Origin of the sequence: Vibrio sp. 1874 (assembly GCF_033344395.1) — a bacterium.
Classification (GTDB): Bacteria; Pseudomonadota; Gammaproteobacteria; order Enterobacterales; family Vibrionaceae; genus Vibrio; species Vibrio alginolyticus.
This window is the reverse complement of the sequence record NZ_JAWPOR010000022.1, coordinates 1-50,542: the sequence shown is the minus strand read 5'-3', so window position 1 is coordinate 50,542 and position 50,542 is coordinate 1. Positions and strand designations below refer to the sequence as shown.

The following is a 50,542-nucleotide window of genomic DNA, read 5'->3' as shown; positions in this document are numbered from 1 at the left end:
TGGTGATTTCTCCAATTGATTTTCCGGTGTAGCGGTTTCCGACGTCTCGGAAAACCAAGTAGTTCTCTCAAAGTTACCTCTATTAACGACACCAAATTCAGAAGCTTTAGAAAAAAGTTTAAAAAAATAACATTGCGAGATTTAGCTAATAAAATTGAAGAAAAGTAAGAAAAAGTGCTCAAGTTTCCACAAATCGAGCCGAGAGGGCTAAATTGTATAGAAAACCAGCAAAAGGAAACAATTAAAGGTAAGTTCGCAGACGATAGACGTGAAGATTAGAAAAGAAAAAGCCCCTTTTCCTTTGAGAGAACTGGGGCTAGGTTGGTCGCCAGAGCCTATGTGGAGATCAAGAGAAATGAACACATTTCCGGCATACCGAGTGCAACTTTACATTGAAAATGATTGGCAGGTGAGAGATGAGAGAGCCGCTCATTCTATTGTAAAGCTGCTTGCCAAAAGCCTGCATTCCCATCCACGTCTGAATGTATTGAGTACAGGCTAAGTAAACTACTGCAATAGTGACATTGCAGAGTTTGGCAACTGTTTCGCTTGAGCAAGAATCGATGTACCTGCTTGTTGCAAAATTTGTGCTTTGGTCATTTGCGTGGTTTCTTTCGCAAAATCTGTATCTTTAATTCGGCTGTTCGATGCGTCAACGTTTTCTTGGATGTTTGCCAAGTTGTTGATGCTGTGACTCAGACGGTTTTGCTTCGCACCTAAGTCTGCACGTTGCGAGTCTACGTATTTCAGTGCCGAATCCAGCACAGAAATCGCGTTTTGAGAACCTTGTACCGTGGTCATATCAATATCTTGTACTGACGTTCTGATAGGTTCATCACTCAGGCCAAGCTCAGATGCTAATCCACCAGAAATAGAAATCTCACCCTGAACGTTTGGATGCGCGACAAAAACTTGCAACTTGCCATCTTCACTTACAGACGCATTAATCATATCAGACTGACCATTAATGTAAGTGGCAAGCTCTTCGATGTCGTCGCCCGCTTTAGCATTAATGTTGATTTCTAGATCATCAACATTGCCGTCTTCGTCTTCACCCATACCTGGTAGCGTAATCTTCAAGTCAGATTTAGCTGGGTCAACGCTCCAGTTTTTATCTTTACCGTTCTCAGATAAGAAGGTCACACCGCCCATGCGAGTATCGTCCGCACGAATGCTGGTGAGTCCCATGATCATGGCTTCACCTGAGCTCGCACCAATCTGGAATGCTGCTTCACCGAATGAGCCGTTCAATAGACGACGACCACCAAATGAAGTGGTTTCTGCAATACGGTTTAGCTCGTCAATCAATGCCATTGACTCTTCGTTGATCGCCTGACGCTCAGCCGGAGAGTTAGTACCGTTCGATGATTGAATCGCAAGGTCACGCATTCGTTGCATGACAGAGGTTGCCTCATTCATCGCACCTTCAGCGGTTTGTGCAATCGAGATACCATCGTTCGCGTTACGCATTGCGACATCTAGGCCACGAGACTGTGCAGTTAAGCGGTTAGAGATCTGTAGACCTGCCGCATCATCTTTTGCACTGTTAATCTTATGTCCTGAAGATAAGCGCTCCATCGACGTGTTTAATTCATCAGTCGCTTTGTTTAGGTAACGCTGCGCGGTCATCGCGGAGACGTTAGTACTAACTGTTACAGCCATTTTGCTCTCCTGTTGAGTTCGCAAGCTTTTGCGAAGCGGCCAGCTTTACTCTCATTTGGATAAGCACTGACCGTAAAAGTTACTTGCTAAATCTGCCTTAAACGCAGGGTTTAGAATCTCTAAATCTGTTCTGATATTTTCAATACAATTTGTGTGCCAACTTGCGTGAATTATTTAACTACTTTTAAAAGAATCAAATAAACAATAAGTTAGCTTTATCATTAAGCTATTTCCGGTTTGTCAGACTCATCTTAGCCCAAGGGTATTGAACGCTGCCCTGTTGCCGCCCGACTTGCCTCCCGCATCATTGCCGCTTTGGGTAAAATCGTGCCGCATGACATCTCAGACTCTCAGGTTACGTCGACTTATCGCGCTTAAGGCTTTGCACATAAGGCATCAAAATCAGACAATGTGTATGAGTGTCATACTAGATGTAGTTAAACAACGTTAGATCTTTGGTCTTACCGAATGCTTGTTGCGATGCCTGTAACGCTCGCGAGTTTTCACTGAACTCGATCACGGCTTTGGAGTAATCCAAGTCCTCAAAGTTGCTCTTCGCTTTTGCCAGAGACAAATTAAAGTCTTCATGATTTTGCTCTTGGATATCCAGCGTACTCAATCGAGCACCGGCATCTGTACGCGCTTTATTCAAATGGATAAAAGCAGCGTGGAATTCTTCTGTCATTTGGTGCAATTTGGCGGTCGCCGACGTATCCGAAACCGATTTGTCTGACCATGCCATTGCATCCTTGAAGGTATCGAAAATGCTGAACTCTGCCCGCTTTTCGATCTCAATGCTGTCACCAGGCGTAATTTGGCCTTTTACGTGCACTTTCAGGCCTTTGTATTCAATCCCTTTCTCTGGAGAAAACTCATCGGCATCCACTACTTTGCCGTTACGCTCTAATTGGTAACCAAATTTGCCGTTATTCATATCGACAAATGTCACGCGATACGCCGCATCATCCTTCGCGTCAACGTTAGTGGCTTTGTTTAGCAACAGCTCAGAGCCGTTTTGTAGATCGTAATTCGGCTGATAGTCGCCAAATGGGTTTGGTATCTCCATAAACAGCTTGCTGCCAGGATCGTTCATTGGCATCTCAAGCATGCTGGAGACTTTCATTTTGCGCTGATAATCGTCCCCAGCGTATTGAACACTACCGTCTTTATCGCGATAGAATGGTTGGCTTTTTGGCTTAGTACCCGCAAACACGTAGTTACCAGATTCATCTTGCGAGTTCACTAAGTTAAGGAAATTGTTCGCAATCTCTTCTAACTCACGCTTCTTTGCTTGTCGGTCTTCAGCAGAAAAGGCACCGTTAATCATCTCCATCGTTAAGCGCTTCGACTCGTCGGCAAAATTCTCCGCATTGGCGATATTAACTTCGTGGTTTTCTAGACGATTACGCACCAACACTATAGAGCTAAGATATTGTTGTAGCTGCTCTTGTTGCTGACTAATGTTTTGGATGTAATGCGCAGCGAGGGGGTCGTCACTAGGTTTCAGTAACTTTTTCCCTGAAGCAAGTTGCTCTTGGTTGTGGTGAACCTTATTCTCTTGACGACGCAGATCATTTTGTACGGACTGATAGTTATGGAAACTAGAAATTCGGGTTAGCACTTATCTCTTCTCCTTACCTCAGTTGTAAAATGGTATTGAAGGTATCATTCGCCGCTTGCATCACACGTGATGAAGCCATGTACGCTTGTTGAAACTTCATCATGTTGGCCGCTTCTTCATCGAGGTTAACACCAGAAATAGAAGCAACGCGCTCTTGCGCCGCTTCATGCTCTAAACGAGCGACGGAGGCTAAACGGTTTGCTGTAGAAGACTTCAGTCCAACTTCGGTATTGAGGTTATGATAAACATCGATCAAGGTACTGGATTTTCCATCCATCATCTTGTCTGTTTGGATCTTCTGCATTTTTCTCAAGTTGCCGTTACCACCTTCAGAAGGCACCAAGTTTGCGGTGAATTTATCATTCATCAGTGCGCCTTCGCTCAACTCAAACACGGTTGCATCGCCGTTTTTATACAGCGGATGGCTTTTCGGCACTGATATTTCAATCTTCGGGTTATCTTTATCTAACGGGTATGAGTATTTGTCCGATAGTAAATTACCCTTGTTATCCGTGATCTTTAACCACGGCTTATCATGCTTCTCGTCGGCTGGTTGTACGGTAACCTCAAACTCTTTAACATCCCCCGCCTCACGAATTTTAAACTTGGCGTTACCTTGGGCAAAAGTGGTTGAGGCTTCATAACTTTGTGCGGCAATAGCTTTTGCGTCATTGGTTTCCATCTTTATGATGGCTGCACCACTTCTCGTTGGGCGGAGCAATACGCGCTCACCGGCGGCAAGGCCTTCACCAATTTGCACTTTCATACCATCCAGAACAAATGACGAATCCGAACGGTCGATGTTCAACGACATTTGCTCACCTTTCGGTGTTGTCACGCTGTATTGATCGCCATCATAACGCAGCGAATATTCACCACCTTTGATCGCGGAAATGTCCTCGATGTAAACCGCAACATCAGCTTGGGAGTCAGGCGCAGCAAAAACTCGAGATTTTGCCACCAGCTCAGAGTTCACGTCGGTAAATACGTCTTTACCTATCTTACCGTTGAGATCCAGACCTTGAGATTGCAGCTGATTAATTTTGTAGGAAAAGCCCGTCGCTAAACGGCCCATTTCATCTTGCAGTTGTGGGATGTGTTTGTCGCGCATTTCAAGTAAAGCGCCGATTTTGCCATCCATATCATCAGACTTGATCGCTTTAATGCCATTCCCTTCCACCATTGCTAATCGTCTTTGATGAACATCCGGATAGCCATCGATCATTTTGAGCTGGCTTGCTTCCGTGCCAGAAACAAGAGTGTGTCCATTGCCGATATGAACATTAAACCCTTCCGCATTTTTGCGTGGGGTTACGGTAACTTTGGTGTACTCTGACAGCTCAGTAACCAGCTTTTCATGCTGATCCATCAGGTCATTATGTGGACCGGGAGTACGCATCATCAGTCGATGAATATCGCGAATTTCCAACGCAAGTTGATTAACGCGCTCAATGCCCATATCCAATTTTTTATTGGTGACATCAGATTGCAGTCGCACGGTTTCGTGGAAATCATTTAATGTATCAGAGAAGATTTTCGCCTTTTCCAATACCACTTTTCGTGCCCCTAAATCGTTCGGGGTATCTGCCATGGTTTTTACCGCATCGAACCACTCATTCAGGTTCTCGGGAATTTTCTTCGATGCCACAGAGCTCAACATGCTAGAAAGCATATCAAGATTATCTTGGGTATCCGTTTTGTTGGCATTGTTGGTCGACGACAGGTTCAGTTCATTCACGGCAAACTGATCCCACGAGCGGCGAACATTTTCCACATGCACACCCATGCCGTAGGTAGAACCACCGAACATGCGCGGATCATTCGTGCCTTGGATAACAGACTGACGGCTATAACCCTCTGTATTAACATTAGAAATGTTATGACCAGTGGTGTTTAATTGTCTCTGAGCAGTAAGCACACTTTGAGTACCTACATTCAGAAGATCTGACGCCATACATGCCCCCAAAAACGAAATATAAATCGGCAAAACCGATCACCTAGACACATTAAAAGCAAAAGATGTGCCAAGTGATAGAAAGGCGTAGATGTTCAGATAAAGTGAAGGCTTGCACTATGGCAAGCCTTCGAGAACGTCATAAATTGTCGCAGAGACATTACATACTTTCGATTTTATCCTTCACCTGCAGGACTTTATCTGCGTAATTCGGATCGGTCGCGTAACCCGCACTGTGGATACCGCGAATAAACGACTCTGAATTCCCGCGTTGCTGCAATGCTGTATCGTAACGTGGGTTGTCATTCAAAAATCGTACAAAGTCATTAAAGCTGTCTTCGTAACTTGAGTAGGAGCGAAACGCTGCCGTCTCTTTCACTGGCGTGTTATCGTGGAACTCTAAAGTTTGAGTCGTCACTTTGTCACCCTGCCAGCTTCGATCTGCTTTGATATTAAATAAGTTGTTGCTGCTGCCACGCGCGTTCTTCACGACCTTTTGTCCCCACCCCGTTTCCAAAGCGGCTTGCGCAAGTAGCAAAGATGGCTCGACACCTAGGGCTTTCGCAGCTTTCTCCGCGTATGGCTTCATCGAGTTAACAAAGGATTCTGGTGAATCGAATCGAGTGGGTTCATTGCTTGGTCGAGATAGTTGACCAGATTCAATCAAGCGCTGTTCAATCTCGCGCGCTTTTTTCGGGTCAACACGACGATATTCCGCAGCATTGTTTGCCGCATCACGCATAGCCGTTTCTTTTTTGTCGTTCCCTTGCCCAGCCGTTAATTGCTTAACAATCATATCGGCCAGTCCCATTGAACCAGACGAACTCAATTCACTCGCCATCTGTTCATCCAACATTTGTCGGTAGAACTTCTCGTTTTGGCTGTTCATCATGTTGGACTCAAAGCCCTCATTGGCTTCACGCATGGATTTCAACATCATGGAGGTGAAGATCGATTCGAACTGACGAGCAGCCGCATGCAATGCTTCTTGCTCGCCATCTTTTCCCTCTTTCACTGCTTTTTGACGCAGAGTGTCCAGAGAACTGATGTCATGGATAAAACCAATGTCGTTAGGATTGTTCATTATACCTACCTCCTAACCATTAAATGATGATCAACTGGCCTTCAATGGCACCAGCTTGCTTCAATGCTTGTAAAATTGCCATCAAGTCCGAAGGCGCAGCCCCGACTTGGTTCACGGCACGGACCAAATCATCCAACGTTAAGCCTGGTTCGAACTTAAACATTTTTCCTTGCTCTTCGCTGACTTCGATATCCGAGTCTGGTACGACTACGGTTTGCCCACCAGAAAAGCCGTTAGGTTGGCTAACATTCAGGTTTTCTTTGATCGCAACCGTCATGCCGCCATGCGTTACTGCTGCTGGTTTAAGACGTACATGCTTACCAACTACAATAGTGCCCGTTCGTGAGTTAACGATGATTTTGGCTGCACCATCTGCCGGGTCGAATTCTAGGTTTTCGATTGCCGATAAGAACGCAACACGCTGACTGACGTCACGAGGAGCACGCACGCGCACTGATGTCGCGTCAACAGCGCTCGCCATTTGTGGGCCAAGGAAGTTGTTTACAGCATCCGCCATACGTTGAGCCGTTGTGAAGTCTGACTCAAGCAAGTTGAACGTGATGTAATCACCACGACCAAATGGGTTTGGAATTTCTCGCTCTACTGTCGCACCACTAGAGATAAGACCAACGGTTGGATTGTTACCTACGATTTTAGAACCGTCAGCGCCTTCAGCACTGAAGCCGCTCACCACTAAGTTACCTTGAGCAACCGCGTAAACTTGACCGTCGAGACCTTTGAGGAACGTTTGTAGTAGCGTACCACCACGCAAACTTTTAGCACTTCCGATGGAAGAGACAGTCACGTCCACTTGCTGACCCGGTTTAGAGAAAGGCGGCAACTCTGCCGTAACCATGACTGCGGCAACGTTTTTAATTTTTGGCTTTGTGCCCGGCGGCATCTGAATGCCGAAGTTTTGCAGCATGGCGGCGAAACTTTGCTCTGTAAACGGGTTCGCTTCACCCGTACCAGGTAAGCCTGAAACCAAACCATAACCCACGAGTTGGTTGCTTCGTACACCTGCCACTTGCGCGACGTCTTTGATACGTGCGGCTTGGGCTACGGTAGAAAACAGAGCAACGCTCATCAGTACTAAAAGGAGTTTTTTCATGCTTACTTATCTCTTGCAGTCAAATTGCCGTCAGAACGGCGTGTTATAGCGCTACATTAAAGAATCGTGCCAAGAAGCCTGGCTCTTGCATATCTTGTTGCAAACCAGTCCCTGAGTATTGAATTCTTGCGTTAGAAACACGATTTGATGCAATGGTGTTGTCGAAATTAATATCATCCGGACGAATAGTGCCACTTAAACGTATGTACTCATCACCTGTATTTAGCGTCATCCACTTCTCACCGCGGATCACGAGGTTCCCGTTTGCCAGTACTTCGATCACCTCAACAGTGATGTAACCACTGATGCTGTTGCTCTGCTTTGCAGAAGAGTCACCTGCAAATGAGTTGGAATTGTTTAAGTCATAAGAGAAATTATATTTTCCGCCAATTTGCAGCTCTTCTCCGCCCACTTGAAGCGGGTCCATTTGCGCTTCATTGGTTTTCGATAAATCGGCATTTGCGCTTTTCGTCGCACTGGTTGTCTCATCCAGTGTTACGGTAATAATGTCGCCAATACCACGTGGTTTAGAATCGTCGTAGAGATCGGTAATGTGCTCGGCGCTAAACAACGAACCTGTTGCAGCAGCATAATGCTCAGGTTTGTTTTTCGGATGAATTGGAGCCCAAGCAGGGTCGCCAGCAACCGGATCGCTTCTACCACGTAAAGTATCTACAATACCGCTGCTCTCTTCTTTCGATTTATCGCCTTCTACTGCGTCGACCACAGTGGTTGCTTGTGTCACTTCATCCGTTTCAATCGGTTCCAACATGGCACAGCCCGACATCGTAGCAATCAAAGCGAGTAGGCAAATACGTTTCATCGTGAGCTCCTCAAATCTTGCTCTTAATCGTTACAATTGCTGGTTAACGAAGCTCATCATCTTATCGACTGACGAGATCACTTTTGAATTCATTTCGTAAACGCGCTGGGCTTCGATCATGTTGACCAACTCTTCTGTTACATTCACGTTGGACGCTTCCAGCATGGATTGACGAATTTCCCCCAAACCGTCCAAACCAGGAACACCCTCTTGTGGATCGCCACTGGCACCCGTTGGTAAGTAAAGGTTCTGACCAATTGGCTCTAGGCCGCCCGGGTTAACAAAGTCTGTAATGGTTAGCTGACCAACGACTTGGTTGTCTTGCTGACCTCGGACGCGAACCGACACTTCACCATCCGTACCGACAGTAATAGAAATCGCATCTTCTGGAATCACAATTTCAGGCTCTACAGGGTAGCCAGAACCCGACGTGACTAACGTGCCTTCACCATTGAGCGTGAACTGACCGTTACGGGTATAACCGATGTTGCCGTCCGGCAATGTCACTTGAAAAAAGCCGTCGCCTTCCACCATCATGTCCAGTGCGTTGGTCGTTGTCTGTGCATTGCCGTGCGTGTGCACTTTTTGCGTCGCAACCACTTTAGAACCCGCACCTAGCATCAAGCCACTTGGCAGTTCCGTGTTCTGAGATGACTGGCCGCCAGGCTGGTTGATGTTCTGATAGAACAGATCTTCGAATACTGCACGGCTCTTTTTGTAGCCGACAGTAGAGGCGTTCGCCAAGTTGTTCGAAATCGTGGCAATGTTGGTTTGTTGGGCGTCTAGACCTGTTTTACTTACCCATAGTGCTGGATGCATAGTGAACCTCTAACTCTGTTAACTCATACGAAGCAGTGAATCTGAAGATTTATCCATTTCTTCAGCTGTGCTCATCATCTTGACTTGCATTTCAAACTGACGTTGTAAGTCAATCAATGCGGTCATTTCACCTACGGCATTCACGTTACTGCCTTCTATCGCTCCCGTCTGGAGGCTAACAGTCGCGTCTGCTTCGTAAGGTTGGTTTGGAGTTTTATGGCGAAATAAGCCATTGGTGTCTTTAAACAAGCTTTGATCATTAGGCTTAACAAGCTTAATGCGATCAACCGCTTGGAATTCTTCTGCCGGGGCACCTTGAGGAAGTACAGAGATGGTGCCATCCCGACCGATTTCAATTTTGGAGAGAGGAATAGGCAAAGTAATCGGCGCGTCGTTTTCACCCAGCACCAAATGACCACTTGCGTTGGTAAGCATGCCATTTTGATCTACTTTTAGGTTGCCGTTACGGGTCAACCCTTCTTTCCCTGTGTGATCGAGTACCGATATCCAACCGCTGCCTTCAATCGTCACATCCAGATCACGCCCTGTTGTAATCACGCTACCTTGAGCAAAGTTATGCCCTGGACGCTCTGTCATGCTGAACACACGTGAAGGATGGCCTTCACCATAAGCCTGCATTGAGCGAGCCTGTGCTAAATCAGCCCGAAATCCGGTCGTGCTTACGTTAGCCAAGTTATTAGCGCGCAATTGTAGTGCCTGCATATTTTGCTTGGCGCCACTCATTGCGAGAAACAGTGCGCGATCCATAAATTACTCCAAAAAATCTCTCTGTACACGGAGTAAAAGCAATAGTTATGCCAAAACAAAAATAAACTTATTAATCAATACTTTGAATTAAAAATCAACAATGAAAAGAGGTCAATAGAGGCAGAAAACTGTAACGAGAGGCAAGGTTTTGATCCATACGGCGGCAACAGCGGCAAATCGTAGATCAAAGCATGCTTAGCCTGAGTGAGGTGTATTCAGGCTAAGCATCAGATGAATGTCATGATGAAAGTGAACAAAGCGGTAATTACTAAGAAGCAATCACACGCCATTGCTTACTCAAGCAGAATATCGAATGACCCAGCTAGTGCTCTAGCGGATCTGTAAGATATTCTGTTGTAGTTGGTTGTGTACTTCTAGCGAACGTGAGTTTGCTTGGAAGTTACGCTGAGCAGAGATCAGGTCCACCAACTCCTGCGTCATATCAATGTTTGACTGTTCCAGCATACCGTTATTGATGGTGCCGAAAGAGCCTTTATTTGATTCACCCCAGATCTTGTCACCAGAGAACTGCGTTGAATCCCATTGAGTGCCGCCTTTCTTATCCAGACCTTGCTCGTTTGGAACACGTACGAGAGCAACACGACCCAATGTAACGTTTTCACCGTTTGAGTAAGTCCCCAATACGCTGCCGTTTTCATCGAAGTCAACTTTGGTTAGGAAGCCCGTCGTTGCACCGTCTTCGTCAAACTTAGTCAGTTCGAACGGAGCCGCAAACTGTGTTGCTGAGCCTAAGCCGAAGTTAAGCGTCTGCGCAGGATCGGCACCATTCATATCGACTGGTGTCGTGTTCGTCGCCGGATCGCCCAGAGCCACAGAAGTGATTGGCTGACCATTGTTCAAGCTCGCCAACGTACCATCGTTGTTGAACTTCATGGTATGCCCCACATGACCTGTTGGCGTTTGCGCATCACCAGCCGCAACATTTAAAGGCTTTTCACCTTCTTTATCTGTCACGGTGTAGTAAGTGTTCCATGTATTTGGCTGAGTCTGATCTTTCAAGTAATACGTCGTTAGCTTGTAAGACTGACCCATCGAGTCATAAATTGTCGAAGAGGTTGAACGGTTGTATGTATCTGGGTCTGAAAAATCAAACTGCGTTGGATCTTTCAAATCGCCGTTCGCTGGCAAGTTCACACCCACTTCAATGTTTGCTGTTTGTTTTGGCTTACCAAATTCAGCAGGAATATTGATGGGTTGTGGCTCGTATGAAGAAACCTCACCAGAGCTTGGGTCCACTTGGTAACCTAATAAGAACTCGTCGTTCGCGGTCACCATGTAGTTTTCTTTATTTAAGTGAAATGCACCATTACGTGTCAGTTCATTCTGTTGTGGAGTTAGACGCTCTTTCGCTACAGCGAAAAAACCTGTCCCCGAAACACGCAAATCCATTGGGTTGTTGGTGTAAATGCTAGAGCCTTCATGGAACTGCTGTGCCACTTGGCTTGCTTGTGCACCACCACCCGGTGTGGTTTTTGCGTTAGTAAATAAAGAGTTAGAGTAGACATCAGCAAACTCAGCACGGGACTCTTTAAAGCCGTAAGTGTTGGCGTTCGCAATGTTGTTACTGGTGGTGTTCAAATCCAGTTGGGCGGCGGACAAACCGCTTAAAGATACATATGACATTCCAAAATCTCCTAATCTAGCGAGCTATGACTACGCTTTGCCGACTTCCAATACTTCTGCAAGTCGAACTGGCGATTCAAAACCAGCCAGATTGAGTAATACGTTTCCGTCACCTTTGCCAAGCAATACGCTGTTTACGTTGGCATACGTCGATACTGGGAACTCTTGCGACTCCCCCTCAACTAAGCCAGACGCTTTCACTTTGTATTTGCCAGCTGGCAGTGGATTTCCGCTTTCATCTTTACCGTCCCAAAGCACACGCGTGTCGCCGGCTGGTTTCGCCCCTACCTCAAAGGTACGAACCAGTTGGCCAGCTTCATCCTCTACACGAACAAACAGATTATCGATAGATTGTGAAAGCTTAACCATTGCCGCCATTGGTGCGTCGTCCTGCTTCACACCTGCTGCTCCTGGGACCAATACGTCACGCCCTACCAAAGAGGAAGCTTGTAACGCTTGATTTGATGTCATTGACGAATTCAAACTCTCAAACTGAGTGTTCATCTTGCCAATGCCATCAACGGTCGCAAATGAAGCCATTTGCGCAATCATCTGGTCATTACTTACCGGCTTAAAAGGGTCTTGCTGAGACAGTTGCTTCGTGAGCAATGATAAGAAGTCTTCCTGTTTTAGGTCCTGCTTACCCGTGCTCTCTTCCGCTTTCTTGTTACTCTCTTGTAGACTTTTAAGCTGGTCGATATAGGACAAGCCGCTTTGACCAACGTTGTTAATTCCGGCCATACGCTACCCCCTTATCCTTATTGACCCATCTGCAGCGTACGCAGCAGCATTTGTTTACTAGAATCAGCGACCTGTACATTAGTTTGGTATGCACGAGAAGCTGAAATCATGTTTGCCATTTCTTCCATTACATTGACGTTAGGCTTGTAAATGTAGCCTTCTTCGTTTGCAAGGGGATGGTCTGGGTTGTACTCCGCACTCAGCGGTTTATCACTTTCTACAATACCCATCACTTTCACTGGCACCGTATCACCGCCACGCATGGCGTTACTTAACTCTGCACCAAACACGGCATGACGCGCTTTGTAAGTGTCTTTCGCAGAGCTGCTGACACTGTCGGCGTTCGCCAAGTTGCTTGAGGTAGTATTCAGACGAACGGATTCAGCGCTCATTGCGGAACCTGTCACATTGAAAACGTTAAATAAGCTCATCTAAATTATTCCCCTTTGATTGCTTTGGTTAAGTTCTTGAATTTGCTGCCTAGAAAGTCGAGTGATGCTTGGTGTCTGATTTGGTTTTGCATAAACAAGTTACGCTCTAAATCCAAGTCTACCGTGTTGCCATCTCCCGTATCTGGTTGCGTAGGAAGACGATATAACTTGTCCCCAACCAACGTTGTAGTGGCAGGAATATGCCGACCATCTGTGCGACTAAGACCAATGCTTGCCCCAGATGTTGCCGCTTGCAATTCCTTCGCAAAGTCTAAACCTCTTGCTTTGTAACCAGGCGTGTTTGCTTGTGCGATGTTGGTGGAAATCACCTCTGCATTGCGCTCACGTACGCCCACCGTGTGCTGGTGGATGCCTAGTGCATTGTCAAAAGATATAGCCATGTTTGCCTCTACAATTAAGAACTGACCGTGATTGATAACCAAAAAGCAATTAGCATGCCAAAACCTAAAGCATTACACCAACCTAGTGGTTACCGTGAATTGAAATAGCAATAAGTGAGCCAAAGTAACTGGAATGTCATGTCGTATCACTTTGCTCACTTAATAAAGATACACCGTGTTGAGGGCACAAGGCAAAAACGCGCTTCAACTAATTGAGTGATACATGAAGCGCTCGGCGCAGAAAGGTAACAAACAAAAAAGCCTGACACGAAGTCAGGCTTTTCTATCAATGAAGAGATACCGCTATTTAAGCTTGTAAATGATGCCCGGATTACAGCGCACCATTTCAAATTTATCAGTCAGACCAGTTAGCGACTCTGATGCCCCTAACAGCAAGTAGCCACCAGGGTTTAAACTGCTCGCCATTTGGTTAAGCACTTTAGATTTCATTTCTGGAGAAAAGTAAATCAATACGTTACGACAGAAAATGATGTCGAACTTACCCATCAGTGCGTAACTGTCCATCAAGTTTTGTGGACGAAAGTTCACCAAACGCTTGACGTTATCTTTAACTTTCATGCGACCACCGTCCGCATTTTCAAAGAAGGTGCGACGACGTTCTGGTGAAAGCCCGCGACCCAAAGCCAAGTTGTCGTACACCCCTGCACGACACATCTCGAGCATACTTGCCGAAATATCTGTGGCTGTAATGGACACGTTTGGTAACAAGCCCGGCTTGCGCTGTTGCGTTTCCAGGATCGTCATTGCAATAGAATACGGTTCTTGGCCCGATGAACTGGCAGCAGACCAGATCTTAATTGGGCGCTTGCTTGCCGCTACTTCTGGCAATAATTTGTCAGCTAAAACCGTGAACGGATAAGTATCTCGAAACCACAAGGTTTCGTTAGTCGTCATCGCATCCACAGCGGCGACTCGTAATTCTCGATTACGCCCTGTAACAACATCACGTAGCAAATCTGATAACGATGCGAGCTTAAACTTCGTCACTAAAGGACTCAGTCGGCTACGCACGAGGTATTGCTTGCTATCACCTAACACGATGCCACATTGCGATTCTAGAAAACGGCTAAAGTCACGATACTCTTGATCACTGATTGTAATAGCAGTCATTAATGTCTCTTTTATTGTGTTAATGCAGATTTAACCGCGTTACCCAACTCATCTGGGTTAAATTTCGCAATGAAGGTGTTGGCACCTACACGCTCAACCATAGCTTGGTTGAATACACCACTTAATGAAGAATGGAGGATAACATAAAGGTCTTTCAAATCGGCATGTCTGCGAATTTCAGCCGTTAAGGTATAGCCGTCCATTTCTGGCATTTCAATATCGGAAATAACCAACGAAATTTGATCGTAGATATTGCCTTCTTGAGCCATTTCAATCAACTTATTGTACGCTTCTTTGCCGTCTTTGACAGATACGACCTCAAAACCGATGGATGTAATCGCACGCTCTACCTGTTTACGCGCGACCGTCGAGTCATCAGCAATCAGTATGCGGCGTACAATAGGCTTTTCTTGTTCTGCTTGTGCGATTTCTTCGCCAATAGCGGAATCCATAGTTTCATCAACTGGCGCAATTTCTGCCAGGATTTTTTCAACGTCAAGGATCTCAACCAGCTCATTGTCAATGTTTGTCACGGCAGTCAAGTAGTGCGCTTTACCTGCGCCGTCTGGCGGTGGCAAAATCGCTTCCCAATGCATATTGATAATACGCTCAACCGATGATACCAAAAATGCTTGGATCGTACGGTTAAATTCTGCAATAACAACAAAACATTTATCTAAATCAGTGGTTGGGCGGCCACCAATTGCCAGGCTCAAATCAATAACGGACACGGTATGGCCGCGGATATGAGCGATACCTTTAACCAGAGGGTGTAGATTTGGCATTGAAGTCAGCTTAGGGCACTGTAGTACTTCTTTCACTTTGAATACGTTAATGCCGTAGCGCTGTCGGCCCATCAGTCGAAAGGTCAATAATTCCAATCGGTTCTGACCGACGAGTTGCGTACGCTGATTCACCGAGTCAAGAATCCCCGTCATATGCTCATCTCCATCTCAAACTTTTTGTTTTTAAATGATACTCTACCACTGGCAAGCACGATACCAGGGAGACAGTATGGCGTATTTCACTTTCACTTCGACACCATTGACTATGACAATATGTAGAGCGCTAATTACAAAGTACGCTAAGTCTATCGGCATTTTGCTCAGTATGTTTAGCTTTTTTGTTCATTCAGCTTCAGATAATCAGATCGAGCAAATAAAAACAGCAGCAGAACAACATATTCTTGCTACGGTTGATCAGCCTGATGGTGGCGAGCTATCTGTTAATGCGGCAGAGATCGACTCGAGAATAAAAGCAACGGATTGCCCTGTTCCGTTAGATACATCTGCCTCTTCCACCAGCAGCACGAGAAGTAACATCAATGTGTTAGTGGAATGCCAACCGGATGACTGGAAAGTCTATGTCCCTGTGAGGATCTCGGTATCAGTACCAATGATCGTCGCGACACGAACACTAGGGAGAGGAGAAATCGTCAGCGCATCGGATGTTACCACTTCCATGATCGAGCTACAGCGCTTTCGTAAAGATGGATTTTCTAGCTACGATCAAGTGGTTGGGGCAAAGCTAAAGCGTAATGTTCGCTTAGGCGATGTCGTAGAGAGAAATGATGTTTGTGTGGTATGCCGAAATGAAAAGGTCATTATCAAAGCGGTGAATTCTGGCATGACGATCACAACGCAAGGCACAGCATTGCAGGATGGTTCAGCTGGCGATCAAGTAAGAGTGAAAAATGATAAGTCACAACGTATAATAGAAGGCATAGTGACTGACATTGCGGAAATCACTGTTAATTTTTAATACCCACTGGTAGCGTGTTTAAACTGATCAATAAAAATGCAAAAAATGACTAAAGTTATTTTTGCGCTGGTCGATAGTCTGGATACCAGTATTACGATACAAGGCAAAGGTTAAACATGGCAGGTATAGATAATATACGTTCAGGGCAAATGATGACGACAACAAGTCGCGCACCTGCACGTAACGATTCCAATGCTACCAGCACGACAGAATCAAAAAAGGCGCCAGCGCAACAAGACGCAGTATCACTCAGCCAGCAAAGTAAAGCCGTCAGTAAACTCCAGAAGGATATGGCAGCTTCTCCGGCATATGACAGCGCCAAAGTTGCAGCAATCAAAGAAGCTATCACAAACGGTTCATACAAAGTCGATCCTGAAAAATTGGCTGACAACATGATTAAGTTTGAAAACGAATTGCAAGGCAAAAGCTAACTGACTTAGGCCGAAGGTAAGTATTTTATGGCAGCATTAGTCGATCTCGTTAATTTCCAGCTAGAAAATGCTAAGGCACTTTCCGCTGTTTTACGCCAAGAAACACAAGCAATCACGGCGCGTGTCTCTACCGAGATTGAGAACATTGCCAAACAGAAGATGACGCTCATTGATCAGCTCAGAACAACTGATCAGCGAATCGCCTCTCACCCGCACGTCAATCAACTTACTGAAGATGAGCACCTAAGTCAGGTTGTTGCTCAAATCCAATCGATCGTCCTCGACTGTCAACAAGTTAACCAAGTAAATGGCGAATCGCTTAGTCGCGCACAGCTGAGCTTCAATAAACTCAACAACATGCTTCAGCGAACTCATGGCAAAGTTGGCATGACCTACAATGCGGGCGGAAAAACCCACACTATCTCGACGCTTGGCACCAATATAAAAGCTTAAACGTCACTCCTACCCTCAATTCCCGCGCTCACGTAGATATAAAAAAGCGACTCATTGTTACCAATAAGCCGCTCAAAAAGATTATCTGTCTAGTGAAATGGTTTAAAACAAGGTTTGCTGACGCTTCTCAGGCACCTGCTGAACTTCTCCATAATCACGTAGCTTATCCATCTTACGGATATCCAGACGCAGCTCAGTCACATAACTGTCTTCAACAAGATAACTACGCACAACTTCTGCACCACGAATTACACCATCGACGGCACCAGTGGTGCTTTCAATACCCAAACGCTGGTCTTGCAGCTCTGCACGTCCACTAACACGCATGCCATAAACTTGCTCTGCTAGCTCACGATAAGCATCAATTTTTGATGCGCGCATTGCTCGTACACGCTTTTCTTCTACTGTGCGGCCTGTTTGCTCACTGACGCTAGCGTAGCCCACCGCAACTAAGATTTCATCTTGACGCATCTGTTGTAATGGCTGACACCCAACCAATATCAGTGTGGCAACAATAAATAATAACTTCTTCATGCTTCTATCCTATGGACGGAGAATCACAGTGTACGGCTGACGAATGGTAGGGTCAGAACGAATCAACACACCATCTTGTGTGCGGATGCTATTTAACGTATCTAAGTCACGCCCAATACGGTCAGCCGGAAGGAAACCTTGCGCTGTCGCTACAACTACACGGCTTTGCATGCCAACCACGCGTGCATTGACAAGCACTCCGCCCTCTTGGCGCAACATTGTTCCGGTCAGTACATACTGAATTTGCTGCTCTTGAGCTAAATCTTGCCAATCACGACTTAAAGCAAAATCGCCCTGCTGCGTCACTTGAATAGAGCCCGTAGTTTTGAAATCAACCACTTTAAACCCTCGGCGCTGAAACTGATGGATAAAACCTTCAGAGACCGAGTTACCTAACCAGTTTGTTGCATCCATATTTTGTAGATCAACAAACGAGGTAATCGCAATCGGTGTCCGCGCTGATACTGCCACATTAGAAACCATCAGGTCTTCTGTCATGCTCTCAATGAAAAAGTCCATCGTATGACGCGGACTATCCATCAGCATGAACTGGCTTCCCGAGTACGGTTCTTTACCATTGTAAATCGGTGAGTACGCGCACGATGTCAGAAGCGTCATCATCGATGCGGCGACAAGCCACTTTTTCATGGTTTGATTCTCCAGATAATCTTAGGTGATACCGTTCTTTATTAATTCCTTTCCAAGAAAGTGAATATTGGAACAGTCTTTGCTTTTCTTTGTTTGCCTAACGAAGAAAAACCCACCAAACTTCACTGAATTTGTTAAAGCAATATTTATACCCGAACGGTTGTAACCAATGAAAAAAATATTAAACAGTCTGTTTTCAATCACTTTAGTGATGCTTGTGCCTTTTAAGGTAATGGCATCTTGGTATGAAGTCACAGGCGTTGCCACCATCGTTTCTTCAGAAGAGACGGCAAGGCTCCATGCGTTGGAAGACGCGCTGTTCAAAGCCGTCAATTTTTCGGGCGCAGATATTGGCAGTATTAGCAACTTGATGCCGCTATTAGAAGAAAGCCGCAACGAATACCAGTTTACCAATCATGAAGTCCGTTACATTTTGGTCGAATCTGAACGCAAACGTCGCGGTAAAGTCGAGGTAAAAATCCGCGTTGATATTTATCCATCGGCAACGGGTTGCCACACCGATCAATACAAAAAGACAATGCTGGTCGGCAATATTGAGGTCGCATCACCACAACAAGCAGTGATGGGACAAATTTATCAAGTTGGTGACGATTTTAGCCACGTAGTGAACCGTCAACTTGATCAAACCTCACGCAGCTTTGTGTCTGTTGGTACAACGGACTACTCAATAAGCAGCAACTATCCTGCTCGCACTCAAATGATCGCGCAAGACAATGGCGCACAATACATCATTGGAGGGGTCATCACCGATCTCACTGCAACGGTCGAATCTCAACTATTGCAAGATGACATCATCAATCGTCAGTTTGCGTTAGAAATGAAAGTATTTGATGGTAAAACTGGCCATGAAATCTTCAACAAAGCCTACCGTGAGGTCGCGCGTTGGCCATTTGCTAAGACGAGTCAAGTGGACACTCGTAGTGCACGTTTTTGGGCATCGACCTATGGCGAGATGATGCTTCGCGTTAGTCGCAATATTATGTTGGATCTGGAGTCGGAGCTGTCTTGCAAAATTACACTGCCAGAGGTTGTGGCAGTCTTCGGTAATACCGTAACGATGGATCTCGGCCGCATGCACGGCGTAAAAGAGGGAGACAAATTGCAGCTTTGGCACACCGCGTCGTTTATCGACCAAAATGGATTGCCAAGAAACAAAGTCTCGCAAAGCGAAATTACATTAACGGTATCACGCATATACGAACACGAAGCGGAACTGACGATTGATCAGCCAAATTTAGCGTCTAGCGTTCAAATTGGCGACGTAATGAACAAGATCCTATAAAAGCAAACATTAAGTCTTGAGATATGCTCACTTTTGAATATCATAGGCAGCGCATCTTATTTGATTATACCAATGACCGTAGCGAATCGTTCAACGTGATGCTGATACAGATCTAAGTAGATTGCTAGATTTGAACTCAGTAAAACAGTGCAATGAACTGCAACTATTGGTATTACGCCCCCATGGCACAGCTGGATAGCGCAGTCCCCTCCTAAGGGACAGGTCGTAGGTTCGAATCCTACTGGGGGCGCCATATCATAGCCTTAGCTCCCACTTGAGCTAAGGCTTTTTTGTATCTTCAATTTCAAGCCTCGCACTGCTCCCCCTAGTACACCGTGTTAGATAATCTTCCCAGTAATCAATATGATCGGATCGGGTGTTTCGGTTACGGGATAAAGCCTTCTACTGATCTGACTTCTTCCCCTTGAAATCATTTCAACAAGCCCTATTTACAGTTTTGTATTTTATTACTTTAATTATCTATGAGTTTTGCTTACCCTTTTGGCTATTAATAAAATTATTAGTTAGCACTATGTCTAAGAGCAATTTAATAACTAACACTGGACACCGCTTTATTTCTAAAGGCAAGACAGCCTTTAAGATACATATCCATACCCCCGAGGATACGGTACTACACCGCTCGGTAGGATTTGTTCGTATTGGAGAAAAGAAAGGCTTACAAAAAGCCATTAAGCTGAGAAACGAGTTAGGCCGGCAAATGTGGGGCAAATTCTGGCGACGTCTTTTGAAAGACCCTTACCTAATGACTAGGCTTCCACATAGCGTTGAGCCTAAAATCGTTCACAAGCCTAACCCTACTCTTGAAAACCCTGACAACCGAGATACGTGTTACATCGCCAAGTGGCGAGAGTTCAATGATGACGGTGAGTATAAATATAAAACGGTGGTTCGCTCTATTAGTAAGTACGGCAAACTTGCCGCCTACATGCAAACCAAAAAAGCGTTGTTAGAAGCACATAAAGATAACTTGGAGATCCTGACATTCATGGGGCGTTTAAACAGCATTGATCTTAAGTAATACCTAGCCACTTTGAACATTTCAGTCAGTTTTTAAAGAGAAATAAAAAGCCCCAAAGAGCGAACTCTTTGGGGCTTTCAGCTTCAGTCTTCTATACTACGGTCGAATAGGAGCTTATTGCTGAACTTGGTATTCAAATTCTGGAACAACGACTTCTACGCGACGGTTTTGTTGACGACCTTCACGAGTGTCGTTTGAAGCGATTGGGTTATTTTCACCTTCGCCACGAGCTTGGATACGTGATGAATCAATACCTTTTTCAACGAGTGCGTTAGCAACAGACTCAGCACGTTTTTCAGAAACCTTTAGGTTGTAAGCTGCTGGACCAGACGTATCTGTGTAACCTACAACTTCAACGTTCGCTTGTGGGTGCTCGTTTAGGAAAGCAACTAGGTTATCAAGTTTTGCAGCGCTCTCTGGTTTTAGAGTTGTGCTGTTTAGATCGAAGCTACCTGTGCCAATTGTTTGAGTTTCGAATGTTTTCGTAACTACAACTGGCTCTTCTACCACTTCTTCTACAACCACTTCTTCAACAACAACTGGCTCTTCTACGATTACTGGCTCATCGTTGCCGCCGAATTTGAAAGAAACACCTAGTGTTGCAGTGTTACCTGTCGCACGAGTTACATCGTTGCTGATGTCAGTCAGTGTTTGGTATTCCGCACGAGCTGTTACGTTTTGGCTTAGGTTGAATTCAAGACCAGCTGCGCCTAGGTAAGAGTAATCATCTTTGCCATCAAACATTACGTAAGCGCCACCCACTTTACCGTAAAGTGCGATGTCTTCAGTGATTGGTAGGCTAAATTTAGGAGCAAGAGTGATTGCTTCTACGTGGCCACCGAAAGAAGTTTGGTTAAAATCACCGATGTTGTCGAAACCCGCTTCTACTGCGAAGTATTTATTCATTTCGTAACCAACAAAAGCGCCAAGAGTAGAATCGTCTTTGTCACAAGCCTGGCCCGCTACACACGCGTCTTCCATCCATGACTTACCCATCTTACCACCAACGTATACTTCTGCTTGTGCTGCTGAAGCCATAAGTAGAGACGCTGAAATTACCGCTGCTAATTTTTTCATTATTGATTCCTCTAAAGAAGTTCTTTTGTTAGATGCCGAAATGCGCCGTCTGACTGACGTTGTATTTCAATTCTTTTTATTCATTCCTTGAGTGACATACTTAGTCAGCTTCTTTTTATGCACATGCATTTTTTTTATGGAAGCAACTTACGTACATTTCCTGTTCAGAGATACATATCGCCATCTCGGTATCGCTGACGGGATGAACTATAACGCTAAGAAATCGCGAGAAAAATCCCAATTCTGTCAATTTATTGTCATCAAAAATCTCGACAACATGTGATCTTAAGCAAAAAAATCCCCACGCAACCACGACGCAAACGTTTGCTTTAATTTTTGGAACAACATAGCTAAAGCAAAGATTTTTCTTAAAAATGAGACAAATAAAATGGAACTTTAAGGAACATGGATAAAAATCAATCAGATATTTGATATGTAATCGCTCATTTTTTATTCATACCAACGATATTTGGATTAAAAAATCTTATCCATATTGAGGTAAATTACAGGTGAAACCATCTCTTCATTCACCAATATGAGAGAAAGTTTCTCGTTATCTAAATTGAAGATACAAAAAAGCCGCGGTTGCTCACCGCGGCTTTGTGACTATTTATTCAAAAGAACGTTCAGTTCAAAGCAATTATGCGTTTGCTTCACGCTCAGCAATGAACTCAAGCGCCATCTTAATGCGAGCAATACAACGCTCTTTTCCAACCAGCTCCATTACTGCATCGACAGAAGGAGACTGACCCCCGCCTGTTACAGCAACACGTAATGGCATACCGATTTTGCCCATGCCGATTTCCAACTCTTCACATACTGCTGCGATAACGCCATCTTTGATGTTCGCTGTCGTCCATTCAGTTAGTGCTTCCACTTTCGCTAATGCAAGTTCTAGAGGCTCTTTAGCCACGCCACGCAGGTGTTTCTTCGCTGCGCCCGCTTCAAACTCAGAGAAATCTTCATAGAAGTAACGGATTTGCTCAGCTAGCTCAACTAGTGTGTTGCAACGCTCACCCACCAGCTTGATCACGTCAGTAATAGCAGGACCATTCGTTACGTCTAGTTTTTGTTGGTCTAGATGCCATTGTAGATGCTCAGCAACGTACGCAGGATCTGAGTTCTTGATGTAGTGGTTGTTCAACCATTGCAGTTTGTCAGTGTTAAAAGCAGACGCTGACTTAGATACTGCGTTTAGGCTAAATAGATTGATCATCTCTTCTTGAGAGAAGATTTCTTGGTCCCCATGAGACCAACCAAGGCGCACTAGGTAGTTGTTTAGTGCCGCAGGCAGGTAGCCCATATCGCGGTATTGCATGACTGATACAGCGCCGTGACGTTTAGACAGTTTCGCGCCGTCATCACCCAGGATCATTGCACAGTGTGCAAATGTAGGTACTGGCGCACCTAGTGCTTCGTAGATGTTGATTTGACGAGGCGTGTTGTTGATGTGGTCTTCGCCACGAACAACGTGCGTGATACCCATGTCCCAGTCATCCACTACTACACAGAAGTTGTAAGTAGGTGAACCGTCAGTACGACGAATGATTAGGTCATCCATTTGATCGTTGCGGATTTCAATGCGACCACGGATTTGATCATCAAATACTACGCTGCCTTCTTTCGGGTTACGGAAACGGATAACACATGGATCGCCATCTTTTGCCGCTTCGTTTGCTGCTTTGATTTTTGGATGGTTAGCATCGTAGCGAGGCATTTCTTTATTTGCTTCTTGCTCTGCACGGATTTCATCTAGCAGCTCTTTAGACGCGTAACATTTGTAAGCTTTGTCTTCAGCAAGAAGCTTATCAACCATTTCGTTGTAACGGTCAAAACGTTGAGTTTGGTAGTAAGGACCTTCATCCCACTCCAAGCCTAGCCATTCCATACCTTCAAGAATTGCATCAACCGCTTCCTGAGAGTTACGCTCAAGGTCTGTATCTTCGATACGTAGAACGAATTCACCACCTTGGTTTTTAGCGTATAGCCAAGAGTAAAGTGCAGTACGCGCACCACCAACGTGTAGATAGCCAGTTGGGCTAGGAGCAAAACGAGTTTTAACCGTCATTTGAGTTCCTTAGGGGTAATGAGCAACGAGAGATCTCTCGTTGTAATGTCAAGGATAAAAGTGGCGACATTTTACCACCGTAAGTCAATTCTACAATCGGTTTGACAACAGAAATAAAAACAGGGCAGAACCAAAAAGGCACAGCCCTGCTATTTACTGTTAAAGCACGAGACGAAATTACTTCAGGTTACGCATTGCCCATTGCATAAATTCTTGCTGCTCTTCACGGCTCAATTCATTAAACGATGCTTTGATTGTTTTGGTTTCCGCTGGAGAAGACGCAATGCTTGCCTTGGTCGATTCTTTATTCATTGCGTTGTTATAGTCGGCAACTTCTCGTTCGTAATCACGAAAACCTTGCAAACCACCTTTACGAAGTTGAACCATAGAGAATGCCACTTCTTTTCCGTTTTTGTCTTTCAATACCACTTTAGGATCGAGTTCGAAGGCTCTCGCCTCTTCAATAGTACGGAATGTTTGATAAGTCAGAGAAAGCTCGGTGTCTTTTTCTGCATCAAACTCTAATACCAGCGGCTGCGAATCGAATTTACGGCGCTTTCCATCTTCAAATACAATTTGTCCAACCGTTACCGCCAATTGGTTTTCCCCATCTTTTAACTCGATGCTGTTATTCTTGGATATCCACTCAGGGTAGACGAACTCGCCGTTGAGAACGCGAGGAACTAATTCAGATTGCAGAGTGAGTTGAGCTGCAAAAGCTGGCGCCGAAAGCATTGCGCAAAGTCCGAGAAGTGTCGTTGTTTTTTTCATCATGGTTTCTCACTTTATACCAATTTAGATAAGCCTCTAAAACTTACAGGCCAGTCATTTCAAAGGCTTATTTGAATAAGTATCAAGATAAAAAGGGCGTTTCCGCCCTTTTAGCTGCTTCTTTAATTAGAAGTAGTATTCAACACCTACAGAGAACTCGTCGTAGTCAGCAGACTTCCAACGTGCTTCTGTTGGTTTATCTAATTGAGACGCACCGTCGCCAAAGTCTAGAGTACGAGCACGTACGTACAGCACTGCCGATGGGTCTACGAAATACATAACTTGTGCTGATAACACATCGTCCGCTGTATCGTTAATTTTCTTACCATCACGCTCGAGATCAAAGTTAGCGGCGTAAGCCAGTTTGTATTGCCAATCACCCGTGGTGTACATGATAGCGGCAGACATTGCATCTTGCTTTTCACTCACACCATTGCTTGCGTCCGCTTCCATGTATTTGTATTGCGCAAAGAAAGAGATCCCGTTATCAAACCAGCCTTGTGCCCCTATCAAGTACGTGTTGTTTTCCCACGTTTGGCTTTCCATCTTGATATTACGGTTACCTTCATATGCCGCATCTAACTGGATAGGACCAATTTTGTAGTGTGCTGCGATACCACCCCAGTAGTCATCCCCTTCACCTAGACCTGCTTTATCACCTGCACCAGCTGCGATATCTAGGGAGAATTTGTCAGCAAACATTGGAGAGTCCCAGCGGATAGTGTTTGATTGACGGTCTTGGTACTTGGCGCCACCAATAGCACCACCCCAGTCGTATACATCGCCGAGACCAGGGTTAGATGCTGGCCAGTCAACCAATTCGTACATAGGTGTCAAAACGCGACCCAGACGAATTTGACCCCAAGATGCACTTTCAAAACCGACGAATGTGTCACGTTCACCAAGACCTGCGCCCTCGCCACCAAAGCTAGGGTCTACATAACCGCCTTCGATTTGCCAAATAAAAGTAGGGTCGAAGTTAGCAAATTGTTTTTTACCACGGAAACCAATACGAGATTCGTTGTTTAGCTGCATGCCACCCAAATCATCGTCCGTTGCTTTGCTACCAGAATCGTAATCGCGGTACGCGGCCTGCATCGCGATGATTCCGTAAACTTCATAAGAAAATGAATCTTTGGTTAGAAACTCTTTTGCTGCGTCACTGTTTGCACCATCAGCAAATGCAGCACCACTGAACATCATGCCGGTAATTGCCGTGGCAAGTAGGCTTTTCTTTAGGTAAGACATTATAAACCCCTATATTTTTAGTTTTTTCCATTTTCAAATTCACTAACTAGGACATGGCAGGAACTTGAAACAGTGTTTGGACGGGGCAAATATGACAAACTTTTTTCGCACTAAAAAACTTTCGCTACAGCAATCTGAGCGACTTCAAAATGAGAAAATCAAAAATAAAATAAATCAATAAAAAACAACTGGTTAACATCAAATATAAAAAATAAAAAACGTTAAAAGTACGTTTTGACACTGAACTGACATTGAGAGTATCTAAAAAACGTGAGCGACTTCATTCATCTTTTAGGTGTTTTAACGGAACTTTATATTCAAAGAGAAAAAACCTTGAGATCACTCGCAAGTAAAATGACCGTGCACTTGTGGGATTCGAGAGATTTTGACGAAATTGTTGTGAGTAGCAAATGGGTATTGACCTTACCCTTGCAGGAAGGTTTAAGCTCATAGCATCACTACTATTGAGGTGCAGATTATGTATCAGTTAGTTATACCTTTATCAGGGCTCAACTGCATGGGCTGTGCGAGAAAAGTTGAGAAGGCTTTACATGCAAATCACGATGTGGAGATCCTCAATTTGTCCCCGACGCAAGTAGAGGTCAAAACCGAGTCTTCTCTTAAAGAGCTCGTCTCGTCGATTGAATCTCTTGGTTACCAAGCAGGAAATCACTACGAACTAAACCTTTCAGGCTTAAGCTGTGGCGGCTGCGTCAAAAAACTTTCATCTTTATTAGAATCTAATCAAGACGTTATTTCTTTTGAGGCTTCAACAACGCACTTAGAGATTCGTACCCTCCTCTCCGAGCAACAAGTGATCGACTTAATAGCAACACTCGGCTATACCGCCAACCTTGATTCTGTCGAAGTAGAGAACGAAAGCTCACCAGAGACCGAACAGGTAGAAAAGCAAAGCAATATTAAAGATACGCAGGTGCCACCAGCGAGTATTCAATTGCAAATGCTGATTCAAGGCATGACGTGTGCGAGTTGCGTCTCTTCAGTAGAGAAAGCACTTACTAACGTAGAAGGCGTTGAGAAAGCACAGGTCAACCTCGCAGAACAAAGCGCACTAGTATTCGCAAGCCAAGACTCTGATGACCTCCTTAACGCAATTGTTGAATCGGTAAAACAAGCCGGTTACCAAGCAGAGATCCTACAAGACGCCGCAACCCAGCAAGAAAAGCAAGCGCAGCAACAACGTCAGCAACAAAAACGCTTTAAACTGGATGCTATTGCTGGCCTTGTCGTCGGTGCCCCTTTAATGATTTGGGGCGTTGCTGGCGGCAATATGATGATTCGCAACACCAACGACCAATTAGCTTGGGGCGCGATCGGTATCGTATGTTTACTCCTTCTTGCCACAGCGGGGAAACACTTCTTCAGTAACGCTTGGTTAGCAGCTACTCACAAGCGCGCCACCATGGACACGTTAGTCGCGCTCGGTACTGGCGCAGCGTGGTTCTATTCGATGCTTGTGGTGATTTTCCCAGACTGGTTCCCTCTTGCTTCACGCCACGTGTACTTTGAAGCGAGTGCAATGATCATCGGCTTAATTTCTCTTGGTCACTATATAGAGGCAAAAGCCAAAGCAAACACAACACGCTCATTGCAAGCTCTGATTAACCTGCAACCTCAGCAAGCTACGGTAATTGCGGAACAAGGCGATCAACAAATCGCGGTTGAGCAAATCACGCTAGGCATGAAACTGCGTATCAAACCAGGCGAGAAAGTGCCTGTTGATGGTGTTGTGATTCAAGGTGAATCATACATTGATGAGTCGATGCTCACTGGTGAACCAGTACCAGTGTTAAAAGCGCAAGAGGCTCAAGTGTCTGCTGGGACATTAAATACCGATGGTGGATTAGTCATTGAGGCAACGGGCATTGGCGCAAATACCATGCTGGCTCGTATCATCCGCATGGTGCGCACAGCGCAAAGCAGTAAGCCAGCCATCGCGAAACTGGCAGACCAGATTTCATCGGTGTTTGTCCCTGTCGTTGTTGGCATAGCAATACTGGCCGCGCTCGTTTGGTTTGCCGTTGGCCCAGAGCCAAAAGCGAGTTATATGCTGGTGGTCACCACAACCGTCCTGATCATCGCCTGCCCTTGCGCTCTAGGCTTAGCAACCCCGCTTTCTGTCACGGTGGGAGTAGGTAAAGCCGCAGAGCTCGGCATTCTGATCAAAGACGCCGACGCCCTGCAATTGGCAAGCAAAGTCGACACGGTTGTGTTCGACAAAACTGGCACGCTTACCCAAGGTAAACCTAGCGTTCAGCAAGTGTTTACTCACGCCACCAGCCAAGAAGATCTATTGGCTTTAGCGTATGCGGCAGAGCGTCAGTCTGAGCACCCACTGGCAAAAGCGGTATGTGATTACGCCAAACGACACGACGCAAAGGATGTCTCATTAGACAAGTTTGAGAACGTTCGCGGGCGCGGCATTTGGGCGACGTATCAAGATAAACCGCTACTCATTGGTTCGCTTCAATTTATGCAAGCAGAGAACGTCGAGACTAGCGCACTAAAATCTGCCATCGATGAATGCGCAAAAAATGCGTGGACTCCGGTAGCTGTGGCATTGAACGGCGAACTGATCGGTCTGATCGCCATTGCCGACCCGATCAAATCAGATGCGAAACAAGCGCTCTCTGCATTAAAATCGCAAGGCATCAAAACGGTAATGCTGACGGGCGATAACCAACACGTTGCCAATGCTATCGGCCAAGAACTTGGTATTGATGAAGTGATTGCCCAAGTAATGCCAGATGATAAAGCTCAGCACATTGAGCAACTTCAATCTCAAGGACATGTCGTGGCAATGGTGGGGGATGGCATTAACGACGCCCCTGCTCTCGCGTTATCCAACCTAGGTATTGCCATGGGTAGCGGCAGTGATGTCGCCATTGAAAGTTCGCAAATGACCATCCTGAACACGTCACCAATGGCGGTAGTACATGCGATTGAACTCTCTCGCGCTACACTTAAGAACATGAAGCAAAACCTATTTGGTGCCTTTGTTTACAACTCGTTGGGTATTCCAGTTGCCGCTGGTGTGCTTTACCCAGCGTTTGGATTTTTGCTCAGTCCTGTTGTCGCAGGAGCGGCAATGGCACTGTCTTCAATTACTGTCGTTAGTAATGCAAATCGACTACGACTGTTTTCAGTAAAATAACCACTTCTTTTTGAGGGTATTATGAAGTTGAAACTATTGACCTTTGCAATGCTTGCGACCGTGTCCGCCAACGTATTGGCAGCCGATGTCATTAACCATAAATCGCCATACTGTGACTGTTGTGGAGAATGGACAAAACACATGGAAGAGAACGGCTTTACGGTCGAAGAAAAATTGCACGATGACATGAACGCCATCAAACGCGATCTAGGCATCAAGAATGAACAGCTTTACTCTTGCCACACGGCAGAGATCAACGGCTATCTGTTTGAAGGTCACATTCCAGCCGAAGACATTAAAGCGTTTTTGAAAAATCCACCACGTAACGCAAAAGGCCTATCAGTACCGGGCATGCCAATGGGCTCCCCTGGTATGGAATATGGCGACAAAAAAGACAGCTACACCGTTTACGCCTTTAACGAAAAAGGCCAAGTGTTCGAATATAGCCACCACGAAGGCAACGACCAATAAAAACAAAGCCCAGCGAGATAAACCGCTGGGCTTTTTCTTAATGGACAGTTAAGACAAATATAAAATTAGAAGCCGTAAGAGGCACCAAATACAAAAGCGTTATTCACTAGGCTGTCACCACTCGCGTTTTCTGCACCGTGTGCTTGACTACGGAACTCAAAGTAAGGTTGAACACCTTTACGAGTCCACGTTGCACGAAGCTCGTGGTCCATGGTTTCCGCTTCAATCATGTAGACGTTGTTGTAGCTTAGCGTCACATCCTCATTCATCACGTAACCGATGCGGTTGTCCATGCGGTAATCTGTATCCGCATCTGCGTCTGTCGCATCAATGTGCGCACGAGTACGGTTACTTAAGGAGATGCCGTTATCGAAGTTGTAACCGATCTTAACCAATGGACGGTACTGTACATTCTCGCCAGCAGAGAACAGGTGTTGGTAACCCGCGACAACCCATAAATGATCGGTAATATTAAATGACTGCTCACCACCCACAGTGATTGCTGGTGTTGTGTTACCTGCGCCACCGTTTTCTGTTTCCAGTTTACCCAACTGAATACCATCAAATTCGGTGTAAACCGTAAAGCCGCCGAATTGGTTATCAAAAGTATGACCAGCTTCCAGTGTAGACGTAACGTCCGAACCATGAATTCGACCATCATCGTGGAATTGAACATTACCTGTTACGTAAGAAGAACCAGCAAAAGCGTTAGAAGCGAAAGCGAGAGAAAGAGCACTCAGTGCAAAAATGTTTTTCATAATTACTGCCTTTATTTATTCACGTTATGCGATAGTTTTAGAGGGCATCTCTTCCCTTTTATCGCAAACTTTGGAATGTGCCTCCTTGGCGTTCGCAATATTGTTTTAATTAATTCGCGATGGAAAATAAAACATTTTAAAAAGTGATCTTGTTCAAACCGAGCTCAACAACCCTGATAAAAACATGGGAAATACAGGCACTTATCGTATTTTTATAAAATTATTCAAAAAATAGAAGTGTGATCATAAACAGGTTGTTTATTGATATTTAGCAGATTAAGTCGATCCAGTTCACAATAACCTTGACCATTACAACCAAAAACTTATTTATCAATGAAAAATAATTAGACATCGATCACGCTTAATTTCCTCAAAAAATAAAGGAAGCCCCAACATGATGTTGAGGCTTTGCCAAAAAATTAACTTACAAGAATCGAGTTATTTCACGCTGGTCACTCGACTTGCTTTCTCACCGGTTGCTGACACAGAACGGATAAACATTTCACCTTTCACATTTGGACGAGCATTATCTGCGTAAGTTAGCCAGTTCTTGCCGTCTAGAGAGTATTGAAGCTTCACACCCGGGAACTGAACGTTCATTGCCAGTTTACCCTCTTCAACTTTCGCGCCTGGTACAGGTAGACGGTAGTCGATACCTGATTTCTCTAGCTTAGCCAGTTCACGTTGGCCAAGTACGTTCGCAAAGCGGTTGTAGTCTTGGTTTAGCGCAGCTTTGTCTACTAGGTTAGAGCTTTGCGAGTATTCAACACCCACTTTGTAGTCGTTTTCCCAATCAGCACGGTGCCATGCACGCTCAGCTGCTGCTAGTACGCGAGGGAATACCATGTACTCATATTGCTCATCGTTGCGTACTGTCTCAGACCAAAGCTGTGCTGATAGGCCATAGAATGGTTTCGCTTCGATATCACCTTTACCAGTGAAGCCATTGCCATCACGGTCTACAGAGGTTTCTGCGTTCTGAGGCATGTTCTCTGGTGCAAAGCCAAACATCTTACGAGTATCTGTTGCACGTGTAGCCCAGTAGTAACCACGCTCTTTCGGGTCAACTTCGTACGGCATGTCCATGTACACGTAGTCTGGGTTAGAAACGATCACGTCGTAACCTTTCTTAGACCATTCGTACACTGATGATGTGCCACCCCAGTAAAGAACGTCCCAGAAGTTAACACGCGTGTTTTCTGTTGCGAACGCTTTCTCACCTTCACTGTATTTAAGACCATCTTGCCAAGCTTGGAAGTTTGGAATGCCTTTCTCTGCCACCATCTTCGACACTTCTTCTGCAAAGTGGCTTGGTAGATGAGCAAAATCGCTTACCGTACCGTCTGCAATTAGCGTCTGACATTGTGGAGACTGTGCGAATGGCTTGTCTTGCTTAGACAAATCAATGTTACCCTTCCAGCTTACTTTGTCTTCTGCGTTGATATCTTGCAGACCAGCGCCTAGCTTAATGTTCTTCGCTTCGTCACCACCGAAGTGCCATGTTGTTAGCGGCGTGCCTGCCTCTTGGTGCATTGCTGCTACTTCTGAAATCACCTTATCAACGAAGCGAGTTGAAGATTCCATACATGGGTTGATGAAGCTTTGCTTGTTGTAGAACTGAACCGTCGTTACGTTCGATGTATCTTGAGGATCCATCAGGCGGTACTCGTTCGCTTCTGCTTCTTTACCTTCTTCCATTAGACGGTCGTAACGTGCTTCCATTGATACCACTGCTGCACGAGCGTGCGCTGGCATATCAATTTCAGGGATCACTTCGATGTTACGCGCTTTCGCGTACTTCAAGATGTCCACGTAGTCTGCTTTGCTGAAGAAGCCAGAACCAAAGTTGTCTGTCGTTGCACCTGAGCCAAGCTGAGGCAGTAAACAGCTTTTCTCTTCCAAATCGAAACAACGGTTAGCACCCACTTCAGTCAGCTCAGGCAGACCCGGGATTTCTAAACGCCAGCCTTCATCATCCGTTAGGTGAAGGTGTAGTTTGTTCATCTTGTACGCTGCCATTTGGTCAAGCGTTGCAAGGATTGCGTCCTTAGAGTGGAAGTTACGAGCCACGTCCACCATCACACCACGGTAATCAAAACGCGGCGCATCTTTAATAGACAGTTGTGGTAGAGAATCAGCATTTTGGCTATCTACCAGGCCAAAGATAGATTGTACTGCGTAGAAAGCCCCTGCTTGGTCGAACGCTTTAATCACAATACTGTCGCCTTTGATGCTCATTTCGTAAGCACCAGATTTTGCTAATTCACCGGTGAAGTCTGCAGGAACAACAGTGATGCTTACAGGAAGATCACCACGAACATCCACACCTACCACTTCTGCACGATCTTGAATTGCTGCGTATTGAGTCGCATCGAATGCGTCTTTAGGCAGCGCGATACCCGCCGCGATATCTACGGTACCTTTACCTGCTTCAACAGACAGTGGCGTTGGTAGTAACGTGGTTGATACGTCTTGTTTTACTAGGTCTTCGTTCTTCTCGAAACGAGACACAGCGTTTGCAAATACGTTGTTGTCATCTGGCGTACGTTTTAGGTTGTTCCCCTCAAGGCCAGTCACGAAAGATGCAACGTCTTCTGTGTTAAGAGAAGCAATCATCTTAGGCTCTGCATTTGGTGCAGCAACGAACGCGCCTGGCATGAAGTCAGTTTCAAATAGCTGCCAGTATTCAGCAACAAGAGGAAGCACAACCTCTTCACCCGCAGCAAAACCATCAAACTTATCTGTCGGTTCTAGTTTGTGTAGGTCACCCGTTACGCGAGAGATTTTGAACTGTTCGTTTTCAACATCCAGAATCAGACGAATGCTGTGGAAGTAAATAGCCCAATCTTTTGAGTCAACCGCTTCTCCTTGGTTAACCAACGTCATGTTTACCTTGTTACAAGACGCCCACTCAGCCCCTAAGCCCTGACAAGCAAGACCTTCGTTTGCGCCGTGGTTAGTCAACACTTGGTATTGAATATCAAGATTATTAGCCAACGAATTTACAACTTGTTGTTCAGAGCTTTGCAGCGCAGCGCAACCTGCTAATGTAGTGATAACAGAAATAGCAATCAGACTAGGTTTAAACATCTTACTTCCCCAAAAAAGTCAGTGGTTCAAAACGACAATGATAAAAATCTCGGCCCCTCAAATGCGAGGTACCTAACCGTTACATTCAACATACAACCTGTTATTTCTAAGCGTAAAATAAATAGAAATAGGAAGTGATCCAGCTCAAAAAATGACACTCAGCAAAAACAATAAAAACCTAATTTTCATGGAGTTACAATACACGTCAAAATCGAACAACTTGTTTTGACGAGTTTGCTGCGATCTAGGTCACTTATATTCATGAGTTACGACTGATTTTGTAAGATTTGGATCACGCCTAATTATTTTGTGAACCATTAGTAAGCGAATTACCTATTTACCTTTCGTGAAGTGACTCTCATTTATTCGTCGTCAAAACTCGTCAATATTTTTATAAATGACGATTTTGTCGAATACACCACTGGAGAAATTGCACTTAACCTCACGCTATTTTGCGTATAAAGTTTCAAGGTATCTTATCTGAGGACCATTCTATGTTTCGTCTCTTGACGCTCATATCATCTCTACTTGTTACTTTAACGCCTTTTTCATCTTATGCAGAGCCACAGCATTGGTTAGCGAAAAAAGGGGAAACCGAACTTATGATTATTGGCTCGGTACATGTGGGGGATAAAACGATGTACCCACTCCCTAGAACGGTCATCCAGTATTTAAGCCAAAGCGCAGGGTTGATTATTGAAGCAGACGTCAGGAATTCTGAAGGCTTGGTTTACCCACAAACAACCATTCTTTCTAAAGATGTTTTAGACAGAGCTCAACGTCGCCACTTAATTGAAATTGCCCAAGATTTAGGTTTGCCAGAAACTCAACTCCTAAATTCCCCACCTTGGATGGCTGCATTCACCATCCAACTCGCTTTAGTCAACAAACTGGGGTATGTCTCTGATAAAGGGGTCGACATGCACCTAATAGGACTCGCTGATAAAAAGCAAATCCCGGTCATTCCACTAGAGTCAGTGCAATTCCAAATCGATTTAATCGCAGGTCAATCAGAAGGCGGTAAAGAGATACTTCTCTCGTCAATTGAAGAATATGATGGCGGAGAAGAGTTGGTTCAATGCTTGATAGAGAGTTGGAAGAGTGGTGATGGTAGCATGTTGGTCGAAGCCTCTTTGACCGATCATACAACAGAAGAGTTTAACCAAGCCTTTTTATACGAGCGTAATCGAGATTGGGCTAAAAAACTCGACACTGGCAGTGTTCTACCTCAACAATCGGGTCGCTTCACCGTTGTTGTTGGTGGCTTGCATTTAGTAGGTAAAGATAACCTGATTGAACTGCTTAAAAATCGGGGATTTAACATCAAACCACTGGGTAAGACGCGCCAAGCAAATTGTGATATCTAGTGATTGTGTGAAAAATGCCATTTAAATACAATTATTTAAATACAACCATTTAAAAATTCATTCAAACTTTCTTATAAAACGCCGTTAAGCTAAGTGGATACAAAACAACTCATATGAAATTTAAATATTTATTCCTATACACGATTGGAATTATGCTCACTTCTTCGCTGTCTTATGCTAAACCGCCATGCAACGTAGAAGCTTTTCAAGCTATTGATATAACTCCGGAAGTAAAAGGCGGTGTTTTAGATAAAGAGAGTGGTCAATTTCTTATTACCGAAAAACCAATGATGCGTTGCGCGAACATCACGTTTTCAACAGCCCACACTCGAAATCGCGTTGCACATATGATGAACCAAGGCTTTGAAGCGGTTTACTATGATGGAAATACAAGCAAATCTCACTCAGTAACGTTTGATGAAGACGATTTAAAAGCGGGTTACGTCAAGATTGGTCCAAATCACCCAAAGACCGCTTATGTCTGTTTCACTACTTCTGAAACTCCTATCAATACTATCTCGTGTGACATCAAGTAATAAATTTACTCGCTCTAAAAAATGAAAAGGCCCTACATTTCTGTAGAGCCTTCCTCTCAATACGTGTCGGTGAAGTGCCACATTCGAACATCAGGCGAACCCCAATTTGATTCGAACTATTGAAGTCTAAAATTACTAGCGCTAAAAACGACGAAAGCCTGCTCATTGAGCAGGCTTTCTAAAAGTGGTCGGTGAAGTAGGGATTCGACGCGGCTGGGCTTCCAGAGGACTGGCATTCCAGACCCCGCCCCTCTGGTTCCAAATAAATATCACCAAATACGAAAAAGGCTCTACATTTCTGTAGAGCCTTTTTCTCAATATGTGTCGATGAAGAGCCATATTCTAACTTCAGGCGAACCCCATTTGGTTCGCTACTATCAAAGTCAAATTTGCTGCCGCTAAAACGACGAAAGCCTGCTCATTGAGCAGGCTTTCTGAAAGTGGTCGGTGAAGAGGGATTCGAACCCCCGACCCTCTGGTCCCAAACCAGATGCGCTACCAAGCTGCGCTATTCACCGAGATGTTTAACTGAGGAATTGTCCCCGTCAACGAATGCGTATATTACGGATTCTGAACTGTGGCGCAAGTGCTTTTTACAAAAAAACCTTAGGTCTTAATTCGTTTGATGAATAACTGAACACTAGCACGTAAAATGTGACTGATAACTCACAACAAAATACAGTTTATTAACCTTAGCAACATAATTGATCCAGATCAGTGTGCAACAAGACACCGCCATTTAGTTTATTCCTGTCGGGAACATCTTGGAGGAAACGTATGGACTTTTGGCTTGATCTCCTATTTGGTAATGCAGTGGGTCTATCGTCAATGATAGTAATTTTTGGGGCAATTGGTCTGATGTTATTTTACGGCGGTTTCTTCATATACAAGATCATGAACGACAAATCTCCTCACTAGATCTCGCTTAGCTCTAGAAACGCTTTGCACCGGAGTCGGTTACTTGCCTACTCCGGTTTTTTATTTGATCTCAATGCACCACTCATTGATATAATCCTATTATTCCTCCCTGTTCTTAATGAGATTACTGCTATGTCTCACGACGACGATTTTGATCTATTTCAACAGATGATGGGCGATGTAAAGCCAATCACTCAAGACACCACCGAACACAAAAAAGTACACCAAGTAACAGAAGCACAGCTCGCAAAACGCGAAGCAGCAATCTGGTTAACGGAAGATGACCCAGAATACCTATCACTTGATCACGCTGAAATGCTCAAGCCAGAGGACTTTGTTGAGTTCAAACGTGATGGTGTACAAGATGGCGTATACCGAAAACTGCGCCTTGGTAAGTATCCAATCCAAGCTCGCTTGGATTTGCACCGTAAAACATTGAGAGAAGCACGTGATGAAGTCGTGACGTTTTTAAAGCAATGCCTATCAATGGACATTAGAACGGTCGTTATCGTCCATGGTCGAGGAGAACGCTCAAATCCACCTGCAATGATGAAAAGCTTTGTTAGCAGTTGGCTACGACAAATAAAGGAAGTCCAATGCGTCCATAGTGCGCAACGCTTTCACGGTGGAACTGGAGCCGTTTACGTCCTACTTAGAAAAAGTGCGGAAAAGAAATTAGAAACCCGCGAACGTCACCAAAAACGGTTAGGCTAAATTTCACCCTAATGCTAGAATGCCCGCCCTTATTCTTCCTTCCCCTTAAAGGAAGGGAGCTTCATTCGCCGTTGTGAAACGTTAGGAGACAAAAATGTCACAAGACAACGCTAAACGATTAAATAAATTCATCAGTGAAACGGGGTTTTGCTCACGCCGTGAAGCAGACAGACTGATTGAGCAAGGCCGTGTCACCATTAATGGCAACAAACCTGAAATGGGGACAAAAGTGCTACCTGGTGATGATGTTTGTGTGGATGGTAAGCCAGTGGCAGCAAAAGAGAAGCCGATTTATATCGCTCTCAATAAACCAACAGGTATCACCTGTACAACTGAGAGAGACGTCCCTGGAAACATCGTTGATTTCATCGGCCACCAAAAACGTATCTTTCCGATCGGCCGCTTAGACAAACCCTCTGATGGTCTGATCTTTTTGACCAACGATGGCGACATCGTGAACAAAATCCTTCGCGCAGGCAACAGCCACGAAAAAGAGTACGTCGTACGCGTGGACAAGCCAATTACAGGCGAGTTTCTCAAACAGATGTCGAGTGGCGTTAAGATTCTCGACACAGTCACCCTACCTTGTAAGGTAACGAAAGAAACTAAATTCTCTTTCCGTATTGTGCTCACTCAAGGACTTAACCGTCAGATCCGTCGCATGTGTGAAGCGCTGGGCTATGAAGTATTCAAGCTGCGTCGCGTACGCATCATGAATATCTCTCTTGATGGTATTCCGAATGGAAAATGGCGTTATCTAAGTGACGAAGAAGTGGCAGAGATCCTAGCAATGTGTGAAGGCTCGGTAGGTACAGAAGAAGCATCAAAAACAGACTCTAGAGGTCGCAACATTCGTAAAGCGACCGACGCGAAGCTGTTTGATAGCCGTGAAGAAAACCAAGATTCTACTGCTCGTCGTAACCAGAAGACACTAACTTTCCGTGGTAACAATGCTGATGAATTCCGTCATGCACCAAACTCGAAAAAAGGTCAACAAAAGCGTCGTCAGCGTGATGATGAAGGCGGACGTCCAGCTAAAGAACATTACAAAGCGAAACCACAAGGTGAACGCAGCAGACCGCAAGGCGAGCATGGTAAATCACACCGTAAACCAGATGCATCGAGCAATACGCATTCAGCAAACAAGCCTCAATCACCGAGTAAGCCCAAGCAGCATTACATGAACCCAAATGCCGCGAAACCAAGTAAACCAGCTAAACGCACTGGTGGTACATTGAGTCTGAAGAAGTAACGCTTCACTGACAGGCAAGATCAAAAAAGGACGCTCATGAGCGTCCTTTTTATTTGTCATGAGTTTACAAACAAAGAGGTGCAAACTGACCGCGAGTTAAGCTCAGCAAATCTCTCGGGGCTAACTCAATTTCTAAACCACGTTTACCAGCACTCACACAGATTGTGTCTTGCTCTGCTGCGCTTTCGTGCAAAAAAGTAGGTAAGGCTTTCTTCTGCCCTAGTGGGCTAATTCCACCAACGACATAACCTGTGGTCTTTTGCGCGATTTCCGGATCAGCCATATCGGCCTTTTTGCCCTTCGCTGCTTTCGCTGCCAGTTTTAGGTTCAGCTTTTGATCAACAGGGATAATCGCAACCGCAAGGTTCTTTGGCTCCCCGTTCAAGCAGAACAACAAGGTTTTAAATACTGTTTTCGGATCCTGTCCTAGCACTTCAGCAGCTTCTAAACCATAACTATCGGCTCTAGGATCGTGCTCATATTGATGGATAGTGTGTGGAATTTTTTTCTTTTTCGCAAGATTAATGGCCGGAGTCATCAAGATTCTCCTCATAAAAACAAAAAGCGCAGACTGAATTGGATCTGCGCTTTTAGTTAATGATATCAGCGAGTTTGAGTCAATCGCTTTTTCTCTGTTGGGTTACTGATCAATCGCCGTATCAACTAAATACGTGATTTCACCTGAAGGGGCATACTCATTAACATCAATAGGGCTGTGTGTTTCTAAATAATCCTTCAAAACTTCAGCATCGGTAAAACCTGTATTTACATACCCTGGATGATCGTCGATTTTAGGGTAACCATCTCCACCAGCAGCATTATAGCTTGGTACTGTAAAGCGGTAATTACCATCTAAGCGAAGTTGCTTATTACCAATAAACACATTGGTTACCTCACCATTATTGATACTCATCGCAATGCCTGCAAACTGTGCATAAGCACCAGAGTCAACAGGCTTAGTTGCAACGACATTTAGATAATCTAATACCTCTTTACCCGTCATATCAACGTAAGAAACCATATTGCCAAATGGCTGAACAGTGAGCACGTCTTTATAAGTAATATCACCCGCAGCAATCGAATCTCGAACACCACCAGAATTCATTACGGCGAAATCTGCTTTCGCACGTTCCATGTGAGCCGTTGCAATTAATCGACCTAAGTTTGTTTGCTGGTAACGAACCACATTGCGGTCACCCTCAAGCTTACCGTTAGATTCTGCAATCTTCACGTTTAGCTTGCCCTGACCTTTTTCTTGATAAGGACGAAGAAACTCAAGCATCGCTTCGTCTTGTTTAATCTCTTCTTGGATCAAGACTCGTTGCGACTGACCATCAACTTTAACTTTCTTTTTCAAGTTTACTGGGATCAGATCGTAGCTCACCATCGAGAGTTCGCCATTACGAAACTCGTAATCGGCGCGTCCCACATATTTCCCCCACTCATGTGCCTGAACAATAAAGGTACCATTTTGTTTATCGGGCTGACATTCATCACCTGGTTTAAAGTTCTTTTTGATAACGTTTGGCCCTTCCATACAAACAGGCTCTTGTGAGTGTCCTCCAACGATCATGTCGAGATCGCCGTCATTCAAATAACGAGCTAACGCCACATCGCCGGGAGCATTGATGCCTCTATTACCATTTTCATAGTGTCCCATATGCGTGACAGCAAAAATCAGATCTGGATACTCTGTTTCTTTCAGTTCTGCAATCAACTTCTTGGCTTCTTCTTTCGGGTCACGGAAGTCAATTTGTTCAATGAATTCAGGGTTGCCAAGTTTCGCTGTGTCTTCGGTTGTAAGACCAATGACCGCAATTTTAATGCCCTGCTTGTTAAACATCGCGTATGGTTGGAATAAACGCTTGCCAGTATTTTTATCGTAAATATTGGCAGACAACATCGGAAAGTTTGCCCACTCTTGCTGCTTGAATAGCACGTCCAATGGATTATCAAACTCATGATTACCTAGAGCCATCGCATCGTAACCAATTTTGCTCATGCCTTTGAAATCCGGCTCGGCATCTTGTAAATCAGACTCAGGTACTCCTGTGTTGATGTCACCACCAGAAAGCAGTAACACGCTGCCCCCCTCAGCCTGTATTTCTTCGCGCAAATCATCGATTAACGTTTTACGCGCCGCCATGCCATATTCACCGTATCGATTTTGCCAAAAGCGACCATGATGATCGTTAGTGTGCAATACGGTCAATTTATAGGTTGTATCGGCATTCCATTCTGGTGCAGGTTGCGTAGCACACCCAGCTAACGAGGCCAAGATAGCGGCACTCAAAACAGTTTTGATCATCAGACGCTGATTCATTTATTTACCTTTTTCTTATTGGGATTACTGATGCACATTTTAAGCATTGGATCTATTTGAAAACCACGTGCACCCTAACACATTGATTTAATAATTATGATGCATTGTTTAGCAATAACAAATTCATCAGTAACAAGTTTGAGAATTCACGGCTTTTCAGATAAAAAAATAGCCAACACTCGGTTGGCTATAGTATTTGTTACCACCAGTCATCTGGCGTTTACTTGATATCGATATCTGCAAAGCTCTTGATCAGATCATCAAGCGATTTCATTTGTGCTAAGAATGGCTCTAACTTGTCTAGAGGCAGTGCAGATGGGCCATCACAACGCGCTTGGTCTGGGTTTGGGTGCGCTTCGATAAATAGACCTGCGATGCCTGTCGCTAGACCCGCTTTTGCAAGTTCAACTGTCTGCTCACGACGGCCGCCAGATGCTGCGCCTGATGGGTCACGCATTTGTAGTGAGTGCGTTACGTCAAAGATGATTGGGCTACCTTTCGAAGCATTTTTCATCACACCAAAACCAAGCATGTCTACAACTAGGTTATCGTAACCGTGGCAAGAACCGCGCTCACATAGGATGATCTTGTCGTTACCGCATTCTGCGAACTTCTCAACGATGTTACCCACTTGACCAGGGCTCATAAATTGAGGTTTCTTCACGTTGATAACCGCACCTGTTTTAGCCATAGCTTCAACAAGGTCAGTTTGACGAGCTAGGAATGCAGGAAGCTGAATAACGTCTACCACGTCAGCGACAGGTTGAGCTTGTGCTTCAGTGTGAACGTCCGTGATGATCTTTACACCAAAAGTGTCTTTCAGCTCCTGAAAGATTTTCATACCTTCTTCCAGACCTGGACCACGGTATGAATGAACAGAACTGCGGTTTGCTTTGTCAAACGACGCCTTAAATACGTAAGGAATACCAAGTTTTTCCGTTACTTTTACGTAGTGCTCACAGATCTGCATCGCAAGATCACGAGACTCAAGAACGTTCATACCTGCAAATAGGGTGAATGGCTTGTCGTTAGCAACCTGAATGTCGCCGATATTAACGATTTTCTGTTCCATTTTGATTCTCTTTTTCTGTCCACGATACGCCACAGTTCGGCACATCGATAAAATTAGTGAAGTGTGACGTGCGTTTCACTCATCACATTAACTTGTGATTTTAGTAGCTCGGAAGCCGGATCATCAGGGCATTGGTCAATAAAGTACTGAAAATCTGATACCGCTACTTGAGGGCACTCTAGCTGTTGGAAAATAAAACCACGGTCACGAATTTCGTATGGATCATCTGGCACAAACGTTAGAGCAAGATTCGTACAACGTAATGCCAGCGTATAATGCTCTTCGCGCAACATCGCACTTTTAATCAACGCCAACCAGCGACCAATAATTGTTGGGTTGTCAGCTTCCTCAAAATGTTCAGGCTTTAGCTGAGCTAGCGGTCCTTCTTGGCCAATAAGCCAAGCTTGAAGAATCCTTTCACCTACATACTCACCATTAAATGGGTTGATGTAGTCTGGCTTCTTATGCATCCAGTCGACTTTTAACAGGAACTGAGTAGGGAAAGTAACTCCCTTCAACGGGAACCCCAGCTTTTTGCCTAGGTATAACAAAATCGAACCTAAGCTCACAGGAATACCTTTTCTGCGCTCCAACACTTTATCGATGAAGCTGTTGTCCGAAATAAAGTATTCCTGCTCGTCGCCTTTGAATCCCCACTCGTGGAAAAACAGTCGTAGGAATGCATCAAATCGTTGCTCTTCATCGGTTTCATGAACAAGCGTGGCTTCTGCATCTTTGTAAAGACGCTCTAACTCTTGTTTCGCCCAATGTACTTTGGTTTCTGGGTTAATCGCTTTGTTTAGCTCAAGCGCACCTTCCACCAACGGTATATTGTCAAAATCTTCGTCAAAAAACTCTAACATGACGTCTATCCAAATAACGTAGGGCTCTTAGACACAGCAATGTTTGCAGCCATGACCAACCAACCTAATGCGCCGAAAAAGCCAAATATCTTCAGTAGGTTGTTTTTCGCAAGTTTCAATGAGAAGAATCCAAGCGCAATGTACGCCAGTACGCAGGTGATTTTGTTTGTTAACCACGGTGCGGCATCGGTAAACGGGATGAAACCCGTAATGAAAATAAGCGCGATACCTGACACTAGCAATGCAGTATCAACGATGTGGGGAAACACTTTCAAAAAACGATTATTTCGCTTCGGTGAGTTCATCATCATTAACACGAATCGGATCGATAGTAGCGTCGCGCTGAGAGCGATCGTCACTAAGTGTATGTGTTTTAGAGCTACGTACATTTTTCTTCTCTTTTTAGTTAGTGTTTGCTGACTTCCATGATTAACTGGCCAGACAACCAAGCGTTACTCGATCGTTACCGCCATAATCTTTTGCCGTAGCGACCTGTTGGTAACCTAAGCCACGCATTATCTCACGCACCGCCTCACCTTGATCATAACCATGTTCAAATGCCAGCCAACCGCCCACTTCAAGATACTGACGAGCAAGATCCGAGATATGACGAATATCAGCTAAGCCATTCTCTTTAGCAACTAATGCAGATTTTGGCTCAAAGCGCACATCACCTTGGGATAAATGTGGATCTTTTTCATCAATATATGGCGGGTTGGAGACAATTAAAGCAAACTTCGTACCTTCTGTAATAGGCTCAAACCAACTGCCTTGAGCAAAGGTCACATTTTTGATGTTTAGCTGCTCAGCATTGTACTCTGCAAGTGCTTTCGCTTCTTGTTTGAGATCTACGCCCATCACTTGACGTTTTGGCATTTCAGATGCGAGTGCGATAGCAATTGCCCCCGTCCCCGTTCCAAGATCTAAAATAGGCCCAGTTTGCTCGTAGGTCTTATCGAGTGCAACCTCGACCAAACGTTCTGTATCCGGTCTTGGGATCAAGGTAGAGGGAGAAACTTTGAACGGTAAAGACCAAAACTCTCGCTCACCAATAATATAAGCGACGGGTTCACCAGTTAAACGTCGTTCAAGTAGAGCGTCGAATTTTGCTTGTTGCTCTGCTTCTAATGCTTTTTCTGGCCAGGTCAGTAGATAAGTTCGTGGTTTGCCAAGGACATGGCAAAGGAGTACAGCTGCATCGAGAGAAGGCGACTCTTTGCCGCCTTCTGCCAGTTTCGCCGTCGCACTTTTCAGTGCTTGCTCAATCGATTGAACTTGGCTCATCGATTAGCCGTTCTCTGCGAGCGCCGCAAGTTGGTCTGCTTGGTGCTCTTGAATCACAGGATCAATCAAGCTCTGCAGGTCACCTTCCATCACTTCGTTCAAACGATAGATGGTCAGGTTGATACGGTGATCAGACACACGACCTTGTGGGTAGTTGTATGTACGAATACGGTCACTACGGTCACCAGAACCTAGAAGGTTACGACGTGTATCAGACACTTCTGCGGCACGACGCTCTTCTTCCGCTTGAACGATACGAGCAGCAAGAACCGCCATTGCTTTCGCTTTGTTCTTGTGCTGTGAACGCTCATCCTGACACTCTACTACCGTACCCGTTGGTAAGTGGGTAATACGGATTGCAGAATCCGTGGTGTTAACGTGCTGACCACCCGCGCCAGATGCACGGAACGTATCGATTTTCAGGTCTGCTGCTTTGATTTCTGGCAGATCCGCTTCAGGGATTTCCGCCATTACTGCTACTGTACAAGCAGAAGTATGCACACGGCCTTGAGATTCAGTTGCTGGAACACGCTGTACACGGTGACCGCCTGACTCAAATTTCAACACGCCGTATGCACCGTCGCCGCTTACTTTCGCGATCATCTCTTTGTAACCACCGTGCTCTGACTCGTTTGAAGACATGACTTCGATGCGCCAGCCACGCTTTTCTGCGTACTTGCTGTACATACGGAATAGATCACCCGCGAAAATGCCCGCTTCGTCGCCACCCGCACCTGCACGAATTTCTAGGAAACAGTTACGATCATCGTTCGGATCTTTTGGCAGAAGAAGAATCTGTAACTCATCAGTAAGACGCTCAATCGTCGCTTTCGCTTCTTTGATTTCTTCTTGCGCCATTTCACGCATCTCTTCGTCGTCTTCGTTTGCCATCTCTTCAGCGGCGACAAGATCTTCTTGTGCTTGTTGATAAGCTTGGAAGCACTTGGTTACTTCTTCTAGCTGAGAGTACTCTCTTGATAGAGCACGGAATTTGTCCTGATTTCCAATTACATCAGGATCACCAAGAAGATGTTGAACTTCTTCGTAACGTTCTACTAGCGTTTCTAGCTTAGTCAGAATAGAGGCTTTCATAGTGTCGTTTTCTTAATAAAAAGCGTGAGTTATAGATCATCCAAGCCAAGTGTTTGGCGGATAATCGTTAATTTTGCTGGTTCGCCTTGCTCTGCTGCACTTTGCAATGCGCGAGTTGGAGCGTGAATCAGTTTGTTGGTGAGTTTATTACTCAGCTCGCGCAGCACTTTCTCCGGATCTGCGCCTGCCGCTAAAGATTGCAAACTTTTGCTCAGTAACTCTTCACGAATTTCGTTGGCTGATTTGCGATAGTCGCGAATACTATCGACGGCTTGCAGTGAACGCAACCATGTCATAAACGCAGCGCTTTCTTCACTAACAATCGCTTCAGCTTGAATCGCTTCGACTTTACGCTGCTCAATGTTGCTGTCGATGATAGATTGCAAGTCATCAACAGAATACAGATATGCGTCGTTCAGTTCACCGACTTCCGACTCCACATCTCGCGGCACCGCAATATCGACCAACAAGATAGGTTGATGCCGGCGCTGCTTTAGAGCCGTTTCGACCATACCTTTGCCAATAATAGGCAATGGACTCGCCGTTGAGCTAATCACAATATCCGCTTTCGCCAAATGTTCAGGAATTTCGTTCAAACTGATCACTTCTGCGCCAAATTGGTCCGCTAAGCCTTGCGCGCGCTCTTTAGTGCGGTTCGCGACAATCATTTTTGTGCAACCGTTGGACGCTAAATGCTTCGCGACCAATTCAATCGTCTCACCCGCACCAACTAAAAGCACGGTTGAATCTGATAACGACTCAAAAATATGTTTTGCCAGTGTACATGCCGCATAAGCCACGGACACGGCATTACCACCAATATCTGTCTCTGTTCTTACCCGTTTGGCGACTGAGAACGTCTTTTGAAACAATTTATCAATCGAGGCATCGACGGCTTGATGATCTCGCGAGTCAGAAAATGCTTGCTTTACCTGCCCCAAAATTTGAGGCTCACCCAACACCAGAGAGTCAAGACCGCACGATACGCGCATCAAATGCTTTATTGCAGCTTGTTCTTCATGAACATACAAACTCGGCATTAAATCTTCGCGGCTCACTTGATGAAATTGAGCAAGCCAATCGATCAACTTGTTTCGCGCTCCTTGCTTAACATCGCAGTACAACTCAGTTCGGTTACAGGTTGAAACAATCACACTGCCGTTAACCGCTTCGTGCTCTCTAAGTTGCTCGAGTGCAGGGCCGAGTTTATCCGGACCAAACGCCACCTTCTCTCGCAAGTCGACAGACGCTGTATTGTGATTAATTCCAATAGCAAGCAAGGACATCTAACGTGGTATCTCTGGGATAGGTTATAAAATAGGTCCAGAATTTTACTGTAAGCACGCATTTATTGAAAGGGTAAGCCGGATTTGTTTTCCTAAGTGCGACTTTTCAATGCTATAGTTGTGAGCGATTCCCGATGAAACTGATTAATAAGCCATCAAACATGACGTTACGCTCCTTTATTCTTTTTTTCTTGTCGAGCTTACTGCTCGCTGGTTGTTCGTCCGTTCCTGAAAGTGTTACCAGCGTTGAATGGCAAGCTCATGAGCAGCGACTCGAAACCATCCAAGATTTTCAAGCAACGGGGAAACTTGGTTATATTGGCCCAGACCAAAGACAAAATTTAAACTTCTACTGGAAACATTCTTCAGCACTAAGCCAGTTGCGTTTAACAACGATTCTCGGACAAACGGCATTAAAGCTCACCATCACCCCACAAGGCGCCACAGTAGAAACTTACGATGATCAGGTCCTTTCTTCTCGCAGTGCTAACCAGCTGATTTACCGTCTTACAGGGTTAATGATGCCCGTCGAGCACATGCCTGACTGGCTATTAGGTCTACCGACCGATGCCGACAAATTCCAACTGTCTCCAACCAATACACTGCAAGCGTTAAACAAACAAATTGGTTTAAATGATTGGAGTATTGCATATCAAAGATATGGCGACGTTCAATGGCATGAACAGTCTCTCCCTCTGCCAAATAAGCTGAAACTCACCACAGCTGATGTCAAAATAAATCTAGTGATCACAAAATGGAACATCACCCAATGATTGAACTTTCAACACGCTGGCCATCACCAGCGAAATTGAATCTCTTTCTATATATCAACGGCCGTACAGAGAATGGCTATCACGAGTTACAAACGTTATTCCAATTCGTCGATCACGGCGATGAGCTCACCATTCAAGCGAACCATTCTGGTGATATTACGATTTCTCCAGAGATAGAAGGTGTGCCTCTTCAAGACAATTTAATTTGGAAAGCTGCAACCGCGCTTCAAACTTACTCAAACTGCCCTTTTGGCGCGCATATTGAGCTACAGAAAGTGCTGCCTATGGGTGGAGGCATTGGTGGGGGCTCATCGAATGCAGCTACAGCATTAGTGGCACTGAATTACTTATGGCAACTGAATCTAACTGACGACGAACTGGCTGAAATAGGTTTAAAACTAGGCGCAGACGTGCCCGTATTTGTGCGCGGATTTGCAGCTTTTGCTGAAGGTGTTGGTGAAAAACTCTCTCCTGCTTATCCCGAAGAAAAATGGTATTTAGTCGTCAGACCGAATGTATCTATCGCAACCGTCGACGTTTTTTGTCATCCAGATCTGACGCGAAACACCCCAAAACGAGATCTAGAAACACTTTTAAATACGCCAAGCGTAAACGATTGCGAAAAAATTGTACGAATGCTCTACCCAGAGGTTGATAAGCAACTTTCTTGGCTGCTACAATACGCGCCGTCAAGATTGACGGGGACAGGATCTTGCGTTTTTGCTGAATTTTCGAGCAAATCTGAAGCAGAAACTATCCTTGCACAACTCTCTGATAAAGTCTCGGCATTTATCGCTCAAGGGCGCAATATTTCGCCATTAAAAGAGACTTTGGCTGAATACCAATCAGCCTCACACCGACCTATTTAAACTGGACGCAAACCCGAGGTTTCCACCGTGCCTGATATGAAGCTATTTGCTGGTAACGCAACACCTGAACTAGCCCAACGTATTGCTGATCGTCTTTACATCTCTCTTGGTGATGCATCTGTTTCTCGCTTTTCTGATGGCGAAGTTGCAGTTCAAATCAATGAGAATGTTCGTGGTAGCGATGTTTTCATCATTCAATCCACTTGTGCACCGACTAACGACAACCTAATGGAATTGGTTGTTATGATTGATGCAATGCGCCGTGCTTCAGCAGGCCGTATCACTGCAGTTATCCCTTACTTCGGCTACGCTCGCCAAGACCGTCGTGTACGTTCTGCGCGTGTGCCAATTACTGCAAAAGTTGTTGCTGATTTCCTATCTAACGTTGGTGTTGACCGCGTTCTAACTATCGACCTACACGCAGAGCAAATTCAAGGCTTCTTCGATGTACCTGTAGACAACATCTTCGGCACGCCAGTGCTACTTGAAGATATGCAGGCTCGCGGTCTAGATAACCCTGTAGTGGTATCTCCTGACCTAGGTGGCGTTGTTCGTGCTCGTGCAACAGCAAAAGCACTAGGCGACATCGACATCGCAATCGTAGATAAGCGTCGTCCACGTGCAAACGTTTCTGAAGTAATGAACCTAATCGGTGATGTTGAAGGTCGTGACTGTGTGATCGTTGATGACATGATCGACACAGGTGGCACACTATGTAAAGCAGCTGAAGCACTAAAAGAGCGCGGTGCTAAGCGTGTATTCGCTTACGCTACTCACGCAGTATTCTCAGGCAACGCTGCGGATAACATCAAGAACTCAGTTCTTGACCAAGTTATCGTAACTGACTCTATCTCTCTGTCTAAAGAGATGGCTGCAACAGGTAAAGTGACAACACTAAGCCTATCTCGCATGCTGGCTGAAGCGATTCGTCGTATCAGCAACGAAGAGTCAATCTCTGCAATGTTCAACTAATACGAACATTTCAGTTACACTGATTTCAAAAGCACCCCTCTTTGGGGTGTTTTTTTATTTGTACTGATAACTAGAAAATCCCTTGGTCGCCCACCGCGAGTTTTCTGTGCTATCATACTGCGCTTTTTGAGATTCCAGAGAGATCCTAACCTTGAGTCAACAAATCAAACTTCTTGTTGGTCTTGCTAATCCAGGACCAGAATACGCCAGAACTCGTCACAATGCGGGCGCTTGGGTTGTAGAAGAATTAGCACGCGTTCACAACGTTACACTGAAGAACGAACCAAAGTTTTTTGGTCTAACAGGACGCATTATGGTCAATGGCCAGGATCTCCGTTTGCTTATCCCAACCACCTTCATGAATCTATCAGGTAAATCGATCGCTGCGCTTGCGAAATTTTATCAAATTAAACCTGAAGAGATCATGGTTGCTCATGACGAGCTAGACTTACCGCCAGGTGTCGCTAAGTTTAAAAAAGGTGGGGGGCACGGTGGACACAACGGTCTGCGTGACACCATTAGCAAACTGGGCAATAACAAAGATTTTTATCGTCTTCGTATTGGCATTGGTCATCCGGGACACAAAGATAAAGTGGCGGGTTTTGTATTAGGTAAAGCGCCAGCTAAAGAGCAAGAGCTTTTAGATGCAGCAGCTGATGAGGCTGTTCGTTGTCTAGATATCCTGATTAAGGATGGCCTATCTAAAGCACAAAATCGCCTCCACACGTTCAAAGCTGAATAAGGTTACTATCATGGGTTTTAAATGTGGCATCGTTGGTCTACCTAACGTAGGTAAATCAACTCTGTTCAACGCACTAACTAAAGCGGGTATCGAAGCAGCAAACTTCCCGTTCTGTACCATTGAACCAAACACTGGTGTGGTTCCTGTGCCAGATCTACGTCTAGACGCACTAGCTAAGATCGTTAACCCACAGAGAGTTCTTCCAACGACGATGGAGTTCGTGGACATCGCTGGTCTTGTTGCTGGTGCATCACGTGGTGAAGGTTTAGGTAACAAATTCCTAGCTAACATCCGTGAAACAGACGCGATTGGCCACGTTGTACGCTGTTTTGAAAACGAAAACATTGTTCACGTTTCAGGTAAAGTTTCACCTATCGAAGATATCGAAGTGATCAACCTTGAACTTGCAATGGCTGACCTTGATTCTTGTGAGCGAGCGATTCAACGTAACGCGAAGAAGGCAAAAGGCGGCGATAAAGACGCAAAATTTGAACTAACCGTACTAGAAAAACTGTTACCAGTACTAACTGAAGGCGGCATGGCACGCACAGTTGAGCTATCTAAAGAAGAGTTAGCAGCAATCGGCTACCTAAACTTCCTAACACTGAAGCCAACTATGTACATTGCAAACGTAAACGAAGATGGCTTCGAAAATAACCCATATCTAGATGCGGTTCGTGAGTTCGCAGAAAAAGAAAACAATGTCGTTGTACCTGTATGTGCAGCTATCGAATCTGAACTATCTGAACTAGAAGATGAAGATCGCGAAGAATTCCTAGCAGATATGGGGATCGAAGAGCCGGGCCTGAACCGTGTAATTCGCTCTGGTTACGAACTACTGACTCTACACACCTACTTCACAGCAGGTGTTAAAGAAGTACGTGCTTGGACAATCCCTGTTGGTGCAACTGCGCCTCAGGCGGCAGGTAAGATCCACACTGACTTCGAGAAAGGCTTTATTCGTGCAGAAGTAGTTGGTTACGACGATTTCATCCAATTCAATGGTGAAAATGGCGCAAAAGACGCAGGTAAATGGCGTCTAGAAGGTAAAGACTACATCGTAAAAGATGGCGATGTTGTACACTTCCGCTTCAATGTTTAATTAAATGAATGAATTCTAAACACTTCATTTACACTAAAAGCCAGCTGTTAAGCTGGCTTTTTTAATACCTTAAGTAAATGAACAAAAATAAATTACGCAACTGCAAGCTAATTTATTTCCAGTTTTAGATCATAAACACGCCTCTTTGTTTAAAAAGGAAGCGAACGAGGTTTTTTCCGAAATTTATTAAAAAAAACTGTTGACGGATCTCACTCAACTTCGCATAATGCGCGCCGTTCCCAACGACAAGGCAACAAAGCGTTGAGAACAAAAAATATGGTTTTGGCTACGTAGCTCAGCTGGTTAGAGCACATCACTCATAATGATGGGGTCACAGGTTCGAATCCCGTCGTAGCCACC

At 44.9% G+C, this 50,542-nt stretch carries 47 protein-coding genes and 3 tRNA genes; 19 read left to right on the top strand and 31 right to left on the bottom strand.

The genetic code is table 11. From position 1 onward, the window contains the following. Window positions 1-507: 507 nt before the first annotated feature. The 14 genes from R8N46_RS22385 to R8N46_RS22320 all read right to left on the bottom strand — a co-directional run bounded on the left by R8N46_RS22385 (window position 508) and on the right by R8N46_RS22320 (window position 15,128). On the bottom strand, window positions 508-1,662 hold the full coding sequence (locus R8N46_RS22385; protein ID WP_005382038.1) for a flagellin: 1,155 nt from the start codon (window positions 1,660-1,662) through the stop codon (window positions 508-510). Between the two features lie 427 nt (window positions 1,663-2,089). Next, complete coding sequence (gene flgL, locus R8N46_RS22380; protein ID WP_005382037.1) at window positions 2,090-3,283, bottom strand: flagellar hook-associated protein FlgL; 1,194 nt, start codon at window positions 3,281-3,283, stop codon at window positions 2,090-2,092. A gap of 13 nt (window positions 3,284-3,296) precedes the next feature. Next, a complete protein-coding gene (flgK, locus tag R8N46_RS22375; protein WP_115385803.1) occupies window positions 3,297-5,237 on the bottom strand; it encodes a flagellar hook-associated protein FlgK in 1,941 nt (646 codons plus the stop codon). A gap of 160 nt (window positions 5,238-5,397) precedes the next feature. Beyond that, window positions 5,398-6,324, bottom strand: a complete 927-nt coding sequence (gene flgJ / locus R8N46_RS22370; RefSeq protein WP_053807678.1) for a flagellar assembly peptidoglycan hydrolase FlgJ — start codon at window positions 6,322-6,324, stop codon at window positions 5,398-5,400. Between the two features lie 16 nt (window positions 6,325-6,340). Beyond that, complete coding sequence (locus R8N46_RS22365) at window positions 6,341-7,432, bottom strand: flagellar basal body P-ring protein FlgI (protein WP_005393118.1); 1,092 nt, start codon at window positions 7,430-7,432, stop codon at window positions 6,341-6,343. A gap of 43 nt (window positions 7,433-7,475) precedes the next feature. After that, entirely contained in the window at window positions 7,476-8,255 is a 780-nt protein-coding gene (gene flgH, locus R8N46_RS22360) for a flagellar basal body L-ring protein FlgH (RefSeq protein WP_005382033.1), read from the bottom strand. 30 nt (window positions 8,256-8,285) lie between these two features. After that, entirely contained in the window at window positions 8,286-9,074 is a 789-nt protein-coding gene (flgG, locus tag R8N46_RS22355; protein WP_005382032.1) for a flagellar basal-body rod protein FlgG, read from the bottom strand. A gap of 18 nt (window positions 9,075-9,092) precedes the next feature. After that, window positions 9,093-9,842 carry a flagellar basal-body rod protein FlgF gene (gene flgF, locus R8N46_RS22350; RefSeq protein ID WP_005382031.1) on the bottom strand — a complete coding sequence of 250 codons (750 nt, stop codon included), beginning with the start codon at window positions 9,840-9,842 and terminating at the stop codon, window positions 9,093-9,095. A gap of 330 nt (window positions 9,843-10,172) precedes the next feature. After that, a complete protein-coding gene (gene flgE / locus R8N46_RS22345) occupies window positions 10,173-11,486 on the bottom strand; it encodes a flagellar hook protein FlgE (RefSeq protein ID WP_005382030.1) in 1,314 nt (437 codons plus the stop codon). 30 nt (window positions 11,487-11,516) lie between these two features. Further along, window positions 11,517-12,227, bottom strand: coding sequence for a flagellar hook assembly protein FlgD (gene flgD / locus R8N46_RS22340; RefSeq protein WP_005382029.1), 711 nt, complete (start codon window positions 12,225-12,227; stop codon window positions 11,517-11,519). A gap of 17 nt (window positions 12,228-12,244) precedes the next feature. After that, the gene (flgC, locus tag R8N46_RS22335; protein WP_005393132.1) at window positions 12,245-12,658 is read right to left on the bottom strand and encodes a flagellar basal body rod protein FlgC; all 414 of its coding nucleotides are present in this window, start codon (window positions 12,656-12,658) and stop codon (window positions 12,245-12,247) included. A gap of 5 nt (window positions 12,659-12,663) precedes the next feature. Beyond that, a complete protein-coding gene (flgB, locus tag R8N46_RS22330; protein WP_005382026.1) occupies window positions 12,664-13,059 on the bottom strand; it encodes a flagellar basal body rod protein FlgB in 396 nt (131 codons plus the stop codon). A 303-nt stretch (window positions 13,060-13,362) separates the two neighbouring features. Beyond that, window positions 13,363-14,190 (bottom strand): CheR family methyltransferase, encoded by an 828-nt coding sequence (locus R8N46_RS22325; RefSeq protein WP_005382024.1) that lies wholly within the window; start codon window positions 14,188-14,190, stop codon window positions 13,363-13,365. 11 nt (window positions 14,191-14,201) lie between these two features. Next, on the bottom strand, window positions 14,202-15,128 hold the full coding sequence (locus R8N46_RS22320; protein WP_005382022.1) for a chemotaxis protein CheV: 927 nt from the start codon (window positions 15,126-15,128) through the stop codon (window positions 14,202-14,204). Window positions 15,129-15,204: 76 nt separating this feature from the next. Here R8N46_RS22320 and flgA point away from each other — a divergent pair, with 76 nt between their 5' ends. From flgA to R8N46_RS22305, 3 genes are all read left to right on the top strand, one after another. Then, a complete protein-coding gene (gene flgA / locus R8N46_RS22315; protein WP_005382020.1) occupies window positions 15,205-15,951 on the top strand; it encodes a flagellar basal body P-ring formation chaperone FlgA in 747 nt (248 codons plus the stop codon). 116 nt (window positions 15,952-16,067) lie between these two features. Further along, window positions 16,068-16,382 (top strand): flagellar biosynthesis anti-sigma factor FlgM, encoded by a 315-nt coding sequence (gene flgM, locus R8N46_RS22310; RefSeq protein WP_005382018.1) that lies wholly within the window; start codon window positions 16,068-16,070, stop codon window positions 16,380-16,382. A gap of 27 nt (window positions 16,383-16,409) precedes the next feature. Then, a complete protein-coding gene (locus R8N46_RS22305; RefSeq protein WP_005382015.1) occupies window positions 16,410-16,835 on the top strand; it encodes a flagella synthesis protein FlgN in 426 nt (141 codons plus the stop codon). A gap of 102 nt (window positions 16,836-16,937) precedes the next feature. Here R8N46_RS22305 and flgP read toward each other — a convergent pair whose 3' ends face one another. After that, window positions 16,938-17,369 carry a flagellar assembly lipoprotein FlgP gene (gene flgP, locus R8N46_RS22300; RefSeq protein ID WP_005382014.1) on the bottom strand — a complete coding sequence of 144 codons (432 nt, stop codon included), beginning with the start codon at window positions 17,367-17,369 and terminating at the stop codon, window positions 16,938-16,940. Window positions 17,370-17,378: 9 nt separating this feature from the next. Then, window positions 17,379-18,017 carry a FlgO family outer membrane protein gene (locus R8N46_RS22295; protein ID WP_005382013.1) on the bottom strand — a complete coding sequence of 213 codons (639 nt, stop codon included), beginning with the start codon at window positions 18,015-18,017 and terminating at the stop codon, window positions 17,379-17,381. A gap of 169 nt (window positions 18,018-18,186) precedes the next feature. Between R8N46_RS22295 and R8N46_RS22290 the strand changes: the two genes are divergently transcribed. The 3 genes from R8N46_RS22290 to R8N46_RS22280 all read left to right on the top strand — a co-directional run bounded on the left by R8N46_RS22290 (window position 18,187) and on the right by R8N46_RS22280 (window position 20,359). Next, the gene (locus R8N46_RS22290) at window positions 18,187-19,320 is read left to right on the top strand and encodes a flagellar assembly protein FlgT (RefSeq protein WP_005382012.1); all 1,134 of its coding nucleotides are present in this window, start codon (window positions 18,187-18,189) and stop codon (window positions 19,318-19,320) included. 176 nt (window positions 19,321-19,496) lie between these two features. After that, window positions 19,497-19,573: transfer RNA gene (locus tag R8N46_RS22285), tRNA-Arg, on the top strand. A gap of 279 nt (window positions 19,574-19,852) precedes the next feature. Next, window positions 19,853-20,359 (top strand): hypothetical protein, encoded by a 507-nt coding sequence (locus R8N46_RS22280; protein ID WP_005382011.1) that lies wholly within the window; start codon window positions 19,853-19,855, stop codon window positions 20,357-20,359. A gap of 114 nt (window positions 20,360-20,473) precedes the next feature. Here the strand turns inward: R8N46_RS22280 and R8N46_RS22275 are convergent, their stop codons facing one another. The 4 genes from R8N46_RS22275 to chiP form a co-directional block, all read right to left on the bottom strand. Continuing rightward, window positions 20,474-21,436: an OmpA family protein gene (locus tag R8N46_RS22275; RefSeq protein ID WP_005382010.1), complete on the bottom strand. Its 963-nt coding sequence runs from the start codon at window positions 21,434-21,436 to the stop codon at window positions 20,474-20,476. A 640-nt stretch (window positions 21,437-22,076) separates the two neighbouring features. After that, a complete protein-coding gene (gene gltX / locus R8N46_RS22270; protein ID WP_005384075.1) occupies window positions 22,077-23,504 on the bottom strand; it encodes a glutamate--tRNA ligase in 1,428 nt (475 codons plus the stop codon). Window positions 23,505-23,681: 177 nt separating this feature from the next. After that, window positions 23,682-24,278 carry a DUF2057 domain-containing protein gene (locus tag R8N46_RS22265; RefSeq protein WP_005382008.1) on the bottom strand — a complete coding sequence of 199 codons (597 nt, stop codon included), beginning with the start codon at window positions 24,276-24,278 and terminating at the stop codon, window positions 23,682-23,684. Between the two features lie 123 nt (window positions 24,279-24,401). After that, complete coding sequence (gene chiP / locus R8N46_RS22260) at window positions 24,402-25,523, bottom strand: chitoporin (RefSeq protein WP_033906930.1); 1,122 nt, start codon at window positions 25,521-25,523, stop codon at window positions 24,402-24,404. Between the two features lie 478 nt (window positions 25,524-26,001). On the opposite strand from chiP, the gene R8N46_RS22255 reads away from it, so the two are divergent. After that, the gene (locus tag R8N46_RS22255; RefSeq protein ID WP_250654271.1) at window positions 26,002-28,698 is read left to right on the top strand and encodes a heavy metal translocating P-type ATPase; all 2,697 of its coding nucleotides are present in this window, start codon (window positions 26,002-26,004) and stop codon (window positions 28,696-28,698) included. Between the two features lie 21 nt (window positions 28,699-28,719). Next, window positions 28,720-29,169: a DUF411 domain-containing protein gene (locus R8N46_RS22250; RefSeq protein WP_213972571.1), complete on the top strand. Its 450-nt coding sequence runs from the start codon at window positions 28,720-28,722 to the stop codon at window positions 29,167-29,169. 65 nt (window positions 29,170-29,234) lie between these two features. Here R8N46_RS22250 and R8N46_RS22245 read toward each other — a convergent pair whose 3' ends face one another. Both R8N46_RS22245 and R8N46_RS22240 read right to left on the bottom strand, forming a co-directional pair. After that, a complete protein-coding gene (locus R8N46_RS22245; RefSeq protein ID WP_115385798.1) occupies window positions 29,235-29,927 on the bottom strand; it encodes an oligogalacturonate-specific porin KdgM family protein in 693 nt (230 codons plus the stop codon). A 438-nt stretch (window positions 29,928-30,365) separates the two neighbouring features. Further along, a complete protein-coding gene (locus tag R8N46_RS22240) occupies window positions 30,366-33,017 on the bottom strand; it encodes a beta-N-acetylhexosaminidase (RefSeq protein WP_115385797.1) in 2,652 nt (883 codons plus the stop codon). A gap of 494 nt (window positions 33,018-33,511) precedes the next feature. Between R8N46_RS22240 and R8N46_RS22235 the strand changes: the two genes are divergently transcribed. Together R8N46_RS22235 and R8N46_RS22230 are read left to right on the top strand one after the other, a co-directional pair. Then, on the top strand, window positions 33,512-34,384 hold the full coding sequence (locus R8N46_RS22235; protein ID WP_064353689.1) for a TraB/GumN family protein: 873 nt from the start codon (window positions 33,512-33,514) through the stop codon (window positions 34,382-34,384). Window positions 34,385-34,536: 152 nt separating this feature from the next. Then, window positions 34,537-34,920 (top strand): hypothetical protein, encoded by a 384-nt coding sequence (locus R8N46_RS22230; RefSeq protein WP_005384085.1) that lies wholly within the window; start codon window positions 34,537-34,539, stop codon window positions 34,918-34,920. A gap of 441 nt (window positions 34,921-35,361) precedes the next feature. Here the strand turns inward: R8N46_RS22230 and R8N46_RS22225 are convergent. Next, window positions 35,362-35,438 (bottom strand) — tRNA-Pro (locus R8N46_RS22225). Window positions 35,439-35,697: 259 nt separating this feature from the next. Here R8N46_RS22225 and R8N46_RS22220 point away from each other — a divergent pair. The 3 genes from R8N46_RS22220 to rluF all read left to right on the top strand — a co-directional run bounded on the left by R8N46_RS22220 (window position 35,698) and on the right by rluF (window position 37,804). Further along, window positions 35,698-35,838 carry a DUF3149 domain-containing protein gene (locus R8N46_RS22220; protein WP_005382236.1) on the top strand — a complete coding sequence of 47 codons (141 nt, stop codon included), beginning with the start codon at window positions 35,698-35,700 and terminating at the stop codon, window positions 35,836-35,838. Window positions 35,839-35,970: 132 nt separating this feature from the next. Continuing rightward, window positions 35,971-36,552: a DNA endonuclease SmrA gene (smrA, locus tag R8N46_RS22215; RefSeq protein ID WP_104978869.1), complete on the top strand. Its 582-nt coding sequence runs from the start codon at window positions 35,971-35,973 to the stop codon at window positions 36,550-36,552. 94 nt (window positions 36,553-36,646) lie between these two features. Further along, entirely contained in the window at window positions 36,647-37,804 is a 1,158-nt protein-coding gene (gene rluF / locus R8N46_RS22210) for a 23S rRNA pseudouridine(2604) synthase RluF (RefSeq protein WP_104978867.1), read from the top strand. 64 nt (window positions 37,805-37,868) lie between these two features. Here rluF and ybaK read toward each other — a convergent pair whose 3' ends face one another. From ybaK to hemA, 8 genes are all read right to left on the bottom strand, one after another. Next, window positions 37,869-38,342 carry a Cys-tRNA(Pro) deacylase gene (gene ybaK, locus R8N46_RS22205; RefSeq protein WP_005382231.1) on the bottom strand — a complete coding sequence of 158 codons (474 nt, stop codon included), beginning with the start codon at window positions 38,340-38,342 and terminating at the stop codon, window positions 37,869-37,871. 102 nt (window positions 38,343-38,444) lie between these two features. Next, window positions 38,445-40,127, bottom strand: coding sequence for a bifunctional UDP-sugar hydrolase/5'-nucleotidase UshA (gene ushA / locus R8N46_RS22200; protein ID WP_025768955.1), 1,683 nt, complete (start codon window positions 40,125-40,127; stop codon window positions 38,445-38,447). Window positions 40,128-40,347: 220 nt separating this feature from the next. After that, the gene (kdsA, locus tag R8N46_RS22195; protein ID WP_005384095.1) at window positions 40,348-41,199 is read right to left on the bottom strand and encodes a 3-deoxy-8-phosphooctulonate synthase; all 852 of its coding nucleotides are present in this window, start codon (window positions 41,197-41,199) and stop codon (window positions 40,348-40,350) included. Between the two features lie 53 nt (window positions 41,200-41,252). Beyond that, window positions 41,253-42,062, bottom strand: a complete 810-nt coding sequence (locus R8N46_RS22190) for a SirB1 family protein (protein WP_005384098.1) — start codon at window positions 42,060-42,062, stop codon at window positions 41,253-41,255. Window positions 42,063-42,067: 5 nt separating this feature from the next. Next, window positions 42,068-42,451, bottom strand: a complete 384-nt coding sequence (locus R8N46_RS22185) for a SirB2 family protein (RefSeq protein WP_005382225.1) — start codon at window positions 42,449-42,451, stop codon at window positions 42,068-42,070. Window positions 42,452-42,491: 40 nt separating this feature from the next. After that, window positions 42,492-43,346 (bottom strand): peptide chain release factor N(5)-glutamine methyltransferase, encoded by an 855-nt coding sequence (prmC, locus tag R8N46_RS22180; RefSeq protein ID WP_171346011.1) that lies wholly within the window; start codon window positions 43,344-43,346, stop codon window positions 42,492-42,494. Window positions 43,347-43,349: 3 nt separating this feature from the next. Then, entirely contained in the window at window positions 43,350-44,438 is a 1,089-nt protein-coding gene (prfA, locus tag R8N46_RS22175) for a peptide chain release factor 1 (RefSeq protein ID WP_171346010.1), read from the bottom strand. Window positions 44,439-44,467: 29 nt separating this feature from the next. Further along, window positions 44,468-45,724 (bottom strand): glutamyl-tRNA reductase, encoded by a 1,257-nt coding sequence (hemA, locus tag R8N46_RS22170; RefSeq protein ID WP_005384104.1) that lies wholly within the window; start codon window positions 45,722-45,724, stop codon window positions 44,468-44,470. Window positions 45,725-45,858: 134 nt separating this feature from the next. Here hemA and lolB point away from each other — a divergent pair, with 134 nt between their 5' ends. From lolB to R8N46_RS22140, 6 genes are all read left to right on the top strand, one after another. Further along, window positions 45,859-46,497, top strand: coding sequence for a lipoprotein insertase outer membrane protein LolB (gene lolB / locus R8N46_RS22165; protein ID WP_085570134.1), 639 nt, complete (start codon window positions 45,859-45,861; stop codon window positions 46,495-46,497). After that, window positions 46,494-47,366 carry a 4-(cytidine 5'-diphospho)-2-C-methyl-D-erythritol kinase gene (gene ispE / locus R8N46_RS22160; RefSeq protein WP_167415055.1) on the top strand — a complete coding sequence of 291 codons (873 nt, stop codon included), beginning with the start codon at window positions 46,494-46,496 and terminating at the stop codon, window positions 47,364-47,366. Before lolB ends, ispE begins: the two co-directional genes overlap by 4 nt. A 27-nt stretch (window positions 47,367-47,393) precedes the next feature. Beyond that, the gene (locus tag R8N46_RS22155) at window positions 47,394-48,338 is read left to right on the top strand and encodes a ribose-phosphate pyrophosphokinase (RefSeq protein ID WP_005393176.1); all 945 of its coding nucleotides are present in this window, start codon (window positions 47,394-47,396) and stop codon (window positions 48,336-48,338) included. 151 nt (window positions 48,339-48,489) lie between these two features. Next, window positions 48,490-49,080, top strand: a complete 591-nt coding sequence (gene pth / locus R8N46_RS22150) for an aminoacyl-tRNA hydrolase (protein ID WP_005384112.1) — start codon at window positions 48,490-48,492, stop codon at window positions 49,078-49,080. A gap of 10 nt (window positions 49,081-49,090) precedes the next feature. After that, window positions 49,091-50,182: a redox-regulated ATPase YchF gene (ychF, locus tag R8N46_RS22145; protein WP_005393178.1), complete on the top strand. Its 1,092-nt coding sequence runs from the start codon at window positions 49,091-49,093 to the stop codon at window positions 50,180-50,182. A gap of 284 nt (window positions 50,183-50,466) precedes the next feature. Next, window positions 50,467-50,540: transfer RNA gene (locus tag R8N46_RS22140), tRNA-Met, on the top strand. Window positions 50,541-50,542: the final 2 nt, after the last annotated feature.

Bases quoted from the DNA above. Each gene is read 5' to 3' on its own strand.
- R8N46_RS22185 (WP_005382225.1), bottom strand. From the start codon at position 42,451: ATGTACGTAGCTCTAAAACACATACACTTAGTGACGATCGCTCTCAGC.
- R8N46_RS22320 (WP_005382022.1), bottom strand. From the start codon at position 15,128: ATGACGGGGATTCTTGACTCGGTGAATCAGCGTACGCAACTCGTCGGT.
- R8N46_RS22325 (WP_005382024.1), bottom strand. From the start codon at position 14,190: ATGACTGCTATTACAATCAGTGATCAAGAGTATCGTGACTTTAGCCGT.
- chiP (WP_033906930.1), bottom strand. From the start codon at position 25,523: ATGTCTTACCTAAAGAAAAGCCTACTTGCCACGGCAATTACCGGCATG.
- flgD (WP_005382029.1), bottom strand. From the start codon at position 12,227: ATGGCCGGAATTAACAACGTTGGTCAAAGCGGCTTGTCCTATATCGAC.
- flgG (WP_005382032.1), bottom strand. From the start codon at position 9,074: ATGCATCCAGCACTATGGGTAAGTAAAACAGGTCTAGACGCCCAACAA.
- smrA (WP_104978869.1), top strand. From the start codon at position 35,971: ATGTCTCACGACGACGATTTTGATCTATTTCAACAGATGATGGGCGAT.
- R8N46_RS22280 (WP_005382011.1), top strand. From the start codon at position 19,853: ATGTCTAAGAGCAATTTAATAACTAACACTGGACACCGCTTTATTTCT.
- R8N46_RS22295 (WP_005382013.1), bottom strand. From the start codon at position 18,017: ATGAAAAAGTGGCTTGTCGCCGCATCGATGATGACGCTTCTGACATCG.
- flgB (WP_005382026.1), bottom strand. From the start codon at position 13,059: ATGGCTATATCTTTTGACAATGCACTAGGCATCCACCAGCACACGGTG.
- R8N46_RS22365 (WP_005393118.1), bottom strand. From the start codon at position 7,432: ATGAAAAAACTCCTTTTAGTACTGATGAGCGTTGCTCTGTTTTCTACC.
- R8N46_RS22240 (WP_115385797.1), bottom strand. From the start codon at position 33,017: ATGTTTAAACCTAGTCTGATTGCTATTTCTGTTATCACTACATTAGCA.
- R8N46_RS22255 (WP_250654271.1), top strand. From the start codon at position 26,002: ATGTATCAGTTAGTTATACCTTTATCAGGGCTCAACTGCATGGGCTGT.
- gltX (WP_005384075.1), bottom strand. From the start codon at position 23,504: ATGACGGTTAAAACTCGTTTTGCTCCTAGCCCAACTGGCTATCTACAC.
- prfA (WP_171346010.1), bottom strand. From the start codon at position 44,438: ATGAAAGCCTCTATTCTGACTAAGCTAGAAACGCTAGTAGAACGTTAC.
- R8N46_RS22385 (WP_005382038.1), bottom strand. From the start codon at position 1,662: ATGGCTGTAACAGTTAGTACTAACGTCTCCGCGATGACCGCGCAGCGT.
- R8N46_RS22220 (WP_005382236.1), top strand. From the start codon at position 35,698: ATGGACTTTTGGCTTGATCTCCTATTTGGTAATGCAGTGGGTCTATCG.
- prmC (WP_171346011.1), bottom strand. From the start codon at position 43,346: ATGAGCCAAGTTCAATCGATTGAGCAAGCACTGAAAAGTGCGACGGCG.
- R8N46_RS22250 (WP_213972571.1), top strand. From the start codon at position 28,720: ATGAAGTTGAAACTATTGACCTTTGCAATGCTTGCGACCGTGTCCGCC.
- flgH (WP_005382033.1), bottom strand. From the start codon at position 8,255: ATGAAACGTATTTGCCTACTCGCTTTGATTGCTACGATGTCGGGCTGT.
- flgC (WP_005393132.1), bottom strand. From the start codon at position 12,658: ATGAGCTTATTTAACGTTTTCAATGTGACAGGTTCCGCAATGAGCGCT.
- flgE (WP_005382030.1), bottom strand. From the start codon at position 11,486: ATGTCATATGTATCTTTAAGCGGTTTGTCCGCCGCCCAACTGGATTTG.
- R8N46_RS22275 (WP_005382010.1), bottom strand. From the start codon at position 21,436: ATGAAAAAATTAGCAGCGGTAATTTCAGCGTCTCTACTTATGGCTTCA.
- R8N46_RS22290 (WP_005382012.1), top strand. From the start codon at position 18,187: ATGAAAAAAATATTAAACAGTCTGTTTTCAATCACTTTAGTGATGCTT.
- flgK (WP_115385803.1), bottom strand. From the start codon at position 5,237: ATGGCGTCAGATCTTCTGAATGTAGGTACTCAAAGTGTGCTTACTGCT.
- R8N46_RS22235 (WP_064353689.1), top strand. From the start codon at position 33,512: ATGTTTCGTCTCTTGACGCTCATATCATCTCTACTTGTTACTTTAACG.
- lolB (WP_085570134.1), top strand. From the start codon at position 45,859: ATGAAACTGATTAATAAGCCATCAAACATGACGTTACGCTCCTTTATT.
- rluF (WP_104978867.1), top strand. From the start codon at position 36,647: ATGTCACAAGACAACGCTAAACGATTAAATAAATTCATCAGTGAAACG.
- R8N46_RS22245 (WP_115385798.1), bottom strand. From the start codon at position 29,927: ATGAAAAACATTTTTGCACTGAGTGCTCTTTCTCTCGCTTTCGCTTCT.
- ychF (WP_005393178.1), top strand. From the start codon at position 49,091: ATGGGTTTTAAATGTGGCATCGTTGGTCTACCTAACGTAGGTAAATCA.
- flgF (WP_005382031.1), bottom strand. From the start codon at position 9,842: ATGGATCGCGCACTGTTTCTCGCAATGAGTGGCGCCAAGCAAAATATG.
- hemA (WP_005384104.1), bottom strand. From the start codon at position 45,724: ATGTCCTTGCTTGCTATTGGAATTAATCACAATACAGCGTCTGTCGAC.
- flgM (WP_005382018.1), top strand. From the start codon at position 16,068: ATGGCAGGTATAGATAATATACGTTCAGGGCAAATGATGACGACAACA.
- ispE (WP_167415055.1), top strand. From the start codon at position 46,494: ATGATTGAACTTTCAACACGCTGGCCATCACCAGCGAAATTGAATCTC.
- ybaK (WP_005382231.1), bottom strand. From the start codon at position 38,342: ATGACTCCGGCCATTAATCTTGCGAAAAAGAAAAAAATTCCACACACT.
- R8N46_RS22265 (WP_005382008.1), bottom strand. From the start codon at position 24,278: ATGATGAAAAAAACAACGACACTTCTCGGACTTTGCGCAATGCTTTCG.
- kdsA (WP_005384095.1), bottom strand. From the start codon at position 41,199: ATGGAACAGAAAATCGTTAATATCGGCGACATTCAGGTTGCTAACGAC.
- R8N46_RS22305 (WP_005382015.1), top strand. From the start codon at position 16,410: ATGGCAGCATTAGTCGATCTCGTTAATTTCCAGCTAGAAAATGCTAAG.
- R8N46_RS22230 (WP_005384085.1), top strand. From the start codon at position 34,537: ATGCTCACTTCTTCGCTGTCTTATGCTAAACCGCCATGCAACGTAGAA.
- R8N46_RS22190 (WP_005384098.1), bottom strand. From the start codon at position 42,062: ATGTTAGAGTTTTTTGACGAAGATTTTGACAATATACCGTTGGTGGAA.
- flgA (WP_005382020.1), top strand. From the start codon at position 15,205: ATGGCGTATTTCACTTTCACTTCGACACCATTGACTATGACAATATGT.
- flgP (WP_005382014.1), bottom strand. From the start codon at position 17,369: ATGAAGAAGTTATTATTTATTGTTGCCACACTGATATTGGTTGGGTGT.
- ushA (WP_025768955.1), bottom strand. From the start codon at position 40,127: ATGAATCAGCGTCTGATGATCAAAACTGTTTTGAGTGCCGCTATCTTG.